The following is a 57,671-nucleotide window of genomic DNA, read 5'->3' as shown; positions in this document are numbered from 1 at the left end:
GCTTCTGTTAACAGAACCCTCATAGAGCCAAGCCCCATAGCAATACCGGCTTTTTGGGCTGCTTCTGCGAGTCGATAATTAATATCTCTAGCTCTAGCCGTTCCTCCGGTCATACTAGAAATTAGAATAGGTGCTTGTAAAGATTTTCCGAGGAAAGTAGTAGTCGTATCTATGTTATCGTAGTTAATTTCCGGTAATGCGTTGTGAATAAATTGAATGGATTCAAAACCGCTTTTAAGTGTAGATTCAACGTTTTTTGTAAGATTAATTTCAATATGATCTTGCTTTCTTTCTATGTCTAAATTCTGATTTCTCGGCATTTTACTCACTAATTCTTTTTTATACTTAATCTATATTAATATATCTAGCTTTGCAAAATATATTTGGCATTGCCTAAAAAAGGTGGCTTTGTGTTACACAATTTTTAAAAAGACCTTATTGCATTAATTTAATTTCTTAAGCATTAATACTTCTTTATTCCCTAAATATATTTAAAAGAACATTTTAATAATAAATTCTTCTAATTTTGATGTATCTTTTATATTAATTTCAAAATCAGGTGCATAAGGCTCATTATCGCCGCGATTTCTATTTCTCCAAACTTTAAATTGGAAAAGTAAAAGTACCGAGTCCATTTGGTAATTTAACCGTTCGTACTTCCATATATAATCTATCGGCTTTGGTTGTTTTTCCTATTAAAGTTACATTTGATGACATTAAAACCAAGAGCCGCACTTACATTTTTCTCATCGATAATTACAATAATTTTGGCTTTAATAGGATTTGGTAAAAGAGTATGATCGGCTAATGATTTATCAAATAATACTTCTCTATAATATGGTTCATGTTTTGCTAAGTTTTGTTCTAATCCATCTATAGCCTTTTTTAATAAAAGGTAGCTTATATCGGTTATATAAATTTCTAAGATGCTCTAAATTACCCCTGCTTACTCGCCAATCTACATAAGTATTTTTATTAGCTAAATTTCTTTTATACTCAGCATAGCTTTGTCCAAATAGCTTATTTACAACTTGACTGCCGTAATCGGAATTACCGCCTTGATTACCCCTTAAATCAAATATTATGATGTTTTTCTTTCTAAGGTTTTTTAATGCATTAAGGATTAAAATAAATTCTTACTGCTATTTTTCATTGAGATTAAAAGTAGATAGAGTTATCCAAGTAGAGTTTTTATAACAATTGTTATTTTGGAATGATTTAGAAGTAGGTAATATAGCCGGATTTATTTTATCATACCAGTGAACTCTTAGATGAGTATCATTAAAACTATCTGCAAAGTTTTTTATAATTTGCTTATATTGAGTTATATCGGATGTTTGAGAAATAGCTTTTTGTGCCTTTGTATAATTGAGTTCTAAATTTTCTTTGAAACTTGGATTAAGATCATTAAAAATTCCCGGATGATTCTCTTGAATTTGGTTATAAATAAATTCAAGAAAATCATTTTTATTACTACTATTTTGGCAACTAACTAAAAAAGTGAGAATAAGAACTAACTTGCAATATATTATTAGCCTAATCATATAGCAGCGGTATACCATTCTGAAGCAACATTTAATCCAAGTGCTTTTAGAAGTTGGCTTTTAGGTTTATCATGTACTCCGCAAACTACTAATATTTGGCTAGCACCTTTGCTTTTAGTTCTAGGCTTAATTTTTTCAATTAACTGCCCTCCTATAAAATACCAATCATTTTCGGTTTCAACACAAAAATCATCAATCATTAGAGTCAGTCCTTTCGGGTCATAAACTTCAGGTGCTTCTATTATTCTGCCTATAATAAAACCAAGCATTCTACTTTCATCTTCTGCAATTAATATTATATAATCGTCTAATCGTAATAATTCTTTAAACCATTTACTTTATGATTCTTCTGCACCGGCTTTATATCGCCAAAATTGCGGCTGTGCTTTTTCATAAGCACGACGTTTAGCGTAAGATAAAGAAACCATAGCAACAATATCGCTACTATTGGCGTCATGAATTAAAATATAATTTTCATTAAAATGAATATTCATATATATATAATCTATAGTATGGATAGATTTAGAAATAATATAATTAGTATACATAAAGAGTAAGGGGAAATCTGGCTTGAAAAGTTACCTGAAATTGTAGCAGAATTAGCTAAAGAGTGGAATTTATCTAACCTAATTCCTATAGATAATTTATCTTGTAACTATGTTCTGTCAGGTTATCAAAGTAACAAGCCTATCATATTAAAATTAAGTTTTGCTGCTAGAGACTTAGCAAATGAAGTGGAAGCTTTAAAAGTTTTTTCAGGTTTTGGTGCTGCAACTATTCTAGCCCAAAAAGATAATGCTTTATTACTTGAGAGAGCGGTATCCAGTATTTCTTTAAAAGAATATTCGGCGAATAACAAAATTGCTATAGCTTGTTCTGTTATGAACAAACTTCACAAGGCATCCATGCCAAAAACTCATCACTTTCCTAATGTTAAAGATCAGCTAAAAGCTTTAGATAAAGAAAGGGAGTCGCCTAAAACTTATTTACAAAAGGCAAGAAAATTGAGAGATGAGCTTCTTCAAAATTCTGAACCTCAAATTTTACTTCACGGTGATTTACATCATGAAAATATACTGCAAAATGACAAGCAGTGGGTAGTAATGATCCTAAAGGAGTAATTGGATATTCTATAAATGAAGTATGGGCATTTATTATGGATATAGAGAAAGATACCGAATTTGCGGCAAATTATTTTGGCTTTAAATTACAAGATGTTAGAAATTGGTATTTTGTACAGCTTATTTTAGCTATCTGTTGGAATTTAGAAGATAATATAGAAAATAAGTTATTTTTAGAATTAACTAAAAAAGCATATGAATTATGCTGAATTATATAGAATTTTTGATTGGTGGAGCCAGGGGGAGTCGAACCCCCGACCTTTTGAATGCCATTCAAATACTCTACCAACTGAGCTATGACCCCAATAACAAATTAATTTCCTTATATTATAATAATCAAATTAAATCTATAAGATTTTTTGTAAAATCTAATTTTGATCTTTTAATATGGGACTGTTAACAAAATAGCTTTAATTGATAATTAAAGAGATTTCTAGACGAAAATTAATAAGATTTTTGCAGCTAAAAAGAATTTAATTAACTTTAAAATTATTTTGTTAATAATCCCATAGCATCTCTAGAAGCAATTATATTATCTACTATTCCAAATTTTTTTGCTTCTTCCGGTGACATGAAATTATCGCGTTCCATGCTTTTTTCGATATGTTTTAAATCTTGTCCGGTATGTTTACTGTACAATTCGTTAAGTAACCTTTTGATTTTTAGGGTTTCTTGAGCATGAATTTCTATATCGGTAGCTTGTCCTTTATAACCTCCTGACGGTTGATGGATCATAATACGGCTGTGAGGTAAACTATAACGCATTCCCTTTTCGCCCCCGCAAAGTAAAAATGAACCCATAGAACAAGCTTGACCTATGCATAGTGTAGCCACTTTAGGCTTTATATATTGCATTGTATCATAAATAGCAATGCCTGCGGTTACGACGCCTCCAGGGGAATTGATATACATATATATATCTTTTTTAGGATTTTCTGCTTCAAGAAACAATAATTGTGCAACGATTAAGTTTGCCATATGATCTTCAACAGTACTACATACAAAGATTATACGCTCTTTTAACAATCTTGAATATATATCATAAGCACGCTCACCGCGTGATGTTTGTTCAATTACTATCGGTACATACGACATTAATATTTTCTCCTGAAATTGATGAATTAAATTAAAAGTGTCATATCGTGGTCAAGTCTGCGTTGCCCGCATGGCTCTCAGTATTTCCCTCTGTCATCCCGTGATTTATTCACGGGATCCAGGAAAGATTAAACAAGACTGGATACCGTGGTCAAGCCACGGTATGACAAATTGGACAAAAAAGCTTCTACTTCTTATCTTCTAAAGCATTAACAAGTATATCTCCCATATTGGTAGTATTATCGCTAGAACCATATTCTTTGAGAGCTTTTTGACGTGCTGCTATTTTATGGGCTTTTACCGATAATAAAATTCTACCGGTTGATTTCTCGATAGAAGTAACTTTTGCTTCTATTTCTTCATCTACTTTAAACATTTCAGGTTGCTGCTCATCTTTTTCATCTGATAATTCAGTTCTTTTAATAAAACCTGCTACTTTATTGTTTAATAGTACTTCGAGTCCATCATCTTTAATTTCCGTTATAAGAGCTTTAACTATTGTGCTTTTCTTATATTCGTCACTGATTTTTTGATATGGATTTTGTGACAATTGTTTTATACCTAAACTAACTTGTTCTTTTTCAATATTAATAGCTAAAACTTTGCATTCTATTTCGTCACCTTTTTTATATGATTTTAGCAGGTCCGTTCCCTTATCTTCCCAGCTAATATCACCTTCATGAATCATGCCGTCCATATTATTACCGAGTGCAACAAAAATACCGAAATCCGTAATATTTCTAATCGGTGCTTTAATTACAGTACCGACAGGATTATTTTCGGCAAATTTTATTAAAGGATTTTCTTGGCATTGTTTAATACTTAAAGAAACACGATGCTTTTCGGTATCAACCTCTAAAACTACGAATTCTACTTCTTGCCCTATAGTTAGCGTTTTTCTAGGATTTTGATTAGATTTTAACCAATTAATTTCGCTTGAATGTACAAGCCCTTCGAGTCCGTCTTTTAATTCTATAAATACGCCGTAATCAGCAAAATTTGTAACTTTACCAGTCATTTTTTTACCGACAGGGAATTCTTCTTTAATTGCTTCCCATGGGTTAGAATCAAGTTGTTTTATACCGAGTGATATCCTTTTGGTTTTTTCATCAAACTTAATAACCATTACTTTAACCTTTTGGTTAAATTCTAACACTTCTGAAGGATGGTTAACTCTTCTCCAAGAAATATCGGTTAAATGTAATAAACCGTCAACGCTTCCAAGATCGATAAACGCACCGTAATCAGTAATATTTTTTACGGTTCCTTCTAAAATCATTCCTTCTTTAATTTTAGACAACATCTCGTCTTTAGCCTCAGAACGTGACTCTTCTAAGATGGCTCTTCTAGAAACTACTATATTACCAAGCTTTTTATCCATGCTTAAAATTTTAAACGGTTGCTTGATATTCATTATAGAAGTAGGATCTTTAATAGGTCTAACGTCAACTTGGCTTCCCGGTAAAAATGCTACTACACCGGATAAATCTACGGTAAACCCTCCTTTCACGCGACCGAAAATCGTACCGTCGACAAATTCGCCCTTAGAATACATAATTTCTAGTTGTCCCCATAATTCTTCTTTAACTGCTTTTTCACGGCTCAATATTGTTCTACCGTTACGTCCCTCAATTTTCTCGATGTAAACTTCAACTACGTCCCCAACTTCAGGTAAAGATAAAAATTCAGATTTAGGTATTCTACCTTCATTTTTTAATCCAACGTCAACAATAACCATATCGTTTTTTATTTCGATTACTTGACCTTTAACTACCGTTTTTTCTTTTATATGACTTGTATCAACGGTTTCAAGCATTTTAGAAAAATCTTCTTCAAATTCGTGGTTAATTGCTGCAAGTTGTGGAACAAATCGTTGTTTTAGTTTTATTGACATATTTTTCTCGTAATATTAGCTAAAGTGCTAAACTAATAAAAATTTTTAAAAAGGTTAATAAAATGATATTGTAAAATAAATATTGACGGTTTGAAAAAACTACGTCATTGCGAGGAAAATTACGAAGTAATTGACGAAGCAATCCAGTTAAATTTATTATTTTTATGGATTGCCACGCGGTCTTCGACCGCTCGCAATGACGATATATATAATTTATTTGGCAATACCAATAAAATTGAATAAAATAACCTAGCACTTTTTCAAGTTATTTTATTCTTTGAATATAATGCGTTATTTCTTCTACGACTTCTATAGCCGAAAACTTTGAAGTATCGATAATTAAAGCATCTGAAGCCGGTAATAACGGTGCTGCTTTTCGCTCTTTATCTCTTTTATCTCGCAAAATTATTTGCCGTAAAATCTCATCGAGTATACATGCTTTTCCTTTTGCTTGCAACTGCTTATATCGTCTTTCAGCCCTGACGCCCGGATTTGCAGTGATAAAAATTTTTAAATCGGCATCAGGTGCGACAACGGTTCCTATATCCCTACCCTCCATAATAATTCTTGGCGTTGTTTTTACTAGATTAATCAGATATTTGTTTAGATTATTTCTAACTTCACTTATTACGGCAATTTGCGATGCTATATCTCCTATATTTTCATTCTCTAAATCAAGATTATTATCGAGTTTTAATCTTTTAGATAAAGCAATTACCGCATCTATATCGGTGATATCTATTTTTTGACTAATACAGTTAAAAGCAAGCTGCCTATAAACAATACTTGACTGAAAATATTTAAGAGAAAATTTCTTTGCCAGCATTAAACCGATAGTCCCTTTACCTGAAGCAGCAGGACCGTCAAGAGAAATAGTAAAATTTTGAGAAATATCAAAGGCTTTAGTTTTTAAATCCATCATAAAATTATAGACTATCCCCAATAGCAAATTACATTTGTAATTTGCTACCCCATAAAAATTGTAGAAATCGGGGGTTGATGCTAGTCTTTACCCCGATTTCAAAATAATATATTATAAATAATAGAAATAAAGCTTGAAATCTAGTACATTATGCAATAAATATAGAATTTAAAATTATAAGGGTGATTAGCTCAGTTGGTTAGAGCATTACGTTGACATCGTAAAGGTCGGGGGTTCAACTCCCCCATCGCCTACCACCTTATCTCCAGGGTTTCCACAGTTTAGTATTGTTATCAAAAAATTTTTTAATAAGTATTCTAAAGATAACTTATTTTCTTTAGTAACTAAGGAAAATAAGCCTATTACTGCTTCTGGTTATTTATTTACTAACGGTCAACAAACGTTATTAGTATCAGACCATGATAATTATTATCAATTATACAGTCAAGATTATAACTATCGGTTACTTTTTCAAACAAAAGATGTAAATTTTTTAGCTATAAAAAATTTAGCTAAAAAATTTTTCCAATGGCGTAGTGGTGGTAATACGGAATATAAAATATTTACTTTATCTAAAAATTTACCTCAAGATGTTATAGTTCATTTAACACAAGCTCCATTCTGGACACCAGATAATGTTGTTTCTGATTTGGTATTACTTAATAAAGAACATGCTGGATCAATTGAATCTGTACCTGCAGAGGTAGTAAAAGAATTATTTTTTCTAAATAACAAAACCCCGGACATTAAATTACTAGATCAAGATTTTTTCCAATTAAACAAAGATGGTATTACTTATTAGAGCAGATATCCTACATAAAATGTTACCTTCATTAACAGAACAACAAATACAAGCATTAGGCGATGTTATTAAAAAGTATAATCTATCTGTGGATACACAATGTCTTGATTTGATACCAGAGAGTAACAAAAATCTTTTACAACATTATAATAACAAAATATTAACCCAATTAAAATCATCGGAAGTACTAAATCTTGATAAGATTAGTCAGTTGTTATGGGAGACGTTGAACCATGAATTTGAAACTGGTAGTTTTGAAGGTATAAATTATAAGGACATCATTCCTAAGGAAATAAGAAAGAAATCTTTAAATCATTTTCAAGAGCTACATACTAAAACTCATAGTAAATTTCACGCATTAAAGGGTGCAATAACACAAGGAGCATTTTTATTATCAGATATTATTCGTTCATTCAATACTGGTGACTCTGAAGGTCTAATAAAAACTGTGAGGATGATCGGTGGAGACATGTTTTTAGATAGAACTTTGTTCAGTAAGCTACCAATTACAAGTCCTATATTTAAAATAATTACATTTTATTCAATAGGAGAATTACATAAAAAATTAAATAGTCTACCACCTGATTCAGAAGAAGCTAGCATTATAAGACATCACTTAGGAGAACAATATTTTACCGTTGGGTTGATGTTTGTTGAAATGTGTGGATTTGAAACTGGTCCCTTATGGATAGGGTTAATGGCTGAACAAATGCTATACGGAGCAATAGCATTGCGTAATCAGTACCACTTACTTGATACATCATTATGGGAAGCATTTCTAATAAATTTAGGGTTTTATCAAGATGAATTGCCTATAATATTTGAAGAGAGACATTTGCTTGATGTACAATTAAAATTTTTAGATGAGTTTAATTTCCCATCTGCTTGGATTATAGTATACCTACCTGATGTAAAGGATGTAAGATGGGAAAGGATTAATTTAAAAGATATACCAAGTGAAGTAAAAGATTACTTACAAGCTAATCAAAGATTAGCTTGTAAATCAGGATTCAAGATTGGGCCAAGTAATCATGTACACATATGTGAATATGCTGGGTTCAAAAAAGACAAATATATTAACACACAAGATATTTGGCAGCAACAAATTTTTGATATTATTTCTAAAAATAGAGAGATTAAGTTTGTACCTACCAAAATCCATCAAGAACACAATATGTTTCAAAATATTCAATACCCTGTTGGTGAAAGAATGAACAAAGAATATATAAGAATTGCTTCAAAAACAATTGAACAAACTAATGATCCTGATGTATTTCTAGATCAAGTTGCTCAGATAGAAGGAGGTATGTCAGCAATATACTACAATCTTACTACATGGGGGAAATGCTTAAGTAATGGATATGCTGGATCATGTAGTACTAGCGAAGCCGTGTGGCTCAACGGTCCATATCGTCATAACATGATTATGCTATTTGATCCTAAGGTACACAGTAATACTAATATATATTTCCATCCTGAAGGATTAAATCATCTTGATAAAAACTACTTTTCACATGTAAATAATGAATATCTTGCAAAAGAAGAACATGACAAATGTGCAACAGATCTTAATGATTACTGTTTTGAACATTTAAAACCCAATATTCCTGATACTTACTCATTACTTATCGTATTATATAATGTTGTTTACCCAAATTCAGTAAATTTTATACGTACAACAAATAACACAAAACTTAGAATAGAAGATAATCATAATACTAAAATCAATACTAATTATATTATTGATGCCAATGCATTAAAACAAGTAGTACCATTTGAAATATATGACCGTGCACATAATATGTCTATCACTTTAAGTAATATTAGACAAGATAACATTACCAACTCAGAATTATGGCAACAAAAGTTGAGTAGTAAAAATTTAGGTACAAGTGGGTATGGTATATATTTTAATTCTGAGGAAAAATTGATAATTCCTGGGTATAAAGACTCTATTGCTATATTTATGATTCAACCAATGGTGGTATATTGACGAATTAATTTTATCTGTTAAATATTGTAATATTATTAATGCTAATGGAATAAATTATAGAAAACCGGGTAAAATAATTTTAGAAAAAATTGCTGCACATAATCATTCTTTTGATATTCAGTTAATAGGTAGCATGCATATTATAGATAAAAACAGTAAAATGCAGTTGAGTATATTCAAGTGTAGATACAACGACGCAATCCCGATGAAATATTCTAAACTACCTGGTAATCAATTTATAATCGAATCTTGTGATAATTTACAACCATTTGATCCTTCATTGGCCATTAAGTGCTTTATCTCGAATCCAAAACATAAAGGAAAATACAATATCATTTTTAAAATATCCATGTCAGTATACATTTGAGTTTTTTGGTAATAATATGATTACTATAAGAGGAATATTAGATAACCAACTTGGTGACTTAGAGCTAATTATTCATAATGGAAAACTCTATGAGTATATATTGTCTATTTTTCCTAATAACAATGAGCTGTTTGTAATAGAGCATGTGCATTATGATCAACAAATTATATTAGCAAAGTCTGAATTGAATTTAACTGAAATCATTGAACATAAAAATCATGATATTCCAACATTCAGAGATAAAAGCTATATTACTAAGTATTTAAAAAATGGAATTACGTTAGTCTTTTACTCTCATGGTAATATAATCAAGCATCATTTTATTACTGATAGTCCTAATATTAATAATATAACATACTATAAAAGACGGTAATGTGTTATGTGCTAAAATAGAAAATAAACATAGTATAATGAATAAAGATTTTATATGGTATAAAAGTACCATAGCTGATAATAAAAAGTGTCTTGAATTTTCTACAGATATACAAAATGTATCTATAGTTAATGGTACATTAAATATTAATGGAGTTAATATTGTTGATATGCCAAAACAAATGGGAATTGTTGCCCCTGGTAATATTATTATGCCACTATCATTTTTTAACAATCTTGTAGGAATCAATATTATTCCTCAGGCTGAAGATCAATTAGAAGAGTTATTAAGTAGTAGTGCTAATCCACGCCTTCTTCGTCGTGCTATAAAAGAAGATAAGCAATATTCAGAAGGATCAGTATCTGTAACCATAGATAAACTTAATAATGGATTGTGGAATTGGGTGTGGAATAAATTATCTAATTTAAGTTTTAAATTATTACCGGAAGCAGATGCTGCTACTCTTGACAAGAGTAAATCCTTTAATGATATTTATAAACTAATAAAACAATCTAATAATCATCCATCTGAGACTCAAATAAATAAATCTGATGATATAACGTCACAATATGATTATGAAATTCCTAATAGCAAGTATAAAAATTTTGTACCACCTAGTGATAATGATCAGAAACTACATTGCGTACCTTATAGTTGGGATAGTAACAATCAAGCATATGTTACAGATGCTATGACTTATGTATCACCTAGTGGTCAAGCTAAGGTCTTTAGTAATATTCATCAAGAAACTAATTTTATACAGACTAAAGGTTATTCTATACAGGGAGAAGATATCTATAAAAATTGTCGTCCTGTTGAGTTTTATGGACGTGATTCTGTACATTGTGAAGGTACTAATATGATTTATACTCCTGTATTTCACTCTAAGTTCTTTGATAATTTGGATATACAAATAATGCTATTTAGAGTTGGCGTCCATTTAGTAAAAAAGCATTGGATTATCTTAGTAAAAAAGCATTGGATTATCTAAAGCCTAAGCAAGAATATATAGAAAGACACATAGAAACTGATAAAGAGACTATTGACTTATGGACTAAATCTATAAAAAAAAGTTTTAATCTTATTAAATGATTTACAGGATTTAGAAAACTTAAACCAAGAAGACTTAAAATTTATAAACGACACCAATTATGACTTATGTGAAATAAAAAGAAATATTAAGAATTATATAGAGAAAAAAATTATCACAACTAAAGAATATGAAATTATTAATGAGAAATTAGAAGCATTGATTGAAGAGTTAGATGAAACAGAAAATAGATATTTTATTGATGTTCAAGAGGATTGTAACCAAGAGATAAGTATAGAACAATTACCACATACTAGTAATGGTGTACAACACAATACCGTATATTATATTGATCACAATAATAGTCAAGAGTACTATAATAATAGTTATTTATTACATGATGCAAGGCCAGTATTAACAGGCCTTGAAGTAATGAATCAAAACTTTGAAGGAAATAATATGATTCCCCCCTTTCTTATTGGCAATATAACTGAGATAGGAAGCGTAATATAATAAGTTAACATGGAACTGCCACTAAATTTTGACTTAAGCTATTATTTGTATTTGTAGAAGTCAAGACGGACTGTTGCAAAAGCAAAACTTACGCTATGTTATCTCAAATATAACTAAAAACCTTGGCAAAAGCCATTTTTTCATACTGGAAAATTATAATAATATCCCAGTACTAAGCCACTTGTTGTAAAACATAGCGTAAGTTTTGAAAGTATAAAGAAAATTTATGGAAAATATTGATAATTGGGAAGAAAAATTTGAAGTTTGTAATTATGCTAAAAAGTTATTAGATACAATCACTTATTTAAATGGTGTAGTCAAAACTTCAGCAGTAGATATTGCAGAAATTAAAAAAGCAATCTACTATGCTAGAAAATATCATGGCACGCAGATGCGTCAATCAGGAGAGCCGTTTTACTCACATCCGATAGAAGTGGCCTGCATGATATCAGATTACTTATTTAGGACAGATATATTAGTAACTAGCATATTACACGATTGCATTGAGGATACAGAACTTACCAAAGAGAAAGTAGCTGAAGAATTTGGGTGGAAAGTAGCAAATCAAGTAATGGATTTAACAAGAATTAAAGAAGACGGTATCAAGATTAGTGCCGCTGAAATGGTAGAATTACTGTATACGGAGAAAAAATATGATATACTGTTAATAAAGTTATTTGATAGGCTGCATAATATGCAAACAATCGGTGCTAAATCTCCTGAAAAAATTAAGAAAATTATAAATGAAACTTTACTAAATTTTATTGTTTTGATTCCTTATCTTGGAATTTCATCACTAGAAAAACACTTTTATCGATTATGTTTTAATATTACACATAAAAATAGATTAATGGAAAATACATTATTAACTAGTAATCTTAAGTATAACTTTTGGAATTGTTTTAAACATAACACTGAATCTATTCAAATAATCTAACATGTTACTTTATTTTTTATCATTTAGAAGTAGATTATCTTTGCAATAATTGAAATACTTTAACACCATCATGAATGCTGAATAAATTTTAGAAGTCAAATATATTTTGAAATAAAATCAATAACTTAAGTATACAAAAATGGATTTATATGTTTTAATAAAATTAATATATAAAGTGGGCGCGTATTATATTCCAGAAGATCAGATAATTCATGAAAGAGCTAAAGAAGTAATTAATAAATATTTTGCTCAGTTAGGTTTAGAAATCAAAGTAGACCCGATAAGTGCCTCAGCAGCATGTTGGCCCTACTAGCATGAGAAGTATTATCAATGAAATATCTGAGCAAAATAAAATATATCAGTTAGCCCATCTTGAAATCATCAAAGGAGCAGATGGGGTACTTGATCGCATTATGCGTCATCAAGCTTTTTACTAAATGGGATATAGAAAAAGCAGTAAAAGAGATTCCAGCAGCAGCAGAAAAGTCAAAACTACTAAGGGAGGTATTAAATTCTGATAGATTAATCAAACTATATAATGAAGATGGCACTGATACTAAATACTATACTACTAAAGACATACGGGATGAAGAATTAAGATTACTAAGAATAGCTGATAAGGTAAATAGCCAGATGCATTTTAATAATGTTATTAAGCTTAAAAGTGATATCGATAATCTTGCTAGTGTTAATGCAGCACAAAGAAAGAGCCTGCAGCATTAATAGTCAAGGGATTAGAATCCTTCGAGGTAGAGCCGGCACATGGATAAGGAATCAGGATATATTTACTTAAGATCGTTTTTATGGTATACTGACGCTAAGATATCTGAAGAGAAGCAGCAAGAGTTAGAACAAATAATAGTTAAACATTTATCAACAGAAGAACAAGATAATATTATGAGAACAATAGCGCAAAAATACATAGATGAGGGCATTCAGCATGGCATAATCCAAGGTATTGAAAAAGGAAAAGCTGAGGGAAAAGCTGAGAGAAGAGTGGAAAATAGCAAGGAAGATGCTCTATCCCAAGGTTGTAATTTTTCTTTAATTTCTAGTGTAACTGGTCTTGAAGAACCTTTTATTCGCTCTTTAGTGTAAAAATGCATGCTTATAAAATTTACTTCTGTTTGGTTTGATTGGTTATTTTTTGTTTCAAAATCATTTGTCAAATTCTAAAATAGCAAAAAGTTTTCAATACTATCTTTAGTAGTAAAGCTCATAATACTAAATTAGCGATTTAAAGGGGTATTATAAAAGAATTTTTCTTTTTCAGGTATATTCCCCCTATCAAATAATTTAAATCTTTTAAAAATACCATTAAAATGGTTTTTGTATTTTTGAATTGAAATCAAGTTTGTAAATTCATTTGTAATTTAGTAATAGGAACACCCCATCCTTTTAATCCAGAACAGCAATTAAGAAAGTTAATAAGATTCTTTTTACAAGATTTACCTGTACCTGCAAATACGCTGATAGGATGAGTCTTCATATCTTTTTTCATCTCATTTAGAGCAGCTAAATAAGCAATATTTTCTATGTCTGTATTTGTCCCAGTTGTAGGATTATGGCAATCTCCACCTAGACAAAACATTTGTGATCCTGCAATAGAAGAGCTGAGTTTTTTTGTGATTCTATTGCAGCTGTAATTCTTCTTCCATAATAAGCAGATATTTCCGCTTTTCTTTAAACAATTACTTGTTTCCAGCATGTACCCTTGAGATTTTAAGTGATTACAGCCATCAAGAGGCTGAGAGTAGCATTGATAGCTGACTTGTTCTCTCTAACAATGGCCGATTAACATTATATTGATTGAAAAATAACTTGTTGCCACTCATAAGACATATCCGTTTTGTTTCATAACATTCATTTTCTTCAACCAAAGCTTCTGCAAGTTGATCTATTACTTGCCAATATTCGCCTTTTTCTCTAAATTCCTTAATCTTATCACGATATTTATAAGTAAAAATATATCTATCCCATTTTACTATATCCGAATCCCAGCCTTCAGTTAATCCCCCTTCTCCTTGAGGAGAAATCCCTATATATGTATCAATATGATCAAGAGAGACATTTAATTTCCCAGCAATTGCTGCTCTTACATCAAGCATTATAGCCTGGTTAGTATCTCTGTCTTAAGAGCTAACGACTCAAAATTAAGAGTTTTAGCGAAAGAAATAATAACAAGCATTCCTATCTAACCGGAGTACTCGGACGCTGTGAAGTAGTATTAGCAATATTTCTATTAGTATTATCTATTGTTTTCATAATTGCATAGCTTGGATCACCGTCAAGTTCTACTACTTCTTTTGATTTAGTAGTTTTTTGACCGGTACAGCCAATTAAAGCTATAGAAGCAAATAAAACTATTAAATATCTTATCATAAACACCCTATTTTAATTTTATACTTAAGATAGTTGCCTATTAGTATAATGTCAAGTGAGAGGAAAATTTTATTGCCCTATAACCTCTAAGTAATAATCTAAAGACTCTTCATAAAAATTCAATTCGGCCTAATTTAAATTAGGTCCATCTTCGCTTCTTTCTATTTCAGGCTTAGGCTTATCATAATTTTTTCTAGTTTTTAAATAATATTCTAAAGTGTCTTCATATCCCCATCTAGGTAGAGGTTGATCATTAGATCTTTTTTCTAAAATATCTTCTAAATATATCATTATTGATAATATATTTTCATTTAAAAATTTATTATATACTTCTTGATAAAAAGGGTAGTATCCATGCTTTTTGTTAATATTACTAGGCATGAAGTTCATCGTGAATTTATTATCATTTAAGTAATTATATAATTCTTGAAAAAAGGAATTATATTTCCCATCGCCCATAATATCATGGTATATAAGAGTGTCCATAGTGAGTGCTTGGATAATAAGCTCCCATCTATTGACAATATTTTTTTAAAGCGTTCTAAATCTTGAATATGAAGAGCCATGGCAAAAATATTATTATGTACTACCATGTTTTTTATTATTTTCCACTTCTCTATAGTACTATATTTAGACCATTCCATAACTTATTTACTCCTTAAATAAATTTTTAGGCATTCGGTAATAAACCGTATTATAGAATTTTTCGCTTTCAGGGAATTTGCGTTTGCGTATGGAGAAATTACCGAAATTTCTGATTTTGATACGTTTTTGATCTTTAAGAGATTCACTTAAATAATCCAAAATTAAATCTACTGAATCTTTAACATCTTCTTTGGAAAGATAATGCAGTTTATCATGTACTTTATCGATTAAATAAGTTTTTGTGACCATTATTGAAAAATTGCTTTGATTCCGTTAAAACTGTTTTTAAAAAAGCTAGGAGTGATACTATCAAAATCTTCAAAGATCATTTCCACTAATTTGGGTTTTGGTTTTAATTGATAATCTTTAACTAGTAAATTAGTATTAATTTTCTTAACTTGCTGTAGCCACTTTAATGCAGTATCTTCTGAATCTATGCTATCCACAAGTTTTAACTTTAAAGCTTGACGACCTGAATATACCCGTCCATCTGCGAGTTTTTTTACTTCTTCTATAGGAAGATTACGTCTTTCTGAAACAAGTTCAAGGAAAAAATCATATGTATCTTCAATATTTTCCATAATAGCTATTCGTACTGCTTCCGTCAGTTTTTCGGTAGGATTTGGAGCAGCTTTTAATTCACCTGATTTAAAATTATTAAACTTAATCCCTAACTTTTGAGCAAGCTCCGTTACCTCGGCTGTTTGTGATATTACACCGATTGAACCCGTAATAGTTCCGTTATGGCTAATAATATAATCACCTCCGAGAGAGATTAAATAACCGCCGCTTGTTGCCATCGTCCCCATAACTATTAATACCGGTTTTTTTCAGATATTTTACGCAGAATATTATAAATTTTTTCAGAGCCGACTACTTGTACCGCCAGGAGAATTTACGTTAACTATTAACGTTTAATATGAGAATCATCGATTATTTTTTTGAGCTTCTTGTCACGCTTTTCATCCTCAAGAATTATTTCGTCTATTAATATAGAAGCTATATAATCCTCATTACCGGTAATAGGTAAAACCTCTTTTGGAGCAAAATCTTTACCGACTAGTAAGAATACGATAGCAATCAAAATAATAGCCGCTAACTTCCAAATTAACAGACGGGATTTTATTTGTCTTCTTTCAATTAAATAATCAGATGATATATTCATGATTTTTTATGTTTTTAATTAGTACAATCAACGTCATTGCAAGGAAAAATTGGCTTTGTTGCATGGATCGAAAAACAAGTTCGGTGTCATCCCGTGGCCCCTCCACGGTATCCAAAAAACAACTTAAAATACTAATAATTTTAGTATTTTTATTGGATCCCGCGATCAAGTCGCGGGATGATGATCGGGAAACTGATCCACGCAACAACACCGGTATTAATTGATTATAAACAATGCTTAGGACGTTCAGGGCTCTTCATCATCTCAAAAAACTCACCGTTAGTTTTAGTGTTTTCAAGTTTTTTGAGTAAAAATTCTATTGCTTCACTGCTACCCATTGGATCAATAATACGACGAAGAACCCACATTTTATTTAATATTATTTTATCTACTAGTAAATCTTCTTTTCTAGTTCCTGATCTAGTTATATCAATTGCCGGATAAATACGCTTATCGGCAATCTTACGATCTAGAACTATCTCGGAATTACCTGTACCTTTAAACTCTTCAAAAATTACCTCATCCATACGAGAACCGGTTTCAATTAGAGCTGTACCGATTATAGTAAGCGAGCCGCCGTTTTCAATATTTCTTGCTGCTCCGAAAAATCTTTTCGGTCTTTGTAGTGCATTAGCATCAACGCCGCCCGTTAATACTTTTCCGGATGACGGCACTACGGTATTATAAGCACGAGCAAGGCGTGTTATCGCATCTACTAAAATTACCACGTCTTTTTTATGTTCTACTAAACGTTTAGCTTTTTCAATAACCATTTCCGCAAGTTGTACGTGCCTACTTGCCGGTTCATCAAAAGTAGAGCTAACAACCTCACCGCGTACCGAACGCTGCATATCGGTTACTTCTTCAGGTCTTTCATCTATTAGCAGCACTATTAAAAATACTTCCGGATTATTAGTAGTAATAGCGTGTGCGATATTTTGTAATAATACGGTTTTACCTGTACGAGGCGGTGCTACTATTAATGCACGCTGCCCTTTACCCATAGGTGCGACGAGTTCAATAACCCGTGTACTAAAATCCTTACTATCTTTACTATTATTTTCAAGTTCTAATCCTAATTTTTCATCAGGATATAAGGGGGTTAAATTATCAAAATGAACACGATGATAAGCTTTAGAGTGGTCTTCAAAATTTACTCTATTGACTTTCAGTAAAGCAAAATAACGCTCTCCGGCTTTTGGGGCTCTGATCTGACCTTCTACCGTATCACCGGTACGCAGACCAAAACGACGAATCTGACTAGGAGAAATATAAATATCATCAGGACCTGCTAGATAGTTTACTTCCGGCGAACGTAAAAAACCAAATCCGTCAGGTAATACCTCAAGTACCCCCTCTCCAACTATCAAACCACCCTGCTCTACGGATTTTTTTAAAATTGCAAAAACTAATTCTTGTTTAAGTAATGAATTAATATTTTCAATTTTCAACTCCTCTGCTTGAGCTTGTAGTTCCTCCGGTAATTTACGTTTTAATTGTTTTAAATTAATAATATTACCGTTCTCTGCAAAGTTATTATGATTGTTATTGGATTCGGAATTGTTAAGTTCTTCTGTGGATTCTTTGTGAGTTGTGTTCATTATTTTATTATTAATAGATTATAATTGCAAGAGTTGAGTTAGCAAAACTTTAATTACCTTAAGTTTAAAGGAAGTAATATACTTATTTAAATTAGGAATCAAATTAGATTTTTAGAAAATTTTTATGCTTGCGGTTTGAAGAATTATTTATTTTGTTAGTTTTAAAAGCCTAGGTTCTGTAAAAATTTCTATTTGACTTGCTATTTTTTAGCAAAAATTAAACAGTACCCCTATTTCAAAAAAGTCTTATAATTTGCAGCAAAAAAGAGCCAAAATAAAATCTTTTTAGGAATGTTCACAGACCCTATAATGTATGTAAAAGCATATTAACAATGTAATAGCCCATTGTCAAGCTATTTGAACATAATAGGTTATGATTTGTTTCCTCGTCATTGCGAGGAAAATTACGTCAGTAATTGACGAAGCAATCCAGTAAGAAATGCTGAAAATCAGCATTTCTTTATTATTTTTTCTGGATTGCCACGTCGCCTACGGCTCCTCGCAATGACGACTTGGGTAATCCACGCAACAATGCCGATTAAATCTTAGTATAATAAGTTTTACAAATCCTTTGATTTTAACAATAACACATTTGTATTAAGTAATGGAGTGAATACGTTTTTAACTTCGTTTAATAATGTTTCATTGCTTATTTCTTGATTTAATTCACTGCGTACTGCATCAAATATTTCTCTTAAACTTTTCTCTTCTGTCATATATTTGAAAATATATTTAGTACTTCTAAATATCGATATTGAGATATTAACATTAGTTAACACTCCGTTATTAATAGTAAAATTAATAGCACCGTTTACTGTTGAAGGATTTGCTTCTAAATGTTCATAAATTTGTTTAGCAAAATTAGTGATATTGTGAAAATAAGGTATATTATCAAGGTCATCAAGCGAGGCTACACTATCTTTTTGGTTTGATACGTAAAATGAGTGTTTAATAATATTGCCGGTAAGTATTTCGGAAATTGCTTCCCTAGTTACTTTATCCATCTTTTTAACTTTTTGTAGAAGTGAAAAATCTTTTATGTAATTTTCCGGTCTTAATAAAATTTTCTCTAAAGGATCAAGATAATCAACAAAATTTAAGTCTGCTTTTTCTACGAATTCATATAACTCAGGAACGGAATATGCCCTATCCTGCTTGTGCAGGAACATATCATAAACTCCAACGTCACCGAAATTTTGGTAATCAGAAAATAACTCCCAACCTCTTTTATACCAGTTAGTAGCAGGCAGGTTATCTAGAATTAATTTCCCGTTCATTACTTCTTCGACACGGCTTTTAGTATCTTTATTTATCATTTTCATTAAACCCTGCATTTGATAAACACCGGTACGTCCGTATTTAGCATATACCATTAAACCCATACCGCCGGTTGGCTTCAAAGAGTCTTTTAGATTTTTTAAACCTTCATCAGGATTTGCTAAATGATGAAGTACGCCGGTACAATTTATATAATCAAATTTTCCAAGTTTTAGATTAGGTATATTTAATATGGAATCATTAATCCATTTAATATTTTTAAGACCTCGTACTTCTGCACGTTTTTGTGCTACTTCCATGCTAGGTTTACTAAAATCTAGATATATTATTTCGGAATTCTTATCTTTTAACTGCTCAGCAAGGTAAATAGTTGAATCCCCTGTGCCGCCGCCGGCTATTAAGCATCTAAAATTATTATTAAAATTTTCTTTTCCTTTATATAGAAAATGGTTTAATTCTCCTAGAAATTCACCGCAAATAGCAAGTAAACGTTCTTTTTCTTGATTAGGATCCCTAAACGGATATGGATAATCTTGATAATGTTCTTGTACTTCTGCTAAATCTTTAGAAATTGTGGTATTTTTTGTTTTCTTTGAATTGTTCATAAATATTATTTTTAAGTTGTTATTATATCTTTTATAATTAATTGAATAGTATAATTATCTTGCCAGTTATTTGTTTTTAACGTTCCTATTGCGGCAATATTTTTTGCTTTAGGACTTAATAACACTTCTTCAAACGAAGTTCCTACCGAATTAAAAGCGATAGCAGATAAAGCTTTACTACCAAAACCTTGTTTATTTGGAGCAAGCAAGGCTTTAATATGTTTACTTCCAACAATATCTGCTTTTAATACAAATAAATTATCAAATTTAAATATAGGCTCATGGTTACCTTGTCCAAAAGGTTCTAGACTACTTAATTCTTCCATTAAAGGTAAATTAATACTATTGAGGCTCAAGTCAAGATCATATTCTACTTGCTTATAATTTTCTAGCTTATTTATACTAATTCTAAAGGCGTTATTTAAAAATTCCTGTAATTCTTGTAATTTTTCAGCAGTTACGGTAAAACCTGCTGCCATAGCATGTCCGCCTCCTGCTATTAGTAAACCCCGGGTTTTAGCATTGATAATTTCAGCTCCAAAATCAATACCTGTAATAGAACGGCATGAAGCTTTACCAATTCCGTCATTTAAAGCCACAACCGCTACCGGCTTATCAAATTTTTCTTTGAGCCTACCGGCAACGATTCCTATAACGCCTGGATGCCATCCTTCTTTTACAATAAATAATAAACTACTATCTTGTTGTGTCAAAGCAATTTCCATCGCTTCTTCTATCATTAATAACTCAATTACTTTACGCTCATTATTATGTTTTTCAAGTTCTTCAGCTAATTTGCTTGCTTCATTAGAACAGCTAGTAGATAAGAGATTAGCACCTAAACTTGACTTCCCTACTCTACCACCCGCATTGATACGCGGACCTAAAATAAAACCTAAATGATAACATTTCGGTATTTCATTAAGCCCTGCCATATCATATAATGTTTTAATCCCTATGTTTTGCCTTTGTTGCATTACTTTCAATCCGCTTGCTACAAAAGCACGATTTATCCCTGTTAGTTTTACCATATCACAAACAGTACCGAGAGCTACTAAATCTAAATAGTTTATTAAATTAGGTTGAGGAGTTTTTGTAAAATAATTCTGCTTCTTTAAGTTCGATAATATGGCAGTTGCAAATAAGAAAGCAACTCCTACGGCTGCCAAATGTTTATATTCGCTTTTTTCATCAATACGATTTGGATTTACTATAGCTACTGCATCCGGTAATATTTCCGTAGCTATGTGATGATCGATGACTATAACATCAAGGCTAATGTCTTTTGCATATTTTAGGGCTTCATGTGCCATAGCACCGCAATCAACCGTAATTAATAATTCAGTGCCGTTATCTTTAATTTTTTGCATAGCAAAAGGAGTTGGACCGTATCCTTCAGCTATACGATCGGGAACATAAATATCACATATTATATTTAAATCTCTAAAGATATTTTTAAGTAAAGCAGCTGAAGTAGCACCGTCCACATCATAATCGGCAAAGATACATATTTTTTGGTTATTTAAAATAGCTTTAACAGTTCTATCTACTGCTTTAGCCATATCAAGTAGATGAAAAGGATCAGGTAGTAAATTTTTGATTTTCGGTATCAAAAAATTTTCTACTTCTTCTAGATTCTTTACTCTTAATGATACTATTCTAGCAAGTAAATCACTAATTTTAAAACTCCGACATAATTCCATGACTATATCTTCGTTAATCAGTTTCTGCTGCCAGATTTTACCGTTTATAGATGCTTGTGGTTTCATTTTACATTGTCATACCGTGGCTTGACCACGGGGTTCAGAAATATAACTTATATAATAATATTTGTCTGCTTTTTCCTGGATACCGCGGTCAAGCCCGCGGTATGACATCGAGCTAAACTTATATCTCCAAAAGTTTCTTAGCTTCATCATCTGCAATTAAAGCTTCAACAAACTCATCTAATTGCCCATTTTTAACTATTTCGTCTATTTTATAAAGCGTTAAGTTTATTCTGTGGTCGGATACTCTTCCTTGCGGGAAATTATAAGTACGTATCCGCTCCGAACGATCTCCCGAACCTACCTGCCCTCGTCTACTATCGGCTCTTTCTTGTTCCTTTTTACGTCGTTCTGCTTCATAAATTCTAGCACGTAGAATTTTTAACGCCTTTGCTTTATTTTTATGCTGTGACTTCTCATCTTGCAAAGCTACGGTAATACCGGTAGGGATATGGGTTATACGCACGGCAGAATCGGTAGTATTAACGTGCTGTCCGCCAGCCCCTGAAGCTCTATAAGTATCGATTCTTAAATCCTTATCTTCAAGCTTAATATCAACATCTTCTACCTCAGGAAGGACGGCAACAGTCGCAGCCGAAGTATGGATGCGTCCGTTCGATTCAGTTTCCGGTATTCGTTGCACTCTATGAACGCCTGACTCAAATTTGAGCTTAGAGAATACATCTTTGCCTTTTATTGACGCCGATGCTTCTTTATAACCGCCTATACCTGTATCTGCAATTGCTAATATCTCAAAACGCCATCCTTTTAACTCTGCATATCTTTGATACATATTAAAAAGTACGGCAGCAAAAAGTGCTGCTTCTTCTCCGCCGCTTCCTGCTCTAACTTCAATAATAGCACTTTTACTATCCGCCTCGTCTTTCGGTAATAAAGCAATTTTTACGGCTCTTTCAAGTTTTGGTAACGAATTTTCAAGAGTGTGTATTTCGTCTTCAATCATTTCTAAAGTGGCATTATCAAGTCCTACTTCTAGCTTAAAATTATTTGTTTCTTCAAGCTCAGATTTAGCCTTATTATATCCTTTAATTTTGTCTACAACCTCTTCAAGTTCGGCATATTCTTTAGATGCTTTAACAAATTCATCTCCCATAATACCGGAAGATAGTTTTTTGCCTAAATTTTCATATTTATCTAAAATTTTTGCTAAGTTATCTGAAAAACTCATATTATTTTTTATGTATTATTGTGATTTATTTAGAGTGAGAATATTTATTGTTGCATGACTCAAAAAAGTACTTAGTGTCATACTGTGGCCCCTCCACGGTATCCATAAAAAAATTAAAAAAGACTGAATCCCGCGATCGAGTCGGCTTTGTTGCATGGATCGGTTTTCCCTCTGTCACCCCGTGACTTGACCACGGGGTGACACCAAAGACTTGATTATAACAACATCAAAGCGGGGGTTTCTATAAACTTCTTAAATGCTGCCAAGAACTCAGCACCGATTGCCCCGTCTACTACTCGGTGATCGGCAGAAAGAGTTACGTCCATAATTGTTGCTATACTTATTTGATCATTCTTGACTATAGCACGTTTTGAGCTGCTACCGACCCCCATTATACAACTTTGCGGTGGATTTATTATAGCATTAAAATTCTTAATACCGTACATACCGAGGTTAGAAATGGTAAACCCTCCGCCTTGAAACTCTTCAGGGGTTAATTTATTATCTTTTGCTTTCTTGATTAATTCCTTCATTTCACGAGATAGCTCGATAATATTTTTTTGATCGGCATTTTTAACTATCGGCGTAACAAGCCCATTCTCAATCGCTACTGCTACCGAAATATCGACATTATTGTAATATCTAATCGCATCTTCCCCCCAACTAGCATTAGCATTCGGCACTTCTTGCAAAGCTTTGGCTACTGCTAAAATAATAAAATCATTAACCGATATCCTTGTTGATTTATCTTCAGAAAAAGATTTATTAATGTCGTCTCTTATCTCTAATAATTTATCAACGTTACATTCTATCGATAAATAGAAATGCGGGACTGTTTGTTTAGATTCAAGTAGACGTTTAGCTATAATCTTGCGAATATTATTATTTGGTACTAAACGATATTCTTCGGGATTGCTACTAACTATTTTATTATGAACAGTGCTAGGAGTATATGATAAAATATCTTGTTTGACTATTCTACCGTGCGGACCGCTACCTTTTACGTTCTCAAGTCTAATATTTTGAATTTTTGCAAGTCTTTTCGCAAGGGGTGAGGCGAATTTACTTTTGTCATGATTTGTAACTGCTACCTGCTCTTCTATATTAGAATGTTGCACAGCTATATTCTCAGTGGATTTTGGAAGATTAGCATCTGCTTTCGGTGATGGTGATACACTACTATTTTTTGCAATAAACCCATCAATATCGGCTATGTCTTCTCCCTCTTCGCTTAACACGGCAATTAAAGAGTTAACAGGTACATTTTGACTATTTTGTGGGATAACTATTTGGGCAAGTATACCTTCGTCTACTGCTTCTACTTCCATCGTTGCTTTATCGGTTTCAATTTCGGCAATTACTTCTCCGGGATTAACTTTATCTCCTTCTTTTTTTAACCACCTAGCTAGATTTCCTTCCGTCATAGTTGGAGATAAAGCAGGCATTAAAATTTTAATCGGCATAATTTATTTAGATTTGATTTTTTATTATTGTTATTTAATGGCAATTGATGTCATTCCCTCAGAGGCGGGAATCCAGTAACCTATTGTCACCCCGTGGCTTGACCACGTGGTCCAGTAATACAACCCACAATTAGTATTTGTCTATTTTTTTCTAGATCCCGCGATCAAGTCGCGGGATGACAGGGGTAGAATTGATCTATGCAACAACACCATAATTTCCTCGCAATGACGACGCGAGTATCTATTACACCTTAATATCAGGGCTAACTATCATTATCATCTGCTTACCTTCCATTTTAGCATGCTGATCGATTTTAACGAGTCCCTCTAATCCTACTTCTATACGTTTAAATAGTTCTTGACCGACTTCTTTATGAAGAATCTCTCGCCCCTTAAACCATAAAGAAATTTTTACTTTATCTCCGTCTTTTAAAAACTCTTTTATTTTTCTTAGCTTAGTTTCAAAATCACCTATACTAATATTAGGTTTAAATTTCATTTCTTTAAGTACGACGATTTTTTGCTTTTTGCGTGCTTCATGTAAACGCTTTTTGCTTTCATACTTAAACTTACCGAAATCTAAAATCTTACATACGGGAGGTTCGGCATTCGGTGATATTTCGACTAAATCAAGACCGGCTTTGTCAGCCATGTCTAATGCTTCTCTAATATTTATGATGCCGTGCATTTCACCGTTTTCGCCTACTAGACGAACTTCTCTAGCTCTGATTTCTCTATTAGCCTTAGGAAAATTATTTTTAGAAATAAAACTTCTCCGTGTTATATTTATTTATAAACATTGCATTTAACTTATTTTATTTAAAATTACAAGTAAATAAAATATTTCATCTTTAATTTTATATAGAAAGTTTTAAAAAAATATTGAAACTACGAGGCAAATTCCAAATATTAATAAACAGATTCGTGTTAATTTAGCGACTCTTTCCTGCATTTTCAAGTTTTTTAGATCTATAGCATGCTTATGAGCTTGTTCTTTTTGTGCCATATGTATTAATTCCTGTAAAGTACCAGGATAAATATGCTCATACTCACTGATTAAATCAATTGGCGGTAATATATGTTCAAATTTTTTACGGTCAAAATTATTATCGGGCTCGTTTACACTAAAAGTCTTAGCATAACCTTTATTTAATCTATTATTCTTGTTAAAAAAACGTTTAGTCTCTTTCATATTCCTTTTTTATTTTTTGAAATGTATATAATATATTACTTTCAACTATTTTAAAATAATCAATTAATTGCGTTTCTTTTTTTTGCTGTTGTTTAGAGTTTTTCATATTTGTTATATTCTTTAGCTCTGCATATACTAGTTTTATAAAATTTTTTTTCATTGATTATACTCAATTTATAAAATCTTTTTCGGGTATTAGCGGTTCGCCCTCTAAAATTTATAGCATTATTAAACTTATTGCAACAGGTTATAAAATTTTTATCGCATCCGGCAGTAATTTTTACTTCCTCGGCATCTTTAACCGAGTCCAGTATAATATCCTGTAATATAATCAAATCACCGAAATTACTTAGAACTTTACTGCTAAAACGATTCTCGCCGAATATGATTTGACCGCCGTTATAATAGCTGTTTTCTTTATCTAAATCTAGTATTCTTACACTTTCCTTGAACATTTCTTTAACCTTATATATTCCGCTATATAAACCTTTATCTATATTGCATTTATTATCTCCGAAAACTGCTCTACATGTTTTACTATATCAATTAATTACAGTCTGATTATATTTTACCGTTTCGGGTTTTAAATGTATTTAAAAGCTTAAATCGTATTTTGTATATAAAGTGCAATAATATGTAACAAAATGCTCAAAAACACCGTTAGTATATATTATTATTTTAACAATAGCATTATTTAAATTCATATCAGATCTAATGCCTTTTTCTTCAAAAATACCCTCAATGATTATATGATTTTGTGCGGAATCGTTAAATTCCGCTTCTTTTAAATCTAAACCGGAATTCGGTACAAAAACTATCTCTTCACTTTTTATAGTATGATCACTATTTGTTAAGTTTAATTCCTCACCGCTAGCTAATTTAATTTGAAAACAATAAACAAAATTCTCTAACTTTGTAATTACTTCTTTAAGGGCAATACTCATACTACTACCTCTACTAACTCTATGTCAGATAATTCTATAGAACCGTCATTACAATAAGAATCTTCAAAACTGTCTACGCTCAACCTAACAGCTATATCAAAAACAAAATCAGCAGTTAAAGTTACATCTTGACCTAAAGGATTCGGTAATGTTATAGCACCGTCGTTGTAATCGACTATACCCATAGTCCTTACGTTATTAATATATAACGTAAGGACTATTATTAACAGGTTTAGTAATTACTCGTTCGTAAGGAGCAATAGCATCGCTATATATCTTCTTTAGCTGAAATTTATTTAAATTACCGTCACCTTTAGCAATAACTTCGCTAATTCCTTTATAATCAGCATAATTCCTGAATCTAAAAGCAAAGTTACTTCCTCTTCTAGCTTTAAAAAAGCTATTAAATTGCTCAAATTCTGTACTGCTTAACCTTGCATTTTTTATTAAATATTTTTGACAGCTATTAGTGCGATCTAAATGCCTTGCTTCTCTACCCGATTTAGTTATAGCGTGAGAAGTAGAAAATTCCGGCTTCCCGACCGCAAAACTTTCAATAAATTCCGGCATACGTATATCATGAAAATTCATAAGATACCTAAAGTTATGTGTGTTATGTCATTCCTGCGAAAGCAGGAATCCAGAATAAAGCGAAATTATTTGAGCTTTTACTCTTAAAAATTCAGGATATTTGCACCATTTAAATACTGGATTCCCGCTTTCGCGGGAATGACATTAAAGAATCAGCGCTTTACGCTTCTCCAAATTCTCTACAAGTTCACCCACAGCATCAGAGAAGAAAAATTGCTATAACTTTTTCAGCCTTTTCTTCCTCATATGTGTGAAATGCAAATTCTCTTATTTCTACAAACTTAAACCATATGCTAGGATCAGAAATTAAACCGATAACTGCAGCTTCTCGAAATATTTCCTTTAAAGTATATGGGGACTTACCGCCTTTTTCACAAAAACGTTTCATCATTTTCCAAGCAACTTCATAACAAAATTCAAAAGCCTGAATACTACCTGTTTTATTCTGCTCGGTATCTAAATGTTTACGAAATTCTTCAAATTTATTTCTAGACCTTAATAAACTACTTATATCTAATCCTTCAATTACGTGCATATTTATAACCTTATTTTTTGTTTTAGTAATGTTTGGTAATTTATTACCAGTTTTGTACTGACTAAGTCTTTACTAGTTTGAAATTCTATTTTATTTGCTTTTATACCTGCAACATTTTCAAATGAGTGATGCTCTATTTTATCGCTTATTTTACTAGCAAGACTTAGTGCCATATTACGATTTTTATCATTAGTAAAAATACATATTTCAAATGCCAGCTGCATTATATTTTGTACATTAGTCGATATATTATTAACATTTAATATATTGACAAGTAAAAATGGACATTTCGCATCTTGAACAACGGAAAAATATATTTTATTAATTTTAGTTTTTATTTCATTATCGTTTATAAGTAATTTATACAAACTTAATTGAAAATTATAGATAAAATCATGATACATATATTTCCAACGCTATTATATTTAAAAATTTACTTTTTTCTTCAACGTTAATGATTCGTTTAATTTCAAATTCCCGTTCTTTAAATAAAATACGCATTTTAGTAGTGATATTTTTAATAAATATCACTCTAAATAAAAAATATCCTTCTGTTATTATATGTCCAAAGCTTATATTTTCTAAAGTAAGAAATTTGCTGTCGCATAACGGTTTAATTTCGGCATAAGTGGTACATTTCTCTACCCATCTATCTTCCTCCATACCCTCTCCTGCTATATTTTCTAAAAACTTAATTTGATGCCCGAAATTTTTTACGAATGTTTTTTTGCATGTTTTTACCTCAAATTTGTACCTTTCGATAAGGTAGGTATAAATTTTTACCTCTTTGGAAAGACCGATACAATTCGTGGCTTGACGATCATACATCTCGGCAATATGTAGCATTATTCCGTGTTTTATAGCAATATTACCTTTATCGTAACCTCTTATATATTCTATTGTCAGCTCTTCATTACTTAATGCTTTATTTAAAATTAAAATATTTTGATCAATCATATAATCATCTGCCGCTAAATCATTTTCTTGGTCTTTAAATTTTTTCTTTATTTTTATTATTTTTAGTAATGGTTTATATTTTAATAAAAACTCTCTTTTTCCTGTAATATTACAAATAAATTTTATTTGTTTTGATATAAAATGTAGTTTAGTAAAATTCTCTGCCGCAGTTATGGCGGCATCAATTAATCCGACTATTAAATCATCATCATAATTAGCCTCCACCCGCATATAATTTTTTACCTGCTCTAAACTCCACACTTCTTGCGGGAATATTTTTATGATTTGAAAACTGTTTTTTTTGAACATACTGTAACCCTCAGTGTCATACCGTGGCTTCGGACTGTTGAAAAAGTGATAAGAAGGAGCGGAATGCAGTTAAGTTAAGAAATAAGATGTATTTTTATGCTTAAATAAAGGTATAAAGATGCATGGTTATAAAGCTGATCAAGATGTAATGAGTGGTAGTATTAGCTTAAGGCAAATGATACCCAATGATCATTTATTAGTAAGGATTCATGAAAATAAAGCATTAGATTTTTCTTTTATCTATGGAATAACCAAAAAATATTATTGTGCTAACAACGGACGTCCATTAATTGATCCTGTATTATTTTTCAGGATGAAAATAATATCTTACTTATATGGTATAAGGTCAAATAGAAGATTATGTAAAGAAATTCATCTGAATGTAGCATATAGATGGTTTTGTGATTTAGGTTTGGATGATAAGGTACCCGATCATTCATCATTAAGTAGAATAAGAGATAGATATGGAGTAGAGCTATTTCAACAGATATTTGAAAGCTTAATTAAGCGATGGTATAAATTAGGTATTTTAAAAGGAGAAACCATTATTTCAGATGCATCTTTAGTTGAAGCGTATGCATCTATAGATAGTATGATATTAAGAAATGATAAAGATGATACACAAAAACGAGAATTAAAAATATATGAACGTCGTTATCATGATTTTAGAGAAGGGAAAAAAGTAAGAAAAATATCTAACCAACCTCATGTAAGCAAAACAGATCCTAATTGTAGTCTTGTATCAAGAACTAGTGGCTATAAAAAGCTATGTTATAAAACACATTACTCGATTGATAGCGGTACGCGTATTATAGTAGATTGTTATGTAAGTACAGGATCACAACATGAGTGTGTTATACTGCCAAATAGGGTTTGTTATATATTAAATAATTTTTCTTTTAAAATAAAAGAATGGATAGCAAATAAAGGTTACGGTAGAGGTCCAACTTATAGATACTTTCAGTTGCTAGGAATTACTACTTATATACCTTTACACGTAGACAATCTTGGTGAAGGAAAAATAAGTAGAGGTGAATTTAAATATGACAGAAAGAACGATAGGTATAAATGTCCTGAAGGACATTACCTTTATCCTTATACAAAATTAGATAAAAACGAATAAAGCGTTATCGTATTACGGGTGGACATTGTAAAAATTGTCTATTAAGACAACGTTGTATTTCTGATAATTATAGTAATAGAGCAAGATTTATATACCGTAATCCTTATCAGGATGAAATAGATGAAGTAAAAGCAAGACAGAACAGCATTGATTTTAAGCAAAAACTAATTGAGAGCAAATGGAAAATAGAAGGCATCTTTGCTGAAGCTAAAGATAATCATGGCTTACGAAGAGCACAATTTAGAAGTATACAAAAAACACAGATTCAAGTCTTCATGATTGCAATAGTGCAAAATTTCAAACGGATACTTAAAATTATTTTTTGGTTTTTTATCTATTGCTACTAAAAATAAAAAATATTTGCAACCTTGATGACTTTTTCAACAGTCCGGCTTGACCACGGTATCTAGAAAAAAATTACTGGACCCCGCTAGTAAGCTGCATCTCCTTGACCGCAAATTAACGCCTCTTTTAACTTTTTGTGCAATTCAACTACGATATCTATATTATCGTCTGTTATTATTAGGGTATTGTTTCCCGAATTTGTAAGAGGCATTTCAACATTTTGTAAATAATCTGCTAATGCTGCTTGTAACACTTCAGAAGAAGTTAGTAGTGTCTTTTCTATTTTTTTATTTTTCCTTTTTATCATTATTTTTATTCCTTTATTTTAAAGATATTGTGGATAAAAGTTTTTTATAATTCAAAGCAACAAGTTTGAACATCGTTACTCTTTGGGATTACCCATTACTTCTGTATTATTTTCGTCTTTATGGAATTCCGTTAATTCAATCATAGAAAAATCATCGACTTCCTTATTAAGTTCTTTACAGGCTCTATTTCCACTAATAAGCTTGTAATTTTCCGGTAAGCCACTATTAAATTTTTCTATTAATGGCTTCAAGTAGGAAGTTTCTTTACGAAAGTAAGAAATTTCAGGATTATTCCATTCATTTTGAGTTTTATTGATAAACTGTACTTTTTCTAATGCCAAATTTTTAATTTCAAGTGTTTCATGTTTAGATAATTCACGAATTTCCGGAATTGTTACATTTGATAACATATAACCAATGATACTTACTAAATGACCAACTTGAGATATTGCAAGGTTAAGGTAATCTTTATGATAGAAATCATTAACCAAAAAACAAGCCTCTAATTTTCCAAGTATCATTGCTGCTTGTAAATATTTTATAGACTGAATAAATTTTTTTGTATTGCATCATTAATTACTTTTTTATCTTGATATAAGATTATAGCATTGGAATATAAATCTACCCCTTTATTGTATATATACTGAGGAGTTAATAATGTCTTTGGAGTATTATAAGCTGTTAGCATCATCTTTTCAAATAATGATTGTTTTTTTCATTGTCTATGATTTCTTCATCATAAGTAGTTTTTTTCATATTTTATATCCCTATAATATAATACACGAACTATCTTCTGAGGTTATTATTTCAACCTCATATTCGTCTATAGGTGAGGATACAAGCTCTGAATAGTTTATTGGTATATATACATGGGAGGTTATTAAGAGTGAGATTAAAATTTTCAATAATTTTATCCTCTATAATTGCGAAAGGATTTGTACTATTTTGCTGTTGACATATTTTAATAGCTTCTACGTGAGCAACAACACTTGGTTTGAAAAATTTTTCATTAATATTTGATAATAAGAAAGTATTTGTACATTTTTCATTCTCAAGTTCTCTTCCTACTAAAACCATAATATCTCTAAATTGTTTTATACTTATATTTTGAAGTTCATAATTAGGTATTTTTTTTATTACTTCGTCATATAGTTCTATTAAACCTTCAAATGTGTTATTATTACCGGTAAATAATGCACATTTAAAAGTTTTTTCAATTTTATTAAAATCTTCCATTAATGTACGAATATTATCATAAGAAAGCTTTTTAAATTCGTTTAATTGCTCATATGCATTTTTTAAAAATGCTTGAGACATATAACTTGGGTTGTTATTCTCTTGGGGCATATTAATATTACCTTGTTAATTTTAGAGCTTAAGTAATGGTTAACAATAGTTAAACCAATAATTTAAATTTAGTAAAATTTTTGCTAAAAGGAAAGTTCGGCAGTGGAAAAAGAGATTATTTTTTTGGAAGGGAGTTGCAATATTATTCTGCCGGTATTATCGGTATCTTTAAAAAGACCGGTTATTATATCATTTTGATGTTTAACGCTAATATTCTCATGTAACTTATAGGCATGTTCTAACCATTTTTCTCTAATAAAAGAAAAACCGTTATTATCCCAAATTTGATAATATTTTTCAAAATTCTCTATTAATATCTTAAGTAAAGCTTGCGGCTCTATAGGCGGTAGATTTTCGCTTATTAAGCTAGTAGTAGGCTGGTCGATATCTATAGGATGATAAGTAATATTAATCCCTATACCGATGATAATGTAATAATTATCCTCTACTTTAACGGATTCAAGAAGTATACCGGCGATTTTTCGACCGTTCACCAAAACATCGTTGGGCCATTTTAGTTTCACACTGTCCCGTGGCTTGACCACGGTATCCATATAATTACTGGATCCCGCGATCAAGTCGCGGGATGACATACTATCATAAACGGCAAGTGCCGTAACAAAAGATAATTGCGTTAATAATTCTAGCTCTTTATCAGGTTTTATTAGTAAACTTACATGTAAGTTACCTGATCTAGACTGCCAATTTTTACTGCTTCTTCCTCGTCCTTTGGTTTGAGATTTGGCAAGTACTGCATAATTTGAATCAACTTGGTTACTCTTAGCAATTCTCATAGCCTCAGAATTTGTACTATCTATTTCGTCAAAAACAATTAGTTTAAATTTACCTATGTTCATTTTTAGAATTAATGTTGTTGAAACCGATGTCATTCCCGCGTAGGCGGGAATGACATAAGAACACCTGACTCATCCCCTACTTGCATGAGTTCTAGTTACACTATGTTTGTTTTGCATTTTTAGTGCTTCGCTTTTACTTTTAGTTATAAAGCTTTCTAAATCTTGTTTAGTAAACTTAAACTTAGCAATATTTTCATCAAAGGTTTTAGTTTTGTCAAATCTTGCATCTTTGTTTTTATCTATTCCAAATACCTCAATAAAACTATCTTTTACTTTACTTGAAGCGGTAGGATCATTTAATGTATGCAGCAAAGCTTTTAATGACTTTGTATCGGCTTTTAATGTATTATTACGACTAGTAGCCGCAATAATTACATATTCTTTAAGGTTTTCTTGTAATGCTTTTTCGTTTAATGCTCCGGTTTTACAAAATGATAATAGCATTTTTGCTTTATCGTCATGATTTTCGATAACTCCATCCTGCCATTGAGAGGAAGATTTTTCTCCTGAAGAGTTAAACATCTCTAATAGTTTAGTGCCAAAAGTTTTATGTAGATTTTTATTATCATAAACTTCATAAACATTTAGCAGGAAATTTTGATACTCAAATGTTTTATCTGCTGCTTTTCCAAGTTCATGATTATTTAAATATTCTCTAGTTTGACAATATCCTTTAATATGCAAATAATCAGAATATTTTTGTGCATCTTTGAAATCCAAAGTATCTATTCCGGCAGTATCTAAAACAACAGTGTTTAAAGCATTTTCACGTAATTGCTCATTAGTTTCTTTTAGAGTTTCAGTATATTTAAATTTTCCTCCTACTTTTGCAAGCATTTTAAATAATACGTCAGCTAAAAACTTTACGATTTCACTTGGATTTTCAAATTTTTTTGCACTATATATAGCAATATTAGCGTCAGCTTCCATTCCGCTACCAAAAGCCATAGCTAGAGTCCTACCTTGCTTTTTAGCTAAGGTAATCTCCTCCATATCATCAGTGACTTCTTTTGCTTCAAATTCCGGTTCATTATCTTTAAAATATTTTGTAGGTATATTGTCTAAATACCCACCGTCAACATATTTCTTACCGTTAATTTCTACCGGTTCAAAAACGAGAGGTATAGAAGCAGAAGCACGGCATGCTAAAGCGATTTCAACATTAGGCGTATCAAAGCTATTGAAAATAGTTAGCTCGCCTGTATCTTGCTGAGTTGCCGTAATTACTAAATCCTTATACTGCACGGGATCGTATTTTCGGAGTAGTGCTATATCCTTAAAGTATATTTTACCGTCTTTTTGGTTGTATCTTTCTCTTAATTCATCAAGAGCTTCATCACCTTTAACATTTACTATATCTGATCTCTGTAAAAAATTTCCTATATTTTCTTTAATAACAAGTTCTAATAGATCATATAAAGGTTTACCGTCTTTATTTAACTGTACTATACCGGCAGAAAATCCTTTCTTCCCAAGTAATGTTTGTAAATTTGTATTTTTAGAAATTTCTTCAAATCGCTCAGGCGGTGTCCCAAGCGCTACCACTGCTGCCGTTATAGCACCTGCGGAAGAACCTGCTACCGCCTTGACATTATCCAAAATACCGGCTTTTTTTGCTGCCTCATAAGCTCCGGAATATATTGTGCCCTTAGCTCCCCCTCCACTAAAAGCTATATATTCGATAGGATTTTTCTGTGCTTGCTCTAACTCCTGTAATGTTTTTATTTGATTGTTAACAATAAGATCTTTCTGAATTGTGTTTAGTTCCTCTAACCTTTCTAATATATCAGGTTTCTCATTAACTACAGGAGTTTTTAATTCTTTTTTTAGATTATTGATAATAGGATTTTTTATTATCTTTTCAGCCATAAGATTATTTTATTAAGTTATCTTCTACAAACTTCCAGTTAATCATATGTTTAATAAATATGTCAACATAATCAGGTCGTTTATTACGATAATCAATATAATAAGCATGTTCCCAAACATCACATGCGAGAAGCGGCTTCATACCGTTTGCTATAGGCGTGCCGGCATTAGCAGTTTTTATAATTTGTAACCTATTATCGTGATATACAAGCCATGCCCAGCCGCTACCGAACTGTCCTACTGCATCTTGCTTAAATTGCTCACAAAATTCTTCAAAACTACCGAAATCTTTATTAATTTGTTCGAATATTTTACCGCTTGGCTTACCTCCGCCCTGCGGCTTTATTGAATGCCAAAAAAAGGTGTGATTCCATACTTGGGCTGCGTTATTAAAAATAGCTGCATTTGAGTTTTGAGACCATTCTATTATTTCTTCTAAATCTTTTTTTTGTAATTCTTCTTTATCTTTGAGTAAATTATTTAGATTTTGTACGTATGCATTATGATGTTTACCATGATGATAATCAAAAGTCTCGTGAGTAAAATGCGGTTTAAAACTCTCTTTATCATAAGGTAAATCAGGCAATATAAAAGGATATGAAGTTTGATTAGATTTGTCGCAATAAACCATATTTATTTTCTCCTATGTTAGTTTTTATACTGGGTCATACCGCGGCTTGACCGCGGTATCTTTTGAGTTGTCTTTTTTAGATACAGCGGTCAAGCCGCGGTATGATATATTCCACGCAACAACTTATAAAAATCGGAAGCTAAAAGAAGCGATCCGGTTATTATAATATTCGCTTTATTATCGCCGTTTATTTTCTTTATATCACTAATCGCTGCTTCGATGGAATCACTTTCACTAAAATCAATACCGCTCTTTTTTCCTTCGGAATTTATTATTTCTGCACTATGGCTTAGCGGTTCAGAGAGCACTTTAACACCATACCCTTTAATTGTCAAACCCCTAAAGTAAGAACAAAATTCTTCGATATTTCTATTTTTAGTCATACCGAGTATTAAATATATCGGCGATTTTAAATTATCGCGAATCCAACTAGCTAGAACCTGTGCTCCACTATTATTATGGGCTCCGTCTACCCAAATTTGAACATTATCACCTATTAATTTAGAATATTTTTTCGGTTCTATTTTTTCGATTCTTGCAGACCAAACAGTATTTTGCAGTCCTTTAGAGATAATTTTGTTGCTGATATTAAATTGTTTATTTATCAAACTTATTAAAGCAATAACGCTTGCCGCATTTATTAATTGATGATCACCAAGCAGTGAAGGAATCGGAAATTTATAAGTAAAATTTTGTGATGAGTAAATAAATCCGTTGTCCGTCTTTTTAATACTGAAATCATATTCATAACAGAAACTCGGCACTTCTAGCTCTTCAGCCTTTATAAATAATGTTTCATAAACTTCCAAAGCTTGCATACTTATAACGCAAGGAACGAACCGTTTCATGATACCTGCTTTTTCAACTGCTATTAAGGGTAATGTATTACCCAGCACATTCATATGATCATATGAAATAGGTGTAATTAAAGTAATTAACGGTCGTTCTACTATATTTGTTGCATCTAACCGTCCGCCAAGCCCAGTCTCTAAAATTAATATATCGGCTTTAGTACCCGCAAACGCTAGAAACGCTGCTGCCGTAGTACCTTCAAAAAAGCTAGGTTCGATATTAAATTTTTCGCTTGCTATCCTCACCTGCTCACAAACCTGCCATAATTCATTATCCGAGATTTTCTCGCCTGCTACTACGATTCGTTCATTAAATTTTAATAAATGAGGAGATGTATAGCAATGTACCTTATAACCGGCAAGCGTAAAGATGCTTTTGAGCATAGCGGCACTTGAACCTTTACCGTTTGTACCTGCTATATGTATAATGGGAGGAAGCCTTAAATGAGGTTCACCTAAGGCTTTTAAAAGTCTTGCTATATTTTCAAGATCATATTTAATGTTATTTTTCCAAGTCGGTACCGGAAAATGTGGCATTAACATTTTATTTATTTCTATTGCTTCCTAATTTATTTGGTTTTACTACGTTAATAAGTTCAATTAATAAGACTGATTTTATTATACCAGGTATAATAAAAGGTAATACGCCGCCGTAAAATGCACCGCTTACTCCTAAGAATTTAGAGAGCCACATCCAGCCAAAACTCATAATAATTATATTACCGATCAAACATAAAGATATCTGATTTAACCATTTATTAGAAGTAAAAATTTTATCTTTTAAGCTAGCTATAACATAAACGGCAAGTAAAAAACCTGCTAGATATCCTCCGGTAGGACCACATAATATTCGTAAACCGCTTGAAAACTCTCCGAACACAGGGATTCCCATTACTCCAAGAGTTATGAAAGATAATATTGTTAAAGGGGCGGTAGTCTTATTATATGTAAGTCCGATGAACATCACTGCAACAGTTTGCAATGAAATAAATATAGGCTTTATAGGTATTATTATTTGCGAACAAATAGCAAGTAATGCCACCCCCAAAACTATTTCTATTGCTTGCCTTTTGATTAAAGGTAGTGAGATTGAATTAAGTTGCATAAAATTACCTCATAATTTATTTTTAAGTAACTACACTAAATAGAATTATATAATGTTCTTGTCAATAATATAAAAATGAAAATAAAAATTTATAATGATCTAGGAGTTTCAACAGAAAGTATTAAGCATTGCGAATATACCCTAAAACTTTACGCTTTAAATTATAAAGTAGAATATATTTCTGCACAAGAAATTATAGACGGGAGGTGGATTCAAAATACTTTATTACTTATTTTACTCGGAGGAAGAGACTTGTATTATGTCCAAAAATTACAAGGAAAAGGTAATGTTAGAATACAAAGTTATTTAAAAAAACGGTGGTAATTTTCTTGGAATATTTATTATAGCGGTAATTATTTGGAATTTGCTAAAGGAACAAATATAGAGGTTATAGGTGAAAGAGAATTAAAGATTTTCAATGGAGCAGTTAGAGGACCATTGCTTGCTCCTTATTATTACAATTCACATAAAGGAGCAAGAGATGCTTATTTGAAAATAAACCCTAAACTTAAGTTAAATATAAAAGACGGTTATATTTTTTATAACGGTGGAGGATATTTTGTTGACGTAGAAAATACCAAAGATACTGAAATAATAGCAAATTATGAGGATTCTAAGTCTGCAATAATAAAATGTGCATATGGTAATGGAACAATTATTCTAAGCGGTGTTCATCTTGAATATGATCCTGCACTTATAAAAAATCAATCTCTTAATAATATTCGTAAAATACTAAAAGCTCATGATACGGAAAGAATAAAATTATTAAATTATATATTCAAAAATCTAAATCTGTATAATAGCTCGGAGGGGTAAAACCCGGGATTCTATCTTGTAATAATAACCTAAAAGCGGGTCTTGATTTGATTAGAGAGTACCAATGTTTGATAAGCGTCCATTTATCCCAATAAATCTCACCGAAATAATCGAGTACCGATAAGTGACAGCTGGCGGCAATATCGGCAATAGTTAGTGAATCCGATACGATATAGCTTCTTTTTTCTAGTAAAGAAGTTATATATTCTAAATGATAGTTTAAATTATTTTTTGCGGCACGTAAAAACTCAGTTCGCGGGCTGCTCATTTTAGCAATTGATCTTATAACTTTTTCGTCGATAATAATTTTAGTAACTTCACGATAAAACTTATCGTTAAACCAAAAAAATAATCGTCTAATTTCGGTACAAATATCAATATCTTCATCTAAAAAATTAAAATTCGGATATTTGCTATTAAGATATTCGACAAAAGGATAAATTCCTATTACGAATAAGCCGGATGATTCTTCTAAAACAGGTAAAGTTCCGGATGGGTTTATTTTTAAGAAATCTTTATTAAATTGCCAATAATCTTCTTTAATCGTAGTAAATTCTATATCTAATTCTTTTAAGAAGACACGAGCTTGTCTTGAAAGAGGACAAATAGGATAATGATATAACTTTTTCATTAAATTTATGTCATAGTAAGTTCGGTGTCATCCTGTGGTTTGACCCCGGGATGACTACCTTAGGATTTTTAAGGTCTATAAGCCGGATTCTGTATGAATATGAATTCATTGCAGTTATTTATCTAGGATAAACGTTACCGTTTACCTCAAGCGATCTACCCGCATTACAAGCCGGTTAGAGATAACCCGGGAACTTGAAATACAAGTTCTGTAACGCCTATTTGATCTTGCTCTTGGTGGGGTTTACCATGCGTAATTTGTTACCAACTTACCGGTACGCTCTTACCGTACCTTTTCACCCTTACCGAAATATTTCGGCGGTATATTTTCTGTGGTACTTTCCCTAAAGTAATAATACTCCGCCGGAGATTAGCCGGCACCATACCTCTATAGAGTCCGGACTTTCCTCGTGATCTATAGCTCTGCTATATCATCACGCAACTGCACGACCATTTATGAATTATGGTCAATTTTCTTAAATTAGTCAATAACATTTAGAAGAAATTCAATTAACTTATTAGGTTCTGCGGATAAAATTTATTATAAGATATTTGACTTTTGTACACAGAACCTAATTAAATTAGTAAATATAATAACAAATTTATAATTTCAACTATTTTATTAAAGATATTCTTAATTTAACGTTGCTACTATTTTGTTCATACTGTATAAATATGATTTAATGCTCCTAAACACATAAAGTGTTAGCAAATTTTGATATATGAGATGAAAAAATTAATTTATTATTTTGGCAGTAATGGTAGTGATGGAAACGCTAGCATGAAAAATATACTTGGTAACAAAGGTGCCGGTCTTGCCGAAATGTCTAACCTAAAATTACCTATTCCGGATGGTTTTACAATAACTACGGAGCTATGTAATTACTTTTATACCCACAATAATAACTTTCCTAAAAATTTTCAAAGTGACTTAAAAAAAGCTATCACCGAACTTGAAATAACTACCGGTAAAATTTTCGGCAGCACAAGCAATCCTTTGTTATTATCGGTGCGATCGGGTTCTACGGTTTCAATGCCCGGAATGATGGATACTATCCTTAATCTTGGAATGAATAACGAAGTGTGTAATGCTCTTGCGGATTCCTGCGGTGATAAACGATTTGCTCTTGATAGTTACAAAAGATTTTTAGAAATGTACGGCTCAACGGTATTATCTATACCTAGTGATCTATTTGAACAAATTTACGAAAAACACAAGATTCAAGCTGATATTTATAAAGATAGTGACATTACCGTAGAATTATTAGAAAAAATTATTGATGATTTCAAACGGTTGCATATTAAGTATACTAAGCAACTCATTAATGATCCTTATGAGCAATTAGAATCGGCAATTAAAACGGTACTACATTCTTGGATGAGTAATAGAGCGGTTATATACAGAAAAATCAATAATATTTCGGAGGACTTCGGTACGGCTATTAATATCCAAGCAATGGTTTTCGGTAATTTAGGTAAAACTTCAGCTACGGGAGTTGCTTTTACTAGGTCGCCTTCTACAGGAGAAAAAAAGCTCTTTGGAGAGTTTTTGATAAATGCTCAAGGTGAAGACATAGTGTCGGGAACTAGAACACCTATGCCTATTATTGCAGGCGATTCAAAGTCTATGCAAGCAATGATGCCAAAAGTTTTTAAGGAGTTATCACAAATTGCGAAAAAGCTTGAAGAACATTACTTAGATATGCAGGATATAGAATTCACCATAGAAAATAATAAGCTATATATCTTGCAAACACGTACCGCAAAAAGAACAGCCATTGCTGCTATTAATATTGCCGTACAAATGGTGGAAGAAAAGCTTATTTCTAAAGAACAAGCCTTAATGCGAATAGATCCGGAATCATTAAATCAATTATTACATACAAGAATTGATTACAGTAAGGGGCTTACTTCTATTGCCGAGGGGATGCCTGCTTCTCCAGGTGCTGCAACGGGTATTGTAGTATTCTCACCTTATGATGCCGAAAAATTATCTCATCATCATAAAGTAATTTTAGTACGCCATGATACCAGTCCCGAAGATATTAACGGAATGCATGTTTCTTCGGGTATTTTAACTATTAGAGGGGGAATGACTTCACATGCCGCAGTTGTGGCAAGAGGTATGGGGAAACCTTGCGTTTGCGGCACAAGTAATTTATCTATAGATGAGAAAAAGCAAATACTAACGGCAGGCGACATAGTTATTAAACAAGGTGATATTATAACGATTGACGGAGGTAGCGGTAAAGTCTTCTTAGGTGAAATGCCGTTAATTCAGCCTACTTTCAGTGAGGAATCAAAGTTAATTTTAGATTGGGCAGACGAAATTAGCAGCTTAAAAGTTCGTGCAAATGCCGAAACGGTTAATGATACTTTAGTATCCATAAAGTTTGGGGCTCAAGGTATAGGTTTGTGTCGTAGCGAACATATGTTTTTCGATAAAAATAAAATTCCTTTAGTAAGGGACATGATTATTGCTCCCGATATAGAACGAAGAAAGCTTGCCGTGCAGAAATTATTACCTCTGCAAACTGAGGATTTTAAGGCCTTGTTTAGAGTAATGAATGGAAAACCGGTAAATATTAGATTACTTGATCCGCCGTTGCATGAGTTTTTACCTACCACCGAAGAAGATAAAAAGAATTTGGCAAATAGCTTAAATTTACCTTTATCCATGATTAATCAGCGTCTTCATGCTATGCATGAAGTAAATCCTATGCTTGGTCATCGTGGATGTAGACTTGGTATATGTTCACCGGAAATTTACCAAATGCAAATAGAAGCAATTTTTACGGCTATTTTTGAGCTACATAAAAAAGAACATATAGAATGTAATTTAGAGTTAATGATTCCTTTAATTAGCAATGTAGGTGAAATAAAAAAGCTTAAAATGGATATTTATGAGGTAATAGAGGAATTAGAGCAACGTTATAGGTATAAGTTTTCCTTTACGCTCGGTACTATGATAGAACTACCAAGAGCAGCACTTGGCAGTAAGAAAATAGCTAAGGAAGTGGACTATTTTAGTTTTGGTACTAATGATTTAACTCAAACTACATACGGAATTTCTAGAGATGATATTGCTTCTTTCCTTCCATATTATTTAGAAGAAAAGATTTTTGAATCCGATCCGTTTACTACCCTCGATGAAGAAGGAGTAGGAGAACTAATTGAAATTGCTATAAAACGAGGAAAAAGCAGTAATGCTAATTTAAAACTCGGAGCTTGCGGAGAACATGCAGGAAACCCTGTCTCTATAGAATTTTTCCATAGGATGCATTTAAACTATGTTTCTTGCTCTCCATACCGAATCCCTATAGCAAGAATCGCCGCAGCACAAGCTAAAATTAAACATGGGTAATAAAATATAATACAGGAATCTAAAGATTCCTGTATTATAATATTACTCTTCAAATGTTGATGATTCACCTGTAAGATTACTATAACCATTTACATCTATTATATCCAGCTCAGTGTATTCATTACCAGCATTAGATACAGCTTTATGATTTCCTTTTTGATTAAATATGATTAAATGTTTATCGCCATTTCGATATACTGTATTAGTATATAACCTGCTATCTTGATTAATTTTTAATTCTACTAAATCGTCAAAGAATTTTATTCCGTTTTCACCTTGGTTCCTATGAGTAACTCCTTTTTTTAAAGCTTTAGTAAATATATCAAATGTTACTTTATCAAGCTTTAGGTTAGAATCAATTACTGCGTACCAATTTTGCTGAACTTTTATAACTTCTTCTGATTCTGTTGTAAAATTTTCTTCATCACCAATATGCCAAGAAATCGCTTTTTTAACACCAAGTAATTTTTGTATTTGTTGCTTTTGTAATTCTTCCTTTTTATATGCGAAATATTTTTGCACTAGTTTTTGATCAAGTTGAGTAAGAGCGGCATGATCTCCTGCATTTATTATTGCTTCTATTTTTTTAACACTATCTTTATCCCTAGGTGCTTTAGATACTGACCTTACAAGCAGCTCATATATCATTTTATTAGAAGAAGCCGTAGGTTGCTCTTTAGTTTCAATTATTTCTATTTCTTTTGGTGTAGAGTCTATAGGAACTTCGTTAAGTAAATGATCTTGATGACTACTTAATATAGCTTGTATAAATGTTCCTCTTTTTATTAAATAGAGGAGTTGCTCTCTAGTTTTAGCCGGTACTTCAGAATTATTTAAAGAATCACCATATAATTTTTCTATATTCTGTATATAAATCGGTAGTTTTTCTTTTACCTTTTGATTAGAATTTGCTTGATAAAATTTACTGTTATAAGTTGCTACAATAAATTCTACCCATTTTTTATCTATCAGTACTTTTCCGATTTGATATCTGCTAAAATTTTGTCACCTTTGTTTAAATATTGATCATTTGAATTATAAAAAATAAGTTCTAGGGGTTTTAATGCTAAAATATTATGATTAGCTAAAATGGTAGAATATTTTTGATATATTTTATCTAAAATCTTACATCCATTAGGGAAATCTTCTTTTTTTTAAAATGATACTAAACAATTATATATTGTATCGTAAAACAACGGATTATTATTTGTAGTTATTGCTTGCTTTCATATTTTGTCATATGCACTATAAGCTAATTCAAGCTATCCGTTATATGTATATTGTAGGGCTTGCACCTCATAATATAGTTGGCTTTTTGAAAGGTCATTCTTGAATTTATTAGGTGATAATTTATCAAAATTATGCTTTGCCAATATAGTGTTAAATACTTCTAGGTTTTTTGAGCTAGGCAATGCTAAATAAGCTGCTATTAGCAATAAAGATTTAAGATCGTTATCTGTTATTTTTTCTGCTTCAGCAATAGCTGCATTTGGATTATGTAATTTATTAAGATAAATATTATGTTTTCTTTCTATTATGCTCCGGCTTTTGCTAGGATCTAATCGCTCTACTTTAGATAAATAATCCAGTGCTTTCAAAGAATCAAAGTTAGAATAAACAATTCCTAAATTATTAAAAACCTTAGCTTGACTCTCTTTTGACAAAGCTTCTATTGTAGATAAATTTTCTTCAATTATTTTAGCATATTTTATACTCCCTAAATGGTCACTTTGGTCATAAATTTCTTTCATCAAACGTGAACAGAACACTAATAATATATCTGAGAAACCTTTTGAAAGATTTTTATTTTTTTCTAAAACTTCTAAAATATAATCTTCTAGTTTTGTCTTTTCATTAAATTTAAAAATTTTATGCACACTAATGGCTGATACAATTGCATCAGATATATTGTGCATAATATCCTTTCTACTCTTACCGGTATATTCGGATATAGAACTAATTTTACTATCAATAAATTGTTTCTGATTTTCTATTACTGCAGGAAGTAGATGATATTCTTTACCCAATACAAGCTTATAATAATTAGACCTCAGTTGTACGTTTTCTTCTATAGTTTTCAATCTTTCTAAAAACTTGGCATAATGTGTTTTTGTGTCATGAGATAAACTAGTGTTGCTTTTTACACTGGGATGATTTCTTGCTTTTTCATATAGTATGTAACTATTTAACTTTATCGAATGATCAGGTATAGCATCTAATAGTTTAATAGCCTCATCATACTTATATGCTATTGCTAAATTATTAATTACATACTGATTTATTTTAACACCTTTTTGTATAAGTAGCTTTACAACCTCTGTACGTTCAGATAATATTCCGTATTCCACCGGTAAATAACTATTACCGTCTAATTGATTTTTATTAAAATTTTTATCAAGAAGATATGTAATACAGTTTTTAGCTCCATGCATTGCAGAAAAATGAAGCATAGATATTGGACTGAAACCCTCTACAGGTTCTTTAAAATCTAATTTTAGTGTTTCTATAAAATATTTTAGTAGATCTACTCTATCATTCGCTGCAATAAATTCAAAATGCTTTGCTACTTCTTGTGCAGTTAATTTACCGCCGTTTTTAGAAAATAATTCAAGAATTCGCCAATCTTTACTATTTATCGCTACTGCAATTAAGTTACTTCTACTAGTGGAATCATTTATCAAAGATTATATCTCTTCTTTTAAAAGTTTTTCATTGGCTTTAACTGAAAACTTACTAACACTAATATTACTGTTACTTACTACCTTTTTAACTTGTTTCTTCCCCATATATTTACTCAAATCAATCAATTAATTATTAAGAAATTAGGCATTATAATCTTTTTTTAAGAAATCGCAAGGTTTACATTTTTATATTTGTTGGGTAGAATATTTAGGTTCTATGAAGATTTCTAAAATAATCTAATTATGGTTCTTTTAGAAATCTTCACAGAACCTAAATTTATTATTTTAAAACGTATATGATCATAATACCTATACTAAGCATTTTTGGGTTTTCGTCTTTTTTTGCCAAATATTTCAAAACAAAATTGACTTTTGCTATTCCCGTAACAATCAGCATATTAGTACCAATTTTATATTGCTTTGCTATGTTAAAGCTATTATCGGCTGCAACATATATAAGTTATTTCATCGGTATATTTTTAGCTCTTAGAAATTTGCGTATTCCGTCTAAAGAATTTATTGTCCTCACTTTACTAATTTTTATATTTTTTCTTTATACAAGAGATGCCTCACTGCATGCTTATGATGATTTTTCTCACTGGGGGATATTTACTAAAGAATTGCTATATTTCGGCTTTTTTGAAAATCAAAGCTCATTAACTTCTATCATTACTACTCACGCCCATTATCCAAGAGGTGCTGCAGTTTATCATTATTTTATGCTTTTACTTTCAGGTTATTCTGATGGTAATGTATTATTTGCACATTTCTTATTACATTTAGCATTTCTAGCTCCTTTAGCCGCAAATAAGACATTTTGGCAAACCGGCGTGTTGTTTTCACTTTTACTGTGCGGCGTAGTATTATATACGACAGGGATTCGCTCTATATATAACGATAGTACTATCGGCTTAATGTTCGGAGCTATTTTTGCAATCTATATATTTGAGGAAGATAAACAAAAAGCATTACTGCTTATTTTACCTATCACGATATTGCTTGCTTTATTTCGAGAAATTGGAACATGGCTTGCTAGTTTTGCTTCGATAATTCTTATAGTTCATTATACAATTTTTTATAAAAAACCTAAAAAAACAAGTGATTATATTATATATCTAATTCTACTTACTTTACCGATTCTATGTAATTTTATTTGGATGAGTTATTTTAAAAACACTCATGATTTTTTTGACAGAGGCGAACATAGCTTTAGCAATTTAGTATATATTGCTGAAAATTTTAATGAACGGCATAAGTTATTATTACTAAATTACGGTAAATTTTTTCTATTATTCTTAGTAAAAGAAGGAAGTTTAGTTGTATATACTATTTGTATAGCGGCATGGTACGGAATTCGTAAATATAAACCGGATTTGCTGAAAGAATATAGATTTTTTCTGATAAGTACATTTATTTGCTTTATAATTTTTGCCTTGTGGCGATTATATTTATATTTCTTTAACTTTAGTTATGAGGAAGCAATTAGAGGAGTATCGTTACTTAGATATCTAGGATGTTATGTTATCGGTATCGTAATGATTGCAGCTTCATATGTTAAAAGTAGTATTTTCTTAAATAAGCAAAGCAATAAAGAGTTATTTATATTTCTTCTGCTCCTTGCTGTTTCTACGTTTTCCGTAGTAAAAAACATACTAAGAATCAAGCACTTAAACTTAGAACAAAAGACTTTTATCCAGCAAACAACAGAAGTTAAAAAGCTATTAGAGCAAGGAAATAAAATTGAATTTAATTTTAGCGGTAAGAAAGATAATTTACAATGTTATATATTAAATTATAATCTAGCACCGTATTTAGATAAAAAATATTTACAAGAATGTATAAAAACCCCTAAAGAAACGATTATAGAGATAAAAAAAGAAGCAGTATATACGCCTTTTAAATAGCTTTTATGTCATTCCTAGCTAAAAGGGGATTTGTTGCATGTCTCTTATGTTATGCCCGCCTACGCGGGAATGACATCGATTAGGTTTTCTGATCCATACAACAACGTCATTCCGACTACAACACCAATATAGATTTTAACAATAATGAATATAAAATATAATTTAGCTGCTGCTTACCAAATAATGGCGTATTTATCGCTGGATGATCATACTTATACGCATCTATCCGCAAGACCTAAAGAGGCTGATTTTTACTATATTTATCCTTTTGGACTAAGATTTGAAGAGGTAACTACGGATAAACTTTTAAAAGTTAGTTTAGACGGAAAAATTTTAGAAGGGGAAGAATATCAATATAATAAAACCGGTTGCTTTATTCATGGTAGTATTTACAAAGCACGTCCTGATATTTCTGCTATTTTTCATTATCATACTCCTGCATGCATTGCAGTTTCTGCGTTAAAATGTGGACTTTTACCGCTCAGCCAGTGGGCTTTACATTTTTACGAGAGAATATCATATCATGATTATAATTCTCTAGTGCTAGATGCCGACAAACAAAGCACTAGACTTGTTAATGATCTTAAGCAAAATTATGTGATGTTACTTCGTAATCACGGTGCTATTACTTGCGGCAAAACTATTCATGAAGCTATGTTTTATACTTACCATTTAGAACAAGCCTGTAAAACGCAATGCCTACTAAATTCTGTAAAACAACAAGAGCTTATAGTGCCTTCCGTAGAAATATGTAAACAAACAGTGCAAGATTTGCTATCGTTTGAAGAAGATTTAGACAAACGTGACTGGGAAGCTTGGCTACGGCTTGTGAAAATGTGATTTTATCCTGCAAATTGATCAGCGTTGTTGCATGGATCAATTTTTTCGTCTGAGCTAGGGAAAATTACGGAGTAATTGACGAAGCAAGAAAGAAAAAAAATGCTAAAATTAGCACTTTTTTATTATTTCTTTGGATTGCTGCACTCCTTGCAGTCGCTCGCAATGACGATTTGTGATCCATGCAATAAAGATCCTCATTCAATGCCTACAACCGCTACCGTGAATATGTGGAGGATGGAGTTTTATATGCTTTAGCATCTTTTTAAGAAGTGTATCACGCTTAAGTTTTGATAAATAATCTAAGAAAGTTTTGCCGTTTAAATAATCTATTTCATGCTGAATCACGGTTGCTAGAAAGCCTTCTGCTTCTAATGCTTGTTTAGTACCGTTATAATCAAGATACTTCACCTTGATTGCTTTTGACCGTGTAATAGATGCTTCAATGCCCGGAAAGGATAAAGAACGCTCAATAAAAGTCTGTTTTTCTTCAGAAAAATAAGTTATTTCCGGATTAATAAAAATTATAGGAGATGATTTATTATTTTCATGTAGGTCAACTACCGCTATACGCTTTAATATCCCTACCATATGAGCACCAAGTCCAACTGTCCTTTCTATATGCAAAGTCTGAAGCATTTTATCGACAATAGTACGAATACTATCATCAACAACGTCTATATATTCTGCTTGTTTTTTAAAAATATCGTTGGGTGCATAAACTATTTGATAGTAAGGTTTATCTTGATTCATAGTATATCCTGTGAAATAACGGGTTGATATACGAAGTTCATCGAGTATTATTTTATTACGATTGCTGATAATATATTCTCATTATAAGGTTCTTGCAAGTGCAATGAGCGTCTTCTGCTTGGGTATTTTAACGGCTTTGTGTAAGTATCTTCACCAATATTTTTTATGTTTTTAACACCTGCTTCTTTAAGCTTTAACTCTACAAAAGCCGGTAAATCAAACATATAATGGTTTTCTCTTTTTGAGTTTATAAAAAACTGTTTATTGTTAATATCCTTACTTAAGAAAGCTTTATAATATTCATCATCAACTTCATATGAACTTTGAGCTATAGCAGGACCTATCACTGCTATTAAATTCTTTGCTCCTTTTTCTGTCATTTTAGTAACTATATTACTAATAATATTATTTATACTTCCTTTCCAACCCGCATGTGCTGCTCCGATTATTTTACCGTCGCCGCTTGCAAGTAGTACCGGTACACAATCTGCCGATTGTACCGCTAATACTAAATTTTTCTTAGTTGTAATGCTTCCATCTGCCTCAGGTACGGCAATTATGGAATCATCAGCATTAACAATTTGGTTGCCATGCACTTGGTTTAAAATTAAAATATCTTGTGCTTTAAAATAAGTAGTAATAGATTTGTTGTTTTCAACTATTTCCGTTTCATTTATAGAGTTATTTTTTTTTATATATCTATGACTAGAATTATTGAATGTTTTATCAAAAATTTTATAATAAACTGATCCGTTTATTAATCCTTCCATGAAAATACCCTATATTAATTATAATAGTTTTATTAATACTTTATCCGGCCGTTTACAAAAAAATAAACAGCTGGAAAAAATAATAGCACAATTTCACCAAGACGATAATCTAATTCCTATTATAGGCGTAGAAATAGAGTTTTATTTAAGCCACAATATTGATATAGCTAAATTTGAAATACTTTCAAGAAAATACTTAGCTAGATTTAAAATTCCTAAAATAAAAAAAGAAAAAGGTAATAACCAATTTGAAATAGACCTACCTCCTTCTGCAAACTTAATACAATATATAAAAAATATATTAGAGGTTAAAACTATTTTAAAAAAAATGGCACAGCAGTTAAACGGTTATATAGATTTTTCTCCTAAGCCGTTTTTGGATGATTATGGTAATAGTATGCATTTTCATATTAATTTTAATTCTGAGTTCAATGATTATTACATAATTTTAGCAGCACAAGGGCTATGTCACTATATGTTAGACACCCTACTCGCTTTTATGCCAAGCACTATAGATTATTCACGGATAAATAAAAAATTTATGGCTCCTACGCATATATCGTACGGTGGAAATAATAGAAGTGTAGCCGTACGAATTCCAAATTCTTTTCCTAAACGTGTAGAACATCGCTTGTCTTCTCCCGAAACTGATCCGTATATAGCAATTTTCACTATTTTAAAATCAATATTATTGGCTTTAAAATCTCCGAATTCGCTCCAAAAAATAGAAAAAATTTACGGAAACGCTTTCGACCCGCAATATAATTTAACTCCATTACCGACATCATCTCATGAGAGCTTTATGTTATTTAAACCAGAATTTTTTAAATAATTTGTACTATAAATTAAAAAATAATTGTTTTTTACAACTAAAATAAAAATTGATATAAAGTTTTAAATATAAAACTGCCGAAATTGTTTCAATTAATTATTTTATTTTTGTAAAACTAAATACTTATGAAGTACTTTAAGCCGCACTTCACTCTATATTTTCATAATTTTTCATTAGATAATTAAATTCTGCACCATAGATAAATATCATATTTATAATATAGAAGAATATTAATGTAACTATTATACTACCAAGGGAACCGTACATTAAATTTAATTGATTATAGTAGACTATATAAGTTGAAAGCAAATAGCCGCTTATTATCCATAATATCACAGTTAATAAAGCCCCTGGAAATACATCAACAAAATTTAGTTTTACATTAGGTAATATATAATACAAAGACGAAGCTCCTAAGAATAATAAAATTAAAATTAAAGAATATCTTATAAAATTTAAAATGATCTTATATTTTTCAATAGTCTCTAATATTATCGGAATTTTCGTAAATATTATTGGAATCACCACTAAAAGAAACATAGTAAATGTAATCAAAGCACTAATTATAAGAAACTGTATAATACTAAGTAATCTTCTTCTTATATAAGGGGGCGGAGATTTTATTTGATATACACGATTTAAAATAGTTCTTAAACATTCTACAAAAGAAGAAGCAGTCCAAACACTGCCTACGATGGCAAGATTCATTAAACTTTGAGGAGGAGAGCTTAGTAATTCTCGGATTCTCTTTTCTATTGATTCCGTTGCTTGTTCCGGAAGACTCTCTAGAAAAATCTGTATAAAATTTTGACCAAGTTCTGAAGCTCCTAAAAAACTTGTCAAAGCTAATAAAAATACTAGGAAGGGGAAAATAGATAAAAGTATCATAAATGACATATATCCGGAATGTTCAACGCCATCATCTTCTATTGTTCTAAATAAGGCTACATAAAGACAATTAAAAATTTTTCTCATTATAAGCTTAAGTGTTTATTATTAATTAATAGGTTGATTTCTAAAATAATCTAATTAACGCGAATAGCGAATTATTACATAATCCGCTATTTGGTTAGAAATATTGAATATAAAAGGTGAAAGACGGCTTTCACCTTTTATATAAATTAATTATATATGTTATTTTTTAGTAAAAACTTATAATTCTTTACTAAAAATAATAACATTTTATTCTGAAATCGGGGTGAAGAACCGCTTCAAACCCCGATTGCTACAACTTTTAAATCAATAGCAAATTACAAAAGTAATTTGCTATTGGCGATAATTATGGTTCTTTTTTGATGCAAATTAATAAGATTTTTTTAAAATAGGTATACTATTTCTGCAAAAATCTTATTAATTTTTGCTAAAAAATAACTCACAATATAAATTAATTAGAAATCTTCACAGAACCTAATGTTATATTTAATCTTAAATAAGTTCGCTGTAAATAATTAATTTATAATTAAAATGAAACTAATTTTATCCTTGATTTGAAATATTAACATAGAAATGAAATTTCCCCTTGCATTAATTTTATATTTTTCTATAATACACCAAAATTTTATTTTTTTATAAATTGTAATTTATGCTTCAGTAAATAAGTTTTTAAAACATAAGATATTCATATTTTATCTTTAAAATAATATTTAAAGTTCTTATGATATTTTTATTTTATAAGAAATAATTTTGCACGATTCGTTAATAATTATTTACCAAATGATTACAAAAAGCTTAAAAAATGTTATTTTATAGTTGCTTATAATATTAATTTATGGTATTATTTCTACTTATAGTTGGGTAAATTTAATGGTATAAAATTATTAATAACCACATGTTTTATAATAATATAGGATAATATCATTTTTGTTCAAAGAAAATTTTTAAATATAGATATAATTAGTAACCAAGGAGAAGATAATGGGTAGAAAAAACGATATTATACAAAAAATCGATAGTTTTATCGGCAAGAAAATTTATTCTTTAAGACTCGCTAAGGGATTGTCTCGTCAACAACTTGCTGAAGTAATTGATGTTACTCATCAACAATTACAAAAATACGAAAAAGCAATTAATAGAATTTCTGTAGGAAGGCTAGTACTAATCGCAGAAGCTTTAGATAGAAATATTGATTATTTCTTTGAAGGTTTAGAAGAAGCTAATAAACCTCAACCTGTACATACTCAACATCAACGTATGTGCATTGAAGTTTCAAGAAATTTCATGAAAATTAATAGTACGGAAGAACAACAAGCCGTTAATAATTTAGTAAAATGTTTAGCCGGAAAAGAAAAGCTAAAAGCTAATGCATAAAACATACAATTTTGTGAACATCATTAAGCTTTAGCAGCACCCGTAACAGTTTTTTTGTCATTGCGAAGAAAGTTACGAGGTAATTGACGAAGTAAGGAAGACAAAAATGCTAATCTTTAGCATTTTTTTATTATTTTTCTAGGTTGCCACGCAAGTACTACGACTGCTCGCAATGACGATTTAGTATCCATGCAACAAAGCCGCTTTTAGCTAGAATGACATTTTAAGGCACTCTTCCTGTATCCTTGCGTGGTTTTAGTTGAGTATCATATACTTTCGATTTATCTTGAATTGCAACTTTTGCTTCAAGCTTTGTTCGATTTTCTGTTAACATTGTTATATTATTAACAGTACCTTTTTTCTTATTTTCTGCTTCATTTTGAATTAAGGTACTAATTAATTTTATTTTTTCTTTATCGTCTAATTTTAAATTTTCAATAAATGATTTTTTCTCTTCTAACTCTTTAGTGTTATTATAACTTCCTTGTTGTTGTTCATATTGTGGTTTATATTTCTCATCTATAGCTTTATAATCATTAACTATTTTACTAATTTCTTTCTCTGATTCAGCTCTTTTTGCTTCAAGAGTCTTAAGATTACCATTTGGAGAAAGCATAGCACGAAAATTATTGACTTTCTCAACTGCAAGCTTAGAGATATCACTTAATATACTAGAAGTTGTTTTCACAACTTCTTCTTCTGAGACTTCACGTTTTTCCAGGTGGGCTGCTAAAACAGGATCAACAACATTTTTTAATGCATCAGCTACATCTTGGGCTTTATTATATATATCGTCACGAGGCTTAGTTTGTTCTACACTTTGAGATAAATCTTTATTTAAATTTTGAGTTTCTCTATCTAAAACTGCTCCACTCGCTGCATCTTTAAGTGCTTGTTTATCTTCCGGTATAGCAGTACTCTTATCAATCCCGTTAGAAACAGCTTTGGTCATTTCAGAAGTTATTTCAGGATCTGCTTTGCTTTCATAAACACCTTCTACTAACCCTTTAGTCATTAACTCTCTAACAGGTAAATCAGTCTTACCTTCTGCAATACCTTTTTCCGCCGATTCCATAATAGTTACTTTATCCGTTAAGGATGTATTACTATGGCTAGTTATAGTCTCACCTACCCCTTTAACAATATCTGCTTTATCTTTAGCATCAAGTGAGCTTTCTGCAACTGTTTTAGTAATTCCCTCAATTATTTCACCTTTTACCTCTGCTTTAACTGGAGCATCTAAAACCTTTGTAGTAACATCTTGTATTTCTTTCGTTTTAGCAATAGTATTAAATGCAGGATTAGCCAAAACACTTAGAACTTCTGCTACTTTACTTTCTTTCTCTTGTTCCGCCGTAATCTTATCTAAATTCTGCCGCATCAATTGTTGTTGCTCTTCGCTGAGCACTCCGGCTTCTACACCTTTATTTAATACAGAACCTAATAATTTTTGTTTTTCTGCGTTACTTAGTTGAGAAGTATTAACCTTATCACCTACTGCTATAAGCATTGTCCCTTTATCTTCAGTAGAAAGGTTACTTTTGATTACAGCATCTGTAATACCGTCAATAGTATTAGCTCTAGCATTTGCATCATTAAGCCCTAATCTTGAATCTACTGCCTTTTCCACTATTTGTTGCTTATATTTTGGCTCAAGATTCTCTGAATTTAAAGCAATAGCTACTGTAGCTTCAAGCATTTTTGATTTTTCGGGATCCGATAAAGCATTATCACTTTTTATGCTTTCTAATATACTGCCTACACCCGCTACTTTTGCGTCCGGTGCAAGATCTTTATTATTGACCGTATTTTCAGCTAAAGCAATGATATTAGCCTGCTTTTCAGCGATATCACTTTTCTCATTGTTAAGAATTGCCGCGGCTGCTTCTTTAATTAAGTCAATTTGTTTATTACCGTCTGTTTCTTTTGTTAAACCTGCATTTACATAATTTAATAAATCTTGCATGCTGCCTGATAAAGCTGTAACTGCGTTAAGTACCGGATTTGGAATGCCTGAAGATTCAGCTTGTTGCGGCTGTGGCATTTGTGTAGCAGTAGGCGTTTCAATAGATGACTTCAATCCTTGATTTGGAGTTATTATTGGTTGTGGTGTTTCCTGAGATCGACCTTGTACCTTTGTTAAATCTTCAGCTATAGTTTGTGATAAATCAATCGCTTGCCCTTTGTTTAGCTCTACCTCTTGCATCATTTCTTGATATTTACCGCGTGTTACCGCAAGTGTATAAATTTCTCCTCCATGCTCAATATAAGCTACCGCATCCGGTCCGTCTCCGGCAAATTTTAAAGGTTGCGGCGAGCTTATTTCTTTAAGTAGAGGTTTACCGTTTGGTCCTTCTTCGTAGTGAGCAGTGAAATATACTGCTTTATCTTTAGAGGGTTTTGTACCGTCGGCTTTTAATGCTACCATCGATAGATGCATCGACCCATCGGCTTTATCAAGTTTTATAGGAAAATCTATTGCTCTATATGAACTGACCTGAACCTGAGTACCGTCTTGTTTAGCTACGGTAAAAGGTTTAGTTTTATGGGTCGTTTCATTTAAGGTACAGAGTTCATCGCCTGCATCATTTTTAACTACTGTTGCTCTAAGATCACTTGCACTTACTTGATTTTCCCACTGTATTGGTTTGAATCCACCTTTATAATTTTCAGCACTATATGTTGAGAGAACATTTCTATAACCTGTTATTTCTGCTGCTTCTAGCTTCTTTTTAGTTTCTGAATCTTCAAAAGCTTTATCAATCAATCCTCGATTATCCGGATTACTCAAAAAAGCACGGAATTTTTTATCTTCTTCTTCCTTTGCTATTTGTTCAGCTAATTCTGGATTTGTATTGGCAAAATATTCTCTTAATATATCTCTTTGTTGCTTTAGGATTTCTTTTCTGATTGCTTCGGTTATGGGGTCTAATGTTTTACCGTCAGCCGATATACTTCCCGATAAAGCACTAATTGAAGGGGTAGATTGAGCAGAAGATGCCGGAGTAACGATAAAACCATCATCAGCTGCGTCTAGTGTAGTTTGAGAAAAAAGTTCTTGTTCTTGTTTTGCTTGTTGTTGCTTTTCTTCTTTTGTAAATTCTCTATTTGCTAAAGGATCAAATTCACTTGTATCCGGGTTACCGTCTTTACTCATAAAACCTCTAATTTAATCAAAAATTAATTAGCACAAATTGCAAATAATGAAGATTCTGCGTTGATACCGATGTCATTCCAGCAACGGCGGGAATCCAGTTTTGCTTTCTTGTCATACCGTGTCCCCTCCACGGTATCTAGTCTTTTTTAATTTTTTTTTGGATCCCGCGATCAAGTCGCGGGAATGACATAAAAACCCCATCTTTTTTTGCAGTTTGTGTTATACTGTCAAAGATAGTATATAGGGATTTTAGGAATATCAAGAAAAAACTGATATTATTATTGAGAAATTTTAATAGAATTTTTATATTCTTTATTGAGTTCTTTAGTCGCCCAAAGCCAGGTTAAGCAAGTAATTATAAATATAATCATTAAACAGACGGCAATAGATTGATAACTAGCGGAAGGTAACATTATAAATACTAATGATTGTAAAAATGCACTACCTGACTTGCCGAGTTTTGTACCGATTACGTCAGCAGCAGCTTTACCTTTTATTTTTATTTCCGGATCTAAAGGAACATAAGCCATTTCTTTTGTTGAATCAAATAAGGTATATTTGCTTGATTTACTAAGCACATTTTGAATAGCACCGATTGTTATAGCAATTAAAGCAGGGTCGGTTAGAATAAAGTTTGCTATTATGAGAGCCGCAAATCCTTCAAAATTATTAACGGCGAAAAATAATATACCGGTAATAAAAACTATTAAAGGTGTGATAACGGCCGCCGTAAACCAGCCAAGTCTTCTAACTATATTTGAACCAAGCACGACAAATAAAATAGTAAATACACCGGTATAACTTAAATAACTTCCTATAAAAGCAGCATATTCTGTTGGAGTTTTATAAATTTTAGTAGCTGCTGCTTTCCAAGGACCTTCTACTAAATTTATTGCAATGCCGTAGCAAATTAGTAAAGTTGCGATTAATCTGATATGTCTTGAAGAGAGAATCATCTGAAAACTTTCGGCAATCGTCATTGATTTTTTCTTTGCTTTAAACTTGAGTAATGCCATATGCTCTTTATCGAGTACTTTATGATTAAGCAGCCAAAAAGTTTTAATAGCTACTATGCCTAAAATTAATACTATGCTTAGTATAATTTGTATAGAAAGCGTATGAAAAGACGATTGTAATGCAAATTTATTAGTTACATACTCGTTAATATTACTTAGATTTTCTAAAAATTGCCCTGCCAAATAAATGCCTGTTTGACTAAGTAAACCGAATAACGGATAAAATCTTTTAGATTCTTCAACTGTAGTAATATTATTAACAAACTGCCAAAAAAGTAATGCAAAAACTACGTTTGGCCATAATTCGGCTATTATATAAAATAGCGAAAAACTCCACTTTGATAAAAGCAATATAAACCATTTTAAATTAGGTAAACTTACTGTTAAATTTTGCACGGTTACAGGGCTTAAATGTAATATTTCATGATTTGGGAAAATAATATAAGCAAATAAAGCAAAGAATGCCAAAAAAATTGATATAATAAGATAAAATATATTTTCTGCTTTCATCCTATTAACAAGCTTTACATAGATAGCAGTCATTAAGAAAGCAGACGGCATTACTCCCCAAAATTTTAAAAACGAGATAGTCTCGGCACCGATCATAGTGGTAACAATACTATCTTTTAAAGCTCTGATTAAATTTTGGATAAATAAAATACAGAACATTAATAGGGTGATGAATAAAAATTTAGAAACTTCGTGGCGTTTTATAGGCCAGATATAATCGGTAAGTTTGGAAAGACGGCTATTGATTTTAGAGGAAGAATTTTCTATATTATTGGGGTTAATCGTCATTATTTGGTCTAACCTAATCTTGCTATTGGCTAGAATTATATACTAAAGATTTTCTAAATTTAAGTCAAGTTAAAATCAAATTAAAATGAGTAATTATTGGTTAAATATTTATAAACCAAGAGGTATAAGTTCTGCTACACTTGTTAGCATAGTAAAA

Annotated in this window: 55 protein-coding genes, 2 tRNA genes, 1 other RNA gene and 8 pseudogenes (2 of these 66 only partly in view); 19 read left to right on the top strand and 47 right to left on the bottom strand. The window is 31.2% G+C overall.

Features of this window, described 5'->3' with window-relative positions; genetic code table 11:
* The 6 genes from fni to ACIAS7_RS06180 all read right to left on the bottom strand — a co-directional run.
* Window positions 1-320: the beginning of a type 2 isopentenyl-diphosphate Delta-isomerase gene (fni, locus tag ACIAS7_RS06205; RefSeq protein WP_473198656.1), read on the bottom strand. The gene continues 709 nt to the left of window position 1, outside the view; 320 of the gene's 1,029 nt are visible here — the first part of the coding sequence; it begins with the start codon at window positions 318-320; its stop codon lies off the left edge, out of view.
* A gap of 171 nt (window positions 321-491) precedes the next feature.
* Window positions 492-635 (bottom strand): hypothetical protein, encoded by a 144-nt coding sequence (locus tag ACIAS7_RS06200; protein WP_473198655.1) that lies wholly within the window; start codon window positions 633-635, stop codon window positions 492-494.
* Between the two features lie 207 nt (window positions 636-842).
* On the bottom strand, window positions 843-1,124 hold the full coding sequence (locus ACIAS7_RS06195) for a S41 family peptidase (protein ID WP_473199438.1): 282 nt from the start codon (window positions 1,122-1,124) through the stop codon (window positions 843-845).
* 18 nt (window positions 1,125-1,142) lie between these two features.
* Entirely contained in the window at window positions 1,143-1,544 is a 402-nt protein-coding gene (locus ACIAS7_RS06190; RefSeq protein WP_473198654.1) for a hypothetical protein, read from the bottom strand.
* Entirely contained in the window at window positions 1,541-1,813 is a 273-nt protein-coding gene (locus tag ACIAS7_RS06185) for a hypothetical protein (RefSeq protein WP_473198653.1), read from the bottom strand. Before ACIAS7_RS06185 ends, ACIAS7_RS06190 begins: the two co-directional genes overlap by 4 nt.
* Window positions 1,814-1,882: 69 nt before the next feature.
* A complete protein-coding gene (locus tag ACIAS7_RS06180; RefSeq protein ID WP_473198652.1) occupies window positions 1,883-2,038 on the bottom strand; it encodes a hypothetical protein in 156 nt (51 codons plus the stop codon).
* A gap of 141 nt (window positions 2,039-2,179) precedes the next feature.
* Between ACIAS7_RS06180 and ACIAS7_RS06175 the strand changes: the two genes are divergently transcribed.
* Window positions 2,180-2,665, top strand: a complete 486-nt coding sequence (locus ACIAS7_RS06175) for an aminoglycoside phosphotransferase family protein (protein WP_473199437.1) — start codon at window positions 2,180-2,182, stop codon at window positions 2,663-2,665.
* Window positions 2,638-2,874 carry a streptomycin kinase gene (locus tag ACIAS7_RS06170; protein WP_473198651.1) on the top strand — a complete coding sequence of 79 codons (237 nt, stop codon included), beginning with the start codon at window positions 2,638-2,640 and terminating at the stop codon, window positions 2,872-2,874. The genes ACIAS7_RS06175 and ACIAS7_RS06170 overlap by 28 nt, the downstream gene beginning before the upstream one ends.
* A 19-nt stretch (window positions 2,875-2,893) precedes the next feature.
* Here the strand turns inward: ACIAS7_RS06170 and ACIAS7_RS06165 are convergent.
* From ACIAS7_RS06165 to cmk, 4 genes are all read right to left on the bottom strand, one after another.
* Window positions 2,894-2,969: transfer RNA gene (locus tag ACIAS7_RS06165), tRNA-Ala, on the bottom strand.
* A 185-nt stretch (window positions 2,970-3,154) separates the two neighbouring features.
* Window positions 3,155-3,760, bottom strand: coding sequence for an ATP-dependent Clp endopeptidase proteolytic subunit ClpP (gene clpP / locus ACIAS7_RS06160; RefSeq protein WP_473198650.1), 606 nt, complete (start codon window positions 3,758-3,760; stop codon window positions 3,155-3,157).
* A gap of 187 nt (window positions 3,761-3,947) precedes the next feature.
* Window positions 3,948-5,654 carry a 30S ribosomal protein S1 gene (locus tag ACIAS7_RS06155; RefSeq protein WP_473198649.1) on the bottom strand — a complete coding sequence of 569 codons (1,707 nt, stop codon included), beginning with the start codon at window positions 5,652-5,654 and terminating at the stop codon, window positions 3,948-3,950.
* Window positions 5,655-5,919: 265 nt separating this feature from the next.
* On the bottom strand, window positions 5,920-6,576 hold the full coding sequence (cmk, locus tag ACIAS7_RS06150; protein ID WP_473198648.1) for a (d)CMP kinase: 657 nt from the start codon (window positions 6,574-6,576) through the stop codon (window positions 5,920-5,922).
* A gap of 180 nt (window positions 6,577-6,756) precedes the next feature.
* Here cmk and ACIAS7_RS06145 point away from each other — a divergent pair.
* From ACIAS7_RS06145 to ACIAS7_RS06110, 8 genes and pseudogenes are all read left to right on the top strand, one after another.
* A tRNA-Val gene (locus tag ACIAS7_RS06145) sits at window positions 6,757-6,833 on the top strand.
* Between the two features lie 564 nt (window positions 6,834-7,397).
* Window positions 7,398-9,371: a hypothetical protein gene (locus ACIAS7_RS06140; protein WP_473198647.1), complete on the top strand. Its 1,974-nt coding sequence runs from the start codon at window positions 7,398-7,400 to the stop codon at window positions 9,369-9,371.
* 383 nt (window positions 9,372-9,754) lie between these two features.
* Entirely contained in the window at window positions 9,755-10,111 is a 357-nt protein-coding gene (locus ACIAS7_RS06135; protein ID WP_473198646.1) for a hypothetical protein, read from the top strand.
* A 37-nt stretch (window positions 10,112-10,148) separates the two neighbouring features.
* Entirely contained in the window at window positions 10,149-11,102 is a 954-nt protein-coding gene (locus tag ACIAS7_RS06130) for a hypothetical protein (protein ID WP_473198645.1), read from the top strand.
* A 258-nt stretch (window positions 11,103-11,360) separates the two neighbouring features.
* Entirely contained in the window at window positions 11,361-11,654 is a 294-nt protein-coding gene (locus ACIAS7_RS06125) for a hypothetical protein (RefSeq protein ID WP_473198644.1), read from the top strand.
* A 226-nt stretch (window positions 11,655-11,880) separates the two neighbouring features.
* Window positions 11,881-12,591: an HD domain-containing protein gene (locus ACIAS7_RS06120; RefSeq protein ID WP_473198643.1), complete on the top strand. Its 711-nt coding sequence runs from the start codon at window positions 11,881-11,883 to the stop codon at window positions 12,589-12,591.
* A gap of 181 nt (window positions 12,592-12,772) precedes the next feature.
* Window positions 12,773-13,354 (top strand): annotated as a pseudogene (locus ACIAS7_RS06115) (AAA family ATPase); the annotation flags it as partial.
* Window positions 13,354-13,689, top strand: coding sequence for a transposase (locus tag ACIAS7_RS06110; RefSeq protein ID WP_473198642.1), 336 nt, complete (start codon window positions 13,354-13,356; stop codon window positions 13,687-13,689). The pseudogene ACIAS7_RS06115 and the gene ACIAS7_RS06110, both read left to right, overlap by 1 nt.
* A gap of 250 nt (window positions 13,690-13,939) precedes the next feature.
* Here the strand turns inward: ACIAS7_RS06110 and traN are convergent.
* From traN to ACIAS7_RS06010, 20 genes and pseudogenes are all read right to left on the bottom strand, one after another.
* Window positions 13,940-14,308 (bottom strand): annotated as a pseudogene (traN, locus tag ACIAS7_RS06105) (conjugal transfer protein TraN); the annotation flags it as partial.
* Between the two features lie 22 nt (window positions 14,309-14,330).
* The gene (locus tag ACIAS7_RS06100; RefSeq protein WP_473198641.1) at window positions 14,331-14,699 is read right to left on the bottom strand and encodes a hypothetical protein; all 369 of its coding nucleotides are present in this window, start codon (window positions 14,697-14,699) and stop codon (window positions 14,331-14,333) included.
* A 2-nt stretch (window positions 14,700-14,701) separates the two neighbouring features.
* Window positions 14,702-14,779: pseudogene (locus ACIAS7_RS06095) on the bottom strand (YaaA family protein); the annotation flags it as partial.
* 2 nt (window positions 14,780-14,781) lie between these two features.
* Window positions 14,782-14,973, bottom strand: coding sequence for a hypothetical protein (locus tag ACIAS7_RS06090; protein ID WP_473198640.1), 192 nt, complete (start codon window positions 14,971-14,973; stop codon window positions 14,782-14,784).
* 129 nt (window positions 14,974-15,102) lie between these two features.
* Entirely contained in the window at window positions 15,103-15,459 is a 357-nt protein-coding gene (locus ACIAS7_RS06085) for a hypothetical protein (RefSeq protein ID WP_473198639.1), read from the bottom strand.
* 165 nt (window positions 15,460-15,624) lie between these two features.
* Window positions 15,625-15,867: an HU family DNA-binding protein gene (locus ACIAS7_RS06080; RefSeq protein ID WP_473198638.1), complete on the bottom strand. Its 243-nt coding sequence runs from the start codon at window positions 15,865-15,867 to the stop codon at window positions 15,625-15,627.
* Window positions 15,867-16,783 (bottom strand): annotated as a pseudogene (gene sppA, locus ACIAS7_RS06075) (signal peptide peptidase SppA). The gene ACIAS7_RS06080 and the pseudogene sppA overlap by 1 nt, the downstream one beginning before the upstream one ends.
* A 224-nt stretch (window positions 16,784-17,007) precedes the next feature.
* Window positions 17,008-18,384, bottom strand: coding sequence for a transcription termination factor Rho (gene rho / locus ACIAS7_RS06070; protein WP_473198637.1), 1,377 nt, complete (start codon window positions 18,382-18,384; stop codon window positions 17,008-17,010).
* A 560-nt stretch (window positions 18,385-18,944) separates the two neighbouring features.
* The gene (locus tag ACIAS7_RS06065) at window positions 18,945-20,267 is read right to left on the bottom strand and encodes a class I SAM-dependent methyltransferase (protein WP_473198636.1); all 1,323 of its coding nucleotides are present in this window, start codon (window positions 20,265-20,267) and stop codon (window positions 18,945-18,947) included.
* 11 nt (window positions 20,268-20,278) lie between these two features.
* On the bottom strand, window positions 20,279-22,036 hold the full coding sequence (gene recJ / locus ACIAS7_RS06060) for a single-stranded-DNA-specific exonuclease RecJ (protein WP_473198635.1): 1,758 nt from the start codon (window positions 22,034-22,036) through the stop codon (window positions 20,279-20,281).
* Between the two features lie 118 nt (window positions 22,037-22,154).
* Window positions 22,155-23,222, bottom strand: coding sequence for a peptide chain release factor 1 (gene prfA / locus ACIAS7_RS06055; RefSeq protein ID WP_473198634.1), 1,068 nt, complete (start codon window positions 23,220-23,222; stop codon window positions 22,155-22,157).
* Window positions 23,223-23,437: 215 nt separating this feature from the next.
* Window positions 23,438-24,685: a pyruvate dehydrogenase complex dihydrolipoamide acetyltransferase gene (locus ACIAS7_RS06050; protein WP_473198633.1), complete on the bottom strand. Its 1,248-nt coding sequence runs from the start codon at window positions 24,683-24,685 to the stop codon at window positions 23,438-23,440.
* 244 nt (window positions 24,686-24,929) lie between these two features.
* On the bottom strand, window positions 24,930-25,415 hold the full coding sequence (gene infC / locus ACIAS7_RS06045) for a translation initiation factor IF-3 (protein ID WP_473199436.1): 486 nt from the start codon (window positions 25,413-25,415) through the stop codon (window positions 24,930-24,932).
* Window positions 25,416-25,556: 141 nt separating this feature from the next.
* Complete coding sequence (locus ACIAS7_RS06040) at window positions 25,557-25,877, bottom strand: DUF2335 domain-containing protein (RefSeq protein WP_473198632.1); 321 nt, start codon at window positions 25,875-25,877, stop codon at window positions 25,557-25,559.
* Between the two features lie 169 nt (window positions 25,878-26,046).
* A pseudogene (locus ACIAS7_RS06035) lies at window positions 26,047-26,332 on the bottom strand (phage BR0599 family protein).
* A gap of 261 nt (window positions 26,333-26,593) precedes the next feature.
* Window positions 26,594-26,821 (bottom strand): annotated as a pseudogene (locus tag ACIAS7_RS06030) (hypothetical protein); the annotation flags it as partial.
* Window positions 26,818-27,412 (bottom strand): annotated as a pseudogene (locus ACIAS7_RS06025) (phage distal tail protein, Rcc01695 family). The pseudogenes ACIAS7_RS06025 and ACIAS7_RS06030, both read right to left, overlap by 4 nt.
* A gap of 199 nt (window positions 27,413-27,611) precedes the next feature.
* Window positions 27,612-27,947, bottom strand: a complete 336-nt coding sequence (locus tag ACIAS7_RS06020; RefSeq protein WP_473198631.1) for an HI0074 family nucleotidyltransferase substrate-binding subunit — start codon at window positions 27,945-27,947, stop codon at window positions 27,612-27,614.
* Window positions 27,948-27,949: 2 nt separating this feature from the next.
* Window positions 27,950-28,351, bottom strand: a complete 402-nt coding sequence (locus ACIAS7_RS06015) for a hypothetical protein (RefSeq protein WP_473198630.1) — start codon at window positions 28,349-28,351, stop codon at window positions 27,950-27,952.
* The gene (locus tag ACIAS7_RS06010) at window positions 28,341-29,213 is read right to left on the bottom strand and encodes a head-tail connector protein (protein WP_473198629.1); all 873 of its coding nucleotides are present in this window, start codon (window positions 29,211-29,213) and stop codon (window positions 28,341-28,343) included. The genes ACIAS7_RS06015 and ACIAS7_RS06010 overlap by 11 nt, the downstream gene beginning before the upstream one ends.
* Before the next feature lie 118 nt (window positions 29,214-29,331).
* Here ACIAS7_RS06010 and ACIAS7_RS06005 point away from each other — a divergent pair, with 118 nt between their 5' ends.
* Both ACIAS7_RS06005 and ACIAS7_RS06000 read left to right on the top strand, forming a co-directional pair.
* A complete protein-coding gene (locus ACIAS7_RS06005; RefSeq protein WP_473198628.1) occupies window positions 29,332-30,336 on the top strand; it encodes a transposase in 1,005 nt (334 codons plus the stop codon).
* Entirely contained in the window at window positions 30,333-30,683 is a 351-nt protein-coding gene (locus tag ACIAS7_RS06000; protein WP_473199382.1) for a transposase, read from the top strand. Before ACIAS7_RS06005 ends, ACIAS7_RS06000 begins: the two co-directional genes overlap by 4 nt.
* A gap of 83 nt (window positions 30,684-30,766) precedes the next feature.
* Here the strand turns inward: ACIAS7_RS06000 and ACIAS7_RS05995 are convergent, their stop codons facing one another.
* The 8 genes from ACIAS7_RS05995 to ACIAS7_RS05960 form a co-directional block, all read right to left on the bottom strand.
* On the bottom strand, window positions 30,767-30,988 hold the full coding sequence (locus tag ACIAS7_RS05995) for a hypothetical protein (RefSeq protein WP_473198627.1): 222 nt from the start codon (window positions 30,986-30,988) through the stop codon (window positions 30,767-30,769).
* Between the two features lie 75 nt (window positions 30,989-31,063).
* A complete protein-coding gene (locus tag ACIAS7_RS05990; protein ID WP_473198626.1) occupies window positions 31,064-31,510 on the bottom strand; it encodes a hypothetical protein in 447 nt (148 codons plus the stop codon).
* Between the two features lie 292 nt (window positions 31,511-31,802).
* Window positions 31,803-32,336, bottom strand: a complete 534-nt coding sequence (locus tag ACIAS7_RS05985) for a hypothetical protein (RefSeq protein WP_473198625.1) — start codon at window positions 32,334-32,336, stop codon at window positions 31,803-31,805.
* Between the two features lie 83 nt (window positions 32,337-32,419).
* Entirely contained in the window at window positions 32,420-33,193 is a 774-nt protein-coding gene (locus ACIAS7_RS05980; protein WP_473199435.1) for a biotin--[acetyl-CoA-carboxylase] ligase, read from the bottom strand.
* A 69-nt stretch (window positions 33,194-33,262) separates the two neighbouring features.
* Entirely contained in the window at window positions 33,263-35,062 is a 1,800-nt protein-coding gene (locus tag ACIAS7_RS05975) for a patatin-like phospholipase family protein (protein ID WP_473198624.1), read from the bottom strand.
* A 4-nt stretch (window positions 35,063-35,066) separates the two neighbouring features.
* On the bottom strand, window positions 35,067-35,693 hold the full coding sequence (locus ACIAS7_RS05970; protein ID WP_473198623.1) for a superoxide dismutase: 627 nt from the start codon (window positions 35,691-35,693) through the stop codon (window positions 35,067-35,069).
* Window positions 35,694-35,782: 89 nt separating this feature from the next.
* Window positions 35,783-37,087, bottom strand: coding sequence for a folylpolyglutamate synthase/dihydrofolate synthase family protein (locus tag ACIAS7_RS05965; RefSeq protein WP_473198622.1), 1,305 nt, complete (start codon window positions 37,085-37,087; stop codon window positions 35,783-35,785).
* A gap of 1 nt (window position 37,088) precedes the next feature.
* A complete protein-coding gene (locus ACIAS7_RS05960; protein ID WP_473198621.1) occupies window positions 37,089-37,649 on the bottom strand; it encodes a biotin transporter BioY in 561 nt (186 codons plus the stop codon).
* A 75-nt stretch (window positions 37,650-37,724) separates the two neighbouring features.
* On the opposite strand from ACIAS7_RS05960, the pseudogene ACIAS7_RS05955 reads away from it, so the two are divergent.
* Window positions 37,725-38,465 (top strand): annotated as a pseudogene (locus ACIAS7_RS05955) (BPL-N domain-containing protein).
* Here the strand turns inward: ACIAS7_RS05955 and ACIAS7_RS05950 are convergent.
* Together ACIAS7_RS05950 and rnpB are read right to left on the bottom strand one after the other, a co-directional pair.
* Window positions 38,428-39,096: a glutathione S-transferase family protein gene (locus tag ACIAS7_RS05950; protein WP_473198620.1), complete on the bottom strand. Its 669-nt coding sequence runs from the start codon at window positions 39,094-39,096 to the stop codon at window positions 38,428-38,430. The pseudogene ACIAS7_RS05955 and the gene ACIAS7_RS05950 sit on opposite strands and share 38 nt — an antisense overlap.
* Before the next feature lie 64 nt (window positions 39,097-39,160).
* Window positions 39,161-39,553, bottom strand: an RNA gene (rnpB, locus tag ACIAS7_RS05945) — RNase P RNA component class A.
* 269 nt (window positions 39,554-39,822) lie between these two features.
* Between rnpB and ppdK the strand changes: the two genes are divergently transcribed.
* Entirely contained in the window at window positions 39,823-42,459 is a 2,637-nt protein-coding gene (ppdK, locus tag ACIAS7_RS05940; protein WP_473198619.1) for a pyruvate, phosphate dikinase, read from the top strand.
* A 42-nt stretch (window positions 42,460-42,501) separates the two neighbouring features.
* Here ppdK and ACIAS7_RS05935 read toward each other — a convergent pair whose 3' ends face one another.
* The gene (locus ACIAS7_RS05935) at window positions 42,502-43,107 is read right to left on the bottom strand and encodes a hypothetical protein (RefSeq protein WP_473198618.1); all 606 of its coding nucleotides are present in this window, start codon (window positions 43,105-43,107) and stop codon (window positions 42,502-42,504) included.
* Between the two features lie 614 nt (window positions 43,108-43,721).
* On the bottom strand, window positions 43,722-45,140 hold the full coding sequence (locus ACIAS7_RS05930; protein WP_473198617.1) for an ankyrin repeat domain-containing protein: 1,419 nt from the start codon (window positions 45,138-45,140) through the stop codon (window positions 43,722-43,724).
* 296 nt (window positions 45,141-45,436) lie between these two features.
* On the opposite strand from ACIAS7_RS05930, the gene ACIAS7_RS05925 reads away from it, so the two are divergent.
* The gene (locus tag ACIAS7_RS05925; RefSeq protein ID WP_473198616.1) at window positions 45,437-47,044 is read left to right on the top strand and encodes a hypothetical protein; all 1,608 of its coding nucleotides are present in this window, start codon (window positions 45,437-45,439) and stop codon (window positions 47,042-47,044) included.
* Window positions 47,045-47,188: 144 nt separating this feature from the next.
* Window positions 47,189-47,884 carry a class II aldolase/adducin family protein gene (locus tag ACIAS7_RS05920; RefSeq protein ID WP_473198615.1) on the top strand — a complete coding sequence of 232 codons (696 nt, stop codon included), beginning with the start codon at window positions 47,189-47,191 and terminating at the stop codon, window positions 47,882-47,884.
* Between the two features lie 198 nt (window positions 47,885-48,082).
* Here the strand turns inward: ACIAS7_RS05920 and def are convergent, their stop codons facing one another.
* Both def and pgeF read right to left on the bottom strand, forming a co-directional pair.
* A complete protein-coding gene (gene def, locus ACIAS7_RS05915; RefSeq protein WP_473198614.1) occupies window positions 48,083-48,634 on the bottom strand; it encodes a peptide deformylase in 552 nt (183 codons plus the stop codon).
* 47 nt (window positions 48,635-48,681) lie between these two features.
* Window positions 48,682-49,404: a peptidoglycan editing factor PgeF gene (gene pgeF / locus ACIAS7_RS05910; protein WP_473198613.1), complete on the bottom strand. Its 723-nt coding sequence runs from the start codon at window positions 49,402-49,404 to the stop codon at window positions 48,682-48,684.
* Here pgeF and ACIAS7_RS05905 point away from each other — a divergent pair.
* Complete coding sequence (locus tag ACIAS7_RS05905) at window positions 49,403-50,236, top strand: type I glutamate--ammonia ligase (protein WP_473198612.1); 834 nt, start codon at window positions 49,403-49,405, stop codon at window positions 50,234-50,236. The genes pgeF and ACIAS7_RS05905 overlap by 2 nt on opposite strands.
* Before the next feature lie 147 nt (window positions 50,237-50,383).
* Here ACIAS7_RS05905 and ACIAS7_RS05900 read toward each other — a convergent pair whose 3' ends face one another.
* Entirely contained in the window at window positions 50,384-51,211 is an 828-nt protein-coding gene (locus tag ACIAS7_RS05900; protein WP_473198611.1) for a YihY/virulence factor BrkB family protein, read from the bottom strand.
* Window positions 51,212-52,150: 939 nt separating this feature from the next.
* Here ACIAS7_RS05900 and ACIAS7_RS05895 point away from each other — a divergent pair.
* Window positions 52,151-52,543 (top strand): helix-turn-helix domain-containing protein, encoded by a 393-nt coding sequence (locus ACIAS7_RS05895; RefSeq protein WP_473198610.1) that lies wholly within the window; start codon window positions 52,151-52,153, stop codon window positions 52,541-52,543.
* Window positions 52,544-52,766: 223 nt separating this feature from the next.
* Here the strand turns inward: ACIAS7_RS05895 and ACIAS7_RS05890 are convergent, their stop codons facing one another.
* A complete protein-coding gene (locus ACIAS7_RS05890; protein ID WP_473198609.1) occupies window positions 52,767-55,700 on the bottom strand; it encodes a Sca4 family spreading effector in 2,934 nt (977 codons plus the stop codon).
* A 278-nt stretch (window positions 55,701-55,978) separates the two neighbouring features.
* Window positions 55,979-57,514, bottom strand: coding sequence for an NTP/NDP exchange transporter Tlc4 (gene tlc4 / locus ACIAS7_RS05885; protein WP_473198608.1), 1,536 nt, complete (start codon window positions 57,512-57,514; stop codon window positions 55,979-55,981).
* Window positions 57,515-57,599: 85 nt separating this feature from the next.
* Here tlc4 and truB point away from each other — a divergent pair, with 85 nt between their 5' ends.
* On the top strand, window positions 57,600-57,671 hold the 5' portion of the coding sequence (gene truB / locus ACIAS7_RS05880; RefSeq protein WP_473198607.1) for a tRNA pseudouridine(55) synthase TruB. The gene runs 810 nt beyond the window's last position; 72 of the gene's 882 nt are visible here — the first part of the coding sequence; the start codon lies at window positions 57,600-57,602; its stop codon lies beyond the right edge, outside the window.

The organism is Rickettsia sp. 109562A South Dakota (assembly GCF_055791265.1).
The sequence above is the reverse complement of the archived record's forward strand: the minus strand, read 5'-3'. Positions and strand labels throughout refer to the sequence as shown.

Excerpts from the sequence above, each read along its gene's own strand:
- ACIAS7_RS06200 (WP_473198655.1), bottom strand. The coding sequence starts at position 635 with ATGGACTCGGTACTTTTACTTTTCCAATTTAAAGTTTGGAGAAATAGA.
- ACIAS7_RS06190 (WP_473198654.1), bottom strand. The coding sequence starts at position 1,544 with ATGATTAGGCTAATAATATATTGCAAGTTAGTTCTTATTCTCACTTTT.
- ACIAS7_RS06185 (WP_473198653.1), bottom strand. The coding sequence starts at position 1,813 with ATGCTTGGTTTTATTATAGGCAGAATAATAGAAGCACCTGAAGTTTAT.
- ACIAS7_RS06180 (WP_473198652.1), bottom strand. The coding sequence starts at position 2,038 with ATGAATATTCATTTTAATGAAAATTATATTTTAATTCATGACGCCAAT.
- clpP (WP_473198650.1), bottom strand. The coding sequence starts at position 3,760 with ATGTCGTATGTACCGATAGTAATTGAACAAACATCACGCGGTGAGCGT.
- ACIAS7_RS06155 (WP_473198649.1), bottom strand. The coding sequence starts at position 5,654 with ATGTCAATAAAACTAAAACAACGATTTGTTCCACAACTTGCAGCAATT.
- cmk (WP_473198648.1), bottom strand. The coding sequence starts at position 6,576 with ATGATGGATTTAAAAACTAAAGCCTTTGATATTTCTCAAAATTTTACT.
- ACIAS7_RS06140 (WP_473198647.1), top strand. The coding sequence starts at position 7,398 with ATGTTACCTTCATTAACAGAACAACAAATACAAGCATTAGGCGATGTT.
- ACIAS7_RS06135 (WP_473198646.1), top strand. The coding sequence starts at position 9,755 with ATGATTACTATAAGAGGAATATTAGATAACCAACTTGGTGACTTAGAG.
- ACIAS7_RS06130 (WP_473198645.1), top strand. The coding sequence starts at position 10,149 with ATGAATAAAGATTTTATATGGTATAAAAGTACCATAGCTGATAATAAA.
- ACIAS7_RS06120 (WP_473198643.1), top strand. The coding sequence starts at position 11,881 with ATGGAAAATATTGATAATTGGGAAGAAAAATTTGAAGTTTGTAATTAT.
- ACIAS7_RS06110 (WP_473198642.1), top strand. The coding sequence starts at position 13,354 with ATGGATAAGGAATCAGGATATATTTACTTAAGATCGTTTTTATGGTAT.
- ACIAS7_RS06100 (WP_473198641.1), bottom strand. The coding sequence starts at position 14,699 with ATGCTTGATGTAAGAGCAGCAATTGCTGGGAAATTAAATGTCTCTCTT.
- ACIAS7_RS06090 (WP_473198640.1), bottom strand. The coding sequence starts at position 14,973 with ATGATAAGATATTTAATAGTTTTATTTGCTTCTATAGCTTTAATTGGC.
- ACIAS7_RS06085 (WP_473198639.1), bottom strand. The coding sequence starts at position 15,459 with ATGGACACTCTTATATACCATGATATTATGGGCGATGGGAAATATAAT.
- ACIAS7_RS06080 (WP_473198638.1), bottom strand. The coding sequence starts at position 15,867 with ATGGTCACAAAAACTTATTTAATCGATAAAGTACATGATAAACTGCAT.
- rho (WP_473198637.1), bottom strand. The coding sequence starts at position 18,384 with ATGAACACAACTCACAAAGAATCCACAGAAGAACTTAACAATTCCGAA.
- ACIAS7_RS06065 (WP_473198636.1), bottom strand. The coding sequence starts at position 20,267 with ATGAACAATTCAAAGAAAACAAAAAATACCACAATTTCTAAAGATTTA.
- recJ (WP_473198635.1), bottom strand. The coding sequence starts at position 22,036 with ATGAAACCACAAGCATCTATAAACGGTAAAATCTGGCAGCAGAAACTG.
- prfA (WP_473198634.1), bottom strand. The coding sequence starts at position 23,222 with ATGAGTTTTTCAGATAACTTAGCAAAAATTTTAGATAAATATGAAAAT.
- ACIAS7_RS06050 (WP_473198633.1), bottom strand. The coding sequence starts at position 24,685 with ATGCCGATTAAAATTTTAATGCCTGCTTTATCTCCAACTATGACGGAA.
- ACIAS7_RS06040 (WP_473198632.1), bottom strand. The coding sequence starts at position 25,877 with ATGAAAGAGACTAAACGTTTTTTTAACAAGAATAATAGATTAAATAAA.
- ACIAS7_RS06020 (WP_473198631.1), bottom strand. The coding sequence starts at position 27,947 with ATGCACGTAATTGAAGGATTAGATATAAGTAGTTTATTAAGGTCTAGA.
- ACIAS7_RS06015 (WP_473198630.1), bottom strand. The coding sequence starts at position 28,351 with ATGTATCATGATTTTATCTATAATTTTCAATTAAGTTTGTATAAATTA.
- ACIAS7_RS06010 (WP_473198629.1), bottom strand. The coding sequence starts at position 29,213 with ATGTTCAAAAAAAACAGTTTTCAAATCATAAAAATATTCCCGCAAGAA.
- ACIAS7_RS06005 (WP_473198628.1), top strand. The coding sequence starts at position 29,332 with ATGCATGGTTATAAAGCTGATCAAGATGTAATGAGTGGTAGTATTAGC.
- ACIAS7_RS05995 (WP_473198627.1), bottom strand. The coding sequence starts at position 30,988 with ATGATAAAAAGGAAAAATAAAAAAATAGAAAAGACACTACTAACTTCT.
- ACIAS7_RS05990 (WP_473198626.1), bottom strand. The coding sequence starts at position 31,510 with ATGATACTTGGAAAATTAGAGGCTTGTTTTTTGGTTAATGATTTCTAT.
- ACIAS7_RS05985 (WP_473198625.1), bottom strand. The coding sequence starts at position 32,336 with ATGCCCCAAGAGAATAACAACCCAAGTTATATGTCTCAAGCATTTTTA.
- ACIAS7_RS05980 (WP_473199435.1), bottom strand. The coding sequence starts at position 33,193 with ATGAACATAGGTAAATTTAAACTAATTGTTTTTGACGAAATAGATAGT.
- ACIAS7_RS05975 (WP_473198624.1), bottom strand. The coding sequence starts at position 35,062 with ATGGCTGAAAAGATAATAAAAAATCCTATTATCAATAATCTAAAAAAA.
- ACIAS7_RS05970 (WP_473198623.1), bottom strand. The coding sequence starts at position 35,693 with ATGGTTTATTGCGACAAATCTAATCAAACTTCATATCCTTTTATATTG.
- ACIAS7_RS05965 (WP_473198622.1), bottom strand. The coding sequence starts at position 37,087 with ATGTTAATGCCACATTTTCCGGTACCGACTTGGAAAAATAACATTAAA.
- ACIAS7_RS05960 (WP_473198621.1), bottom strand. The coding sequence starts at position 37,649 with ATGCAACTTAATTCAATCTCACTACCTTTAATCAAAAGGCAAGCAATA.
- ACIAS7_RS05950 (WP_473198620.1), bottom strand. The coding sequence starts at position 39,096 with ATGAAAAAGTTATATCATTATCCTATTTGTCCTCTTTCAAGACAAGCT.
- ppdK (WP_473198619.1), top strand. The coding sequence starts at position 39,823 with ATGAAAAAATTAATTTATTATTTTGGCAGTAATGGTAGTGATGGAAAC.
- ACIAS7_RS05935 (WP_473198618.1), bottom strand. The coding sequence starts at position 43,107 with ATGATATATGAGCTGCTTGTAAGGTCAGTATCTAAAGCACCTAGGGAT.
- ACIAS7_RS05925 (WP_473198616.1), top strand. The coding sequence starts at position 45,437 with ATGATCATAATACCTATACTAAGCATTTTTGGGTTTTCGTCTTTTTTT.
- ACIAS7_RS05920 (WP_473198615.1), top strand. The coding sequence starts at position 47,189 with ATGAATATAAAATATAATTTAGCTGCTGCTTACCAAATAATGGCGTAT.
- def (WP_473198614.1), bottom strand. The coding sequence starts at position 48,634 with ATGAATCAAGATAAACCTTACTATCAAATAGTTTATGCACCCAACGAT.
- ACIAS7_RS05905 (WP_473198612.1), top strand. The coding sequence starts at position 49,403 with ATGAAAATACCCTATATTAATTATAATAGTTTTATTAATACTTTATCC.
- pgeF (WP_473198613.1), bottom strand. The coding sequence starts at position 49,404 with ATGGAAGGATTAATAAACGGATCAGTTTATTATAAAATTTTTGATAAA.
- ACIAS7_RS05900 (WP_473198611.1), bottom strand. The coding sequence starts at position 51,211 with ATGAGAAAAATTTTTAATTGTCTTTATGTAGCCTTATTTAGAACAATA.
- ACIAS7_RS05895 (WP_473198610.1), top strand. The coding sequence starts at position 52,151 with ATGGGTAGAAAAAACGATATTATACAAAAAATCGATAGTTTTATCGGC.
- ACIAS7_RS05890 (WP_473198609.1), bottom strand. The coding sequence starts at position 55,700 with ATGAGTAAAGACGGTAACCCGGATACAAGTGAATTTGATCCTTTAGCA.
- tlc4 (WP_473198608.1), bottom strand. The coding sequence starts at position 57,514 with ATGACGATTAACCCCAATAATATAGAAAATTCTTCCTCTAAAATCAAT.